Origin of the sequence: Mesorhizobium sp. LNJC394B00 (genome assembly GCF_000502555.1) — a bacterium.
GTDB lineage: Bacteria > Pseudomonadota > Alphaproteobacteria > Rhizobiales > Rhizobiaceae > Mesorhizobium.
Genome location: NZ_AYWH01000004.1, coordinates 1 through 54,253 on the forward strand (window position 1 = coordinate 1; position 54,253 = coordinate 54,253).

General features: G+C 62.3%; 62 protein-coding genes and 3 pseudogenes (1 of these 65 cut by a window edge). 53 read left to right on the forward strand and 12 right to left on the reverse strand.

Features of this window, described 5'->3' with window-relative positions; all coding sequences use genetic code 11:
• From X751_RS1000000165705 to rplQ, 28 genes and pseudogenes are all read left to right on the forward strand, one after another.
• A pseudogene (locus X751_RS1000000165705) lies at nt 1-111 on the forward strand (elongation factor Tu); the annotation flags it as partial.
• 68 nt (nt 112-179) lie between these two features.
• Nucleotides 180-488: a 30S ribosomal protein S10 gene (rpsJ, locus tag X751_RS148075; RefSeq protein WP_010909272.1), complete on the forward strand. Its 309-nt coding sequence runs from the start codon at nt 180-182 to the stop codon at nt 486-488.
• A 61-nt stretch (nt 489-549) separates the two neighbouring features.
• Nucleotides 550-1,278, forward strand: a complete 729-nt coding sequence (gene rplC, locus X751_RS148070; RefSeq protein ID WP_023691244.1) for a 50S ribosomal protein L3 — start codon at nt 550-552, stop codon at nt 1,276-1,278.
• On the forward strand, nt 1,278-1,898 hold the full coding sequence (rplD, locus tag X751_RS148065; RefSeq protein ID WP_023672750.1) for a 50S ribosomal protein L4: 621 nt from the start codon (nt 1,278-1,280) through the stop codon (nt 1,896-1,898). Before rplC ends, rplD begins: the two co-directional genes overlap by 1 nt.
• Complete coding sequence (locus X751_RS148060) at nt 1,895-2,188, forward strand: 50S ribosomal protein L23 (RefSeq protein ID WP_023672751.1); 294 nt, start codon at nt 1,895-1,897, stop codon at nt 2,186-2,188. Before rplD ends, X751_RS148060 begins: the two co-directional genes overlap by 4 nt.
• Before the next feature lie 22 nt (nt 2,189-2,210).
• Nucleotides 2,211-3,053: a 50S ribosomal protein L2 gene (rplB, locus tag X751_RS148055; protein WP_023745018.1), complete on the forward strand. Its 843-nt coding sequence runs from the start codon at nt 2,211-2,213 to the stop codon at nt 3,051-3,053.
• A 16-nt stretch (nt 3,054-3,069) separates the two neighbouring features.
• Entirely contained in the window at nt 3,070-3,348 is a 279-nt protein-coding gene (rpsS, locus tag X751_RS148050; RefSeq protein ID WP_006205463.1) for a 30S ribosomal protein S19, read from the forward strand.
• A 2-nt stretch (nt 3,349-3,350) separates the two neighbouring features.
• Nucleotides 3,351-3,740 (forward strand): 50S ribosomal protein L22, encoded by a 390-nt coding sequence (gene rplV, locus X751_RS148045; RefSeq protein ID WP_006205462.1) that lies wholly within the window; start codon nt 3,351-3,353, stop codon nt 3,738-3,740.
• Nucleotides 3,740-4,465: a 30S ribosomal protein S3 gene (rpsC, locus tag X751_RS148040; protein WP_023672753.1), complete on the forward strand. Its 726-nt coding sequence runs from the start codon at nt 3,740-3,742 to the stop codon at nt 4,463-4,465. The genes rplV and rpsC overlap by 1 nt, the downstream gene beginning before the upstream one ends.
• A 26-nt stretch (nt 4,466-4,491) precedes the next feature.
• Complete coding sequence (gene rplP, locus X751_RS148035; protein ID WP_006205460.1) at nt 4,492-4,905, forward strand: 50S ribosomal protein L16; 414 nt, start codon at nt 4,492-4,494, stop codon at nt 4,903-4,905.
• Nucleotides 4,906-4,918: 13 nt separating this feature from the next.
• Nucleotides 4,919-5,119: a 50S ribosomal protein L29 gene (gene rpmC / locus X751_RS148030; protein ID WP_006205459.1), complete on the forward strand. Its 201-nt coding sequence runs from the start codon at nt 4,919-4,921 to the stop codon at nt 5,117-5,119.
• An 11-nt stretch (nt 5,120-5,130) separates the two neighbouring features.
• Nucleotides 5,131-5,370, forward strand: a complete 240-nt coding sequence (gene rpsQ, locus X751_RS148025) for a 30S ribosomal protein S17 (RefSeq protein ID WP_010909280.1) — start codon at nt 5,131-5,133, stop codon at nt 5,368-5,370.
• 72 nt (nt 5,371-5,442) lie between these two features.
• Nucleotides 5,443-5,811, forward strand: coding sequence for a 50S ribosomal protein L14 (gene rplN / locus X751_RS148020; protein WP_006205457.1), 369 nt, complete (start codon nt 5,443-5,445; stop codon nt 5,809-5,811).
• A gap of 12 nt (nt 5,812-5,823) precedes the next feature.
• Nucleotides 5,824-6,138, forward strand: coding sequence for a 50S ribosomal protein L24 (gene rplX / locus X751_RS148015; protein ID WP_013531428.1), 315 nt, complete (start codon nt 5,824-5,826; stop codon nt 6,136-6,138).
• Nucleotides 6,131-6,730, forward strand: coding sequence for a 50S ribosomal protein L5 (gene rplE / locus X751_RS148010; RefSeq protein ID WP_023672755.1), 600 nt, complete (start codon nt 6,131-6,133; stop codon nt 6,728-6,730). Before rplX ends, rplE begins: the two co-directional genes overlap by 8 nt.
• Before the next feature lie 27 nt (nt 6,731-6,757).
• A complete protein-coding gene (rpsN, locus tag X751_RS148005; RefSeq protein ID WP_010909282.1) occupies nt 6,758-7,063 on the forward strand; it encodes a 30S ribosomal protein S14 in 306 nt (101 codons plus the stop codon).
• Between the two features lie 12 nt (nt 7,064-7,075).
• Nucleotides 7,076-7,474 carry a 30S ribosomal protein S8 gene (gene rpsH, locus X751_RS148000; protein WP_006205453.1) on the forward strand — a complete coding sequence of 133 codons (399 nt, stop codon included), beginning with the start codon at nt 7,076-7,078 and terminating at the stop codon, nt 7,472-7,474.
• Nucleotides 7,475-7,515: 41 nt separating this feature from the next.
• A complete protein-coding gene (gene rplF, locus X751_RS147995; protein ID WP_023682603.1) occupies nt 7,516-8,049 on the forward strand; it encodes a 50S ribosomal protein L6 in 534 nt (177 codons plus the stop codon).
• A gap of 140 nt (nt 8,050-8,189) precedes the next feature.
• Complete coding sequence (gene rplR, locus X751_RS147990; RefSeq protein WP_023726810.1) at nt 8,190-8,549, forward strand: 50S ribosomal protein L18; 360 nt, start codon at nt 8,190-8,192, stop codon at nt 8,547-8,549.
• Between the two features lie 87 nt (nt 8,550-8,636).
• Nucleotides 8,637-9,200 carry a 30S ribosomal protein S5 gene (rpsE, locus tag X751_RS147985; protein ID WP_006333394.1) on the forward strand — a complete coding sequence of 188 codons (564 nt, stop codon included), beginning with the start codon at nt 8,637-8,639 and terminating at the stop codon, nt 9,198-9,200.
• Nucleotides 9,201-9,224: 24 nt separating this feature from the next.
• The gene (rpmD, locus tag X751_RS147980) at nt 9,225-9,422 is read left to right on the forward strand and encodes a 50S ribosomal protein L30 (RefSeq protein WP_006205449.1); all 198 of its coding nucleotides are present in this window, start codon (nt 9,225-9,227) and stop codon (nt 9,420-9,422) included.
• Between the two features lie 22 nt (nt 9,423-9,444).
• Complete coding sequence (rplO, locus tag X751_RS147975; RefSeq protein WP_023672760.1) at nt 9,445-9,915, forward strand: 50S ribosomal protein L15; 471 nt, start codon at nt 9,445-9,447, stop codon at nt 9,913-9,915.
• Between the two features lie 257 nt (nt 9,916-10,172).
• Nucleotides 10,173-11,513, forward strand: coding sequence for a preprotein translocase subunit SecY (gene secY / locus X751_RS147970; RefSeq protein WP_023672761.1), 1,341 nt, complete (start codon nt 10,173-10,175; stop codon nt 11,511-11,513).
• A complete protein-coding gene (locus X751_RS147965) occupies nt 11,510-12,118 on the forward strand; it encodes an adenylate kinase (RefSeq protein ID WP_023745019.1) in 609 nt (202 codons plus the stop codon). Before secY ends, X751_RS147965 begins: the two co-directional genes overlap by 4 nt.
• A gap of 211 nt (nt 12,119-12,329) precedes the next feature.
• Nucleotides 12,330-12,698: a 30S ribosomal protein S13 gene (rpsM, locus tag X751_RS147960; protein WP_006205445.1), complete on the forward strand. Its 369-nt coding sequence runs from the start codon at nt 12,330-12,332 to the stop codon at nt 12,696-12,698.
• A 126-nt stretch (nt 12,699-12,824) separates the two neighbouring features.
• Nucleotides 12,825-13,214 (forward strand): 30S ribosomal protein S11, encoded by a 390-nt coding sequence (gene rpsK / locus X751_RS147955; protein ID WP_006205444.1) that lies wholly within the window; start codon nt 12,825-12,827, stop codon nt 13,212-13,214.
• A gap of 102 nt (nt 13,215-13,316) precedes the next feature.
• On the forward strand, nt 13,317-14,327 hold the full coding sequence (locus X751_RS147950) for a DNA-directed RNA polymerase subunit alpha (protein ID WP_023682599.1): 1,011 nt from the start codon (nt 13,317-13,319) through the stop codon (nt 14,325-14,327).
• Nucleotides 14,328-14,431: 104 nt separating this feature from the next.
• Nucleotides 14,432-14,863 carry a 50S ribosomal protein L17 gene (gene rplQ, locus X751_RS147945; RefSeq protein ID WP_023682598.1) on the forward strand — a complete coding sequence of 144 codons (432 nt, stop codon included), beginning with the start codon at nt 14,432-14,434 and terminating at the stop codon, nt 14,861-14,863.
• Nucleotides 14,864-14,945: 82 nt separating this feature from the next.
• On the opposite strand, the gene X751_RS147940 is transcribed toward rplQ, so the two are convergent.
• Nucleotides 14,946-15,572, reverse strand: a complete 627-nt coding sequence (locus tag X751_RS147940; RefSeq protein WP_023832214.1) for a hypothetical protein — start codon at nt 15,570-15,572, stop codon at nt 14,946-14,948.
• A gap of 134 nt (nt 15,573-15,706) precedes the next feature.
• On the opposite strand from X751_RS147940, the gene X751_RS147935 reads away from it, so the two are divergent.
• From X751_RS147935 to X751_RS147900, 8 genes are all read left to right on the forward strand, one after another.
• Complete coding sequence (locus tag X751_RS147935) at nt 15,707-17,200, forward strand: DegQ family serine endoprotease (RefSeq protein ID WP_023736687.1); 1,494 nt, start codon at nt 15,707-15,709, stop codon at nt 17,198-17,200.
• Between the two features lie 47 nt (nt 17,201-17,247).
• Nucleotides 17,248-18,558 carry a replication-associated recombination protein A gene (locus X751_RS147930; protein ID WP_023701776.1) on the forward strand — a complete coding sequence of 437 codons (1,311 nt, stop codon included), beginning with the start codon at nt 17,248-17,250 and terminating at the stop codon, nt 18,556-18,558.
• Between the two features lie 183 nt (nt 18,559-18,741).
• Nucleotides 18,742-19,572 (forward strand): aspartyl/asparaginyl beta-hydroxylase domain-containing protein, encoded by an 831-nt coding sequence (locus tag X751_RS147925; RefSeq protein WP_023698807.1) that lies wholly within the window; start codon nt 18,742-18,744, stop codon nt 19,570-19,572.
• Between the two features lie 53 nt (nt 19,573-19,625).
• Nucleotides 19,626-20,000, forward strand: coding sequence for a fluoride efflux transporter CrcB (gene crcB, locus X751_RS147920; RefSeq protein WP_023745020.1), 375 nt, complete (start codon nt 19,626-19,628; stop codon nt 19,998-20,000).
• Between the two features lie 133 nt (nt 20,001-20,133).
• On the forward strand, nt 20,134-21,114 hold the full coding sequence (locus X751_RS147915) for an RluA family pseudouridine synthase (protein ID WP_023691252.1): 981 nt from the start codon (nt 20,134-20,136) through the stop codon (nt 21,112-21,114).
• Nucleotides 21,115-21,116: 2 nt separating this feature from the next.
• Nucleotides 21,117-22,034, forward strand: a complete 918-nt coding sequence (locus X751_RS147910; RefSeq protein ID WP_023714164.1) for a DMT family transporter — start codon at nt 21,117-21,119, stop codon at nt 22,032-22,034.
• An 11-nt stretch (nt 22,035-22,045) separates the two neighbouring features.
• Nucleotides 22,046-22,837 (forward strand): ATP12 family chaperone protein, encoded by a 792-nt coding sequence (locus tag X751_RS147905; RefSeq protein ID WP_023714165.1) that lies wholly within the window; start codon nt 22,046-22,048, stop codon nt 22,835-22,837.
• Between the two features lie 177 nt (nt 22,838-23,014).
• On the forward strand, nt 23,015-24,901 hold the full coding sequence (locus X751_RS147900; RefSeq protein ID WP_023682590.1) for an MFS transporter: 1,887 nt from the start codon (nt 23,015-23,017) through the stop codon (nt 24,899-24,901).
• A gap of 94 nt (nt 24,902-24,995) precedes the next feature.
• On the opposite strand, the gene X751_RS147895 is transcribed toward X751_RS147900, so the two are convergent.
• Nucleotides 24,996-25,193: a DUF2735 domain-containing protein gene (locus X751_RS147895; protein ID WP_023672773.1), complete on the reverse strand. Its 198-nt coding sequence runs from the start codon at nt 25,191-25,193 to the stop codon at nt 24,996-24,998.
• A gap of 317 nt (nt 25,194-25,510) precedes the next feature.
• On the opposite strand from X751_RS147895, the gene X751_RS147890 reads away from it, so the two are divergent.
• Nucleotides 25,511-26,551, forward strand: a complete 1,041-nt coding sequence (locus X751_RS147890; protein WP_023672774.1) for a glutamine synthetase beta-grasp domain-containing protein — start codon at nt 25,511-25,513, stop codon at nt 26,549-26,551.
• 136 nt (nt 26,552-26,687) lie between these two features.
• On the opposite strand, the gene glnA is transcribed toward X751_RS147890, so the two are convergent.
• Both glnA and X751_RS147880 read right to left on the reverse strand, forming a co-directional pair.
• The gene (gene glnA, locus X751_RS147885) at nt 26,688-28,097 is read right to left on the reverse strand and encodes a type I glutamate--ammonia ligase (RefSeq protein WP_023672775.1); all 1,410 of its coding nucleotides are present in this window, start codon (nt 28,095-28,097) and stop codon (nt 26,688-26,690) included.
• A 58-nt stretch (nt 28,098-28,155) separates the two neighbouring features.
• Nucleotides 28,156-28,494, reverse strand: coding sequence for a P-II family nitrogen regulator (locus X751_RS147880; RefSeq protein WP_006205430.1), 339 nt, complete (start codon nt 28,492-28,494; stop codon nt 28,156-28,158).
• A gap of 386 nt (nt 28,495-28,880) precedes the next feature.
• Here X751_RS147880 and X751_RS147875 point away from each other — a divergent pair, with 386 nt between their 5' ends.
• Together X751_RS147875 and X751_RS147870 are read left to right on the forward strand one after the other, a co-directional pair.
• Nucleotides 28,881-30,434 (forward strand): bifunctional ADP-dependent NAD(P)H-hydrate dehydratase/NAD(P)H-hydrate epimerase, encoded by a 1,554-nt coding sequence (locus X751_RS147875; RefSeq protein WP_023745021.1) that lies wholly within the window; start codon nt 28,881-28,883, stop codon nt 30,432-30,434.
• Complete coding sequence (locus X751_RS147870; RefSeq protein ID WP_023745022.1) at nt 30,431-32,431, forward strand: hypothetical protein; 2,001 nt, start codon at nt 30,431-30,433, stop codon at nt 32,429-32,431. Before X751_RS147875 ends, X751_RS147870 begins: the two co-directional genes overlap by 4 nt.
• A gap of 25 nt (nt 32,432-32,456) precedes the next feature.
• Here X751_RS147870 and X751_RS147865 read toward each other — a convergent pair whose 3' ends face one another.
• Nucleotides 32,457-33,434 (reverse strand): M48 family metallopeptidase, encoded by a 978-nt coding sequence (locus X751_RS147865; RefSeq protein ID WP_198022451.1) that lies wholly within the window; start codon nt 33,432-33,434, stop codon nt 32,457-32,459.
• A gap of 99 nt (nt 33,435-33,533) precedes the next feature.
• On the reverse strand, nt 33,534-35,066 hold the full coding sequence (locus X751_RS147860; protein ID WP_023745024.1) for an acyl-CoA carboxylase subunit beta: 1,533 nt from the start codon (nt 35,064-35,066) through the stop codon (nt 33,534-33,536).
• 440 nt (nt 35,067-35,506) lie between these two features.
• On the opposite strand from X751_RS147860, the gene X751_RS147855 reads away from it, so the two are divergent.
• Complete coding sequence (locus tag X751_RS147855; protein WP_023738893.1) at nt 35,507-36,910, forward strand: DEAD/DEAH box helicase; 1,404 nt, start codon at nt 35,507-35,509, stop codon at nt 36,908-36,910.
• 94 nt (nt 36,911-37,004) lie between these two features.
• Here X751_RS147855 and X751_RS147850 read toward each other — a convergent pair whose 3' ends face one another.
• Together X751_RS147850 and X751_RS147845 are read right to left on the reverse strand one after the other, a co-directional pair.
• The gene (locus tag X751_RS147850; protein ID WP_023745025.1) at nt 37,005-37,985 is read right to left on the reverse strand and encodes an alpha/beta fold hydrolase; all 981 of its coding nucleotides are present in this window, start codon (nt 37,983-37,985) and stop codon (nt 37,005-37,007) included.
• Between the two features lie 70 nt (nt 37,986-38,055).
• Complete coding sequence (locus tag X751_RS147845; protein ID WP_023726794.1) at nt 38,056-38,877, reverse strand: SDR family oxidoreductase; 822 nt, start codon at nt 38,875-38,877, stop codon at nt 38,056-38,058.
• 323 nt (nt 38,878-39,200) lie between these two features.
• Here X751_RS147845 and X751_RS147840 point away from each other — a divergent pair, with 323 nt between their 5' ends.
• The 6 genes and pseudogenes from X751_RS147840 to X751_RS147820 all read left to right on the forward strand — a co-directional run bounded on the left by X751_RS147840 (nt 39,201) and on the right by X751_RS147820 (nt 43,220).
• Nucleotides 39,201-40,235, forward strand: coding sequence for a cysteine synthase A (locus X751_RS147840; protein WP_023745026.1), 1,035 nt, complete (start codon nt 39,201-39,203; stop codon nt 40,233-40,235).
• Complete coding sequence (locus X751_RS147835) at nt 40,235-40,978, forward strand: alanyl-tRNA editing protein (RefSeq protein ID WP_023745027.1); 744 nt, start codon at nt 40,235-40,237, stop codon at nt 40,976-40,978. Before X751_RS147840 ends, X751_RS147835 begins: the two co-directional genes overlap by 1 nt.
• Nucleotides 40,979-41,073: 95 nt before the next feature.
• The gene (gene sseA, locus X751_RS147830) at nt 41,074-41,925 is read left to right on the forward strand and encodes a 3-mercaptopyruvate sulfurtransferase (protein ID WP_023745028.1); all 852 of its coding nucleotides are present in this window, start codon (nt 41,074-41,076) and stop codon (nt 41,923-41,925) included.
• A 5-nt stretch (nt 41,926-41,930) separates the two neighbouring features.
• A complete protein-coding gene (locus X751_RS147825) occupies nt 41,931-42,494 on the forward strand; it encodes a GNAT family N-acetyltransferase (RefSeq protein ID WP_023682574.1) in 564 nt (187 codons plus the stop codon).
• Between the two features lie 31 nt (nt 42,495-42,525).
• Nucleotides 42,526-42,618 (forward strand): annotated as a pseudogene (locus X751_RS1000000167985) (OmpA family protein); the annotation flags it as partial.
• Between the two features lie 134 nt (nt 42,619-42,752).
• The gene (locus tag X751_RS147820) at nt 42,753-43,220 is read left to right on the forward strand and encodes a DUF1203 domain-containing protein (RefSeq protein ID WP_023745030.1); all 468 of its coding nucleotides are present in this window, start codon (nt 42,753-42,755) and stop codon (nt 43,218-43,220) included.
• 387 nt (nt 43,221-43,607) lie between these two features.
• On the opposite strand, the gene X751_RS147815 is transcribed toward X751_RS147820, so the two are convergent.
• The gene (locus X751_RS147815; protein WP_081725379.1) at nt 43,608-44,843 is read right to left on the reverse strand and encodes an outer membrane beta-barrel protein; all 1,236 of its coding nucleotides are present in this window, start codon (nt 44,841-44,843) and stop codon (nt 43,608-43,610) included.
• Between the two features lie 274 nt (nt 44,844-45,117).
• Nucleotides 45,118-46,232, reverse strand: a pseudogene (ald, locus tag X751_RS01000000163880) (alanine dehydrogenase).
• Nucleotides 46,233-46,387: 155 nt separating this feature from the next.
• On the opposite strand from ald, the gene X751_RS147810 reads away from it, so the two are divergent.
• On the forward strand, nt 46,388-46,861 hold the full coding sequence (locus X751_RS147810; RefSeq protein ID WP_023668897.1) for an Lrp/AsnC family transcriptional regulator: 474 nt from the start codon (nt 46,388-46,390) through the stop codon (nt 46,859-46,861).
• On the opposite strand, the gene X751_RS147805 is transcribed toward X751_RS147810, so the two are convergent.
• Nucleotides 46,858-47,523, reverse strand: a complete 666-nt coding sequence (locus X751_RS147805; RefSeq protein ID WP_023730653.1) for a 5-formyltetrahydrofolate cyclo-ligase — start codon at nt 47,521-47,523, stop codon at nt 46,858-46,860. The two genes, X751_RS147810 and X751_RS147805, sit on opposite strands and share 4 nt — an antisense overlap.
• A gap of 179 nt (nt 47,524-47,702) precedes the next feature.
• Here X751_RS147805 and X751_RS147800 point away from each other — a divergent pair, with 179 nt between their 5' ends.
• Nucleotides 47,703-48,968, forward strand: a complete 1,266-nt coding sequence (locus X751_RS147800) for an NAD(P)/FAD-dependent oxidoreductase (protein WP_023745031.1) — start codon at nt 47,703-47,705, stop codon at nt 48,966-48,968.
• A 141-nt stretch (nt 48,969-49,109) separates the two neighbouring features.
• Complete coding sequence (locus X751_RS147795) at nt 49,110-51,089, forward strand: bifunctional 2',3'-cyclic-nucleotide 2'-phosphodiesterase/3'-nucleotidase (RefSeq protein ID WP_023745032.1); 1,980 nt, start codon at nt 49,110-49,112, stop codon at nt 51,087-51,089.
• A 60-nt stretch (nt 51,090-51,149) separates the two neighbouring features.
• Here the strand turns inward: X751_RS147795 and X751_RS147790 are convergent, their stop codons facing one another.
• On the reverse strand, nt 51,150-52,400 hold the full coding sequence (locus X751_RS147790; protein ID WP_023668904.1) for a cyclopropane-fatty-acyl-phospholipid synthase family protein: 1,251 nt from the start codon (nt 52,398-52,400) through the stop codon (nt 51,150-51,152).
• Between the two features lie 259 nt (nt 52,401-52,659).
• On the opposite strand from X751_RS147790, the gene X751_RS1000000168480 reads away from it, so the two are divergent.
• From X751_RS1000000168480 to kdsA, 4 genes are all read left to right on the forward strand, one after another.
• The gene (locus X751_RS1000000168480; protein WP_023668905.1) at nt 52,660-52,794 is read left to right on the forward strand and encodes a hypothetical protein; all 135 of its coding nucleotides are present in this window, start codon (nt 52,660-52,662) and stop codon (nt 52,792-52,794) included.
• A gap of 113 nt (nt 52,795-52,907) precedes the next feature.
• Entirely contained in the window at nt 52,908-53,198 is a 291-nt protein-coding gene (locus tag X751_RS147785) for a Dabb family protein (RefSeq protein ID WP_023682566.1), read from the forward strand.
• A gap of 55 nt (nt 53,199-53,253) precedes the next feature.
• A complete protein-coding gene (locus tag X751_RS147780; RefSeq protein ID WP_023714175.1) occupies nt 53,254-54,126 on the forward strand; it encodes a VOC family protein in 873 nt (290 codons plus the stop codon).
• A protein-coding gene (kdsA, locus tag X751_RS147775) for a 3-deoxy-8-phosphooctulonate synthase (RefSeq protein WP_027050832.1) crosses the window boundary here: on the forward strand, nt 54,123-54,253 show its beginning. 748 nt of this gene lie beyond the right edge of the window; the window shows 131 of its 879 coding nt (coding positions 1-131); the start codon lies at nt 54,123-54,125; the stop codon falls past the right edge of the window. Before X751_RS147780 ends, kdsA begins: the two co-directional genes overlap by 4 nt.

Here is a 54,253-nt window from a genome sequence, read left to right on the forward strand (position 1 = left end):
GTCGATGTCGAGCTGATCGTGCCGATCGCCATGGAAGAGAAGCTGCGCTTCGCCATCCGTGAAGGCGGCCGTACCGTCGGTGCCGGCATCGTCGTCACCATCAAAGAGTAATTTGGACTTAACCGATCTGTCGCGGGCGCAGGATTTGCCCGCGCCGCGCCAGAACAAGGAAGTGACGCATGAACGGACAGAATATCCGCATCCGCCTGAAGGCGTTTGATCACCGCGTGCTCGACGCCTCGACGAAAGAAATCGTGTCGACGGCCAAGCGCACCGGAGCAAACGTCCGCGGCCCCATTCCGCTGCCGACGCGGATCGAAAAGTTCACGGTCAACCGGTCGCCTCACGTCGACAAGAAGAGCCGCGAGCAGTTCGAGATGCGCACGCACAAGCGTCTGCTCGACATCGTCGATCCGACCCCGCAGACGGTCGATGCTTTGATGAAGCTCGATCTGGCCGCCGGTGTCGACGTCGAGATCAAGCTCTAAGGGAATGAGAGCGCGGTAAGGGGCGGTGCCCCTGGCCCGGAACTCTAAAGGAATTGAACCGATGCGTTCAGGTGTGATTGCAAAGAAGGTGGGAATGACCCGCATCTATAATGATGCCGGGGAACATGTTCCCGTCACCGTTCTCCAGATGGAGAACTGCCAGGTCGTGGCTCAGCGCACGCAGGAGAAGAACGGCTATACGGCCGTCCAGCTCGGCGTTGGCCTTGCCAAGGTGAAGAACACGTCGAAGGCGATGCGCGGCCATTTCGCGACCGCTTCCGTCGAGCCGAAGGCGAAGGTCGCCGAGTTCCGCGTCTCCGCCGACAACATGATCGATGTCGGCGCCGAGATCACCGTCGAGCACTTCGTCGCCGGCCAGAAGGTCGATGTGACGGGCACGACGATCGGCAAGGGTTTCCAGGGCGTCATCAAGCGCCATCACATGGGTGGTGGCCGCGCGACGCACGGTAACTCGGTTTCGCACCGTACGCACGGTTCGACCGGCCAGCGTCAGGATCCGGGCAAAGTGTTCAAGGGCAAGCATATGGCTGGCCACATGGGCGACACCCGCGTCACCACACAGAATGTCGAGATCGTTTCGACCGACGCCGATCGCGGCCTGATCCTGATCCGCGGTGCGGTTCCCGGATCGAAGGGCGCCTGGATCCTGGTCCGCGATGCGGCCAAGGTGGCACTGCCGGCCAATGCGCCGAAGCCTGCCGCGATCCGCCCGGTTGCTGCAGCGAGCGCTGCCACGAACGAGGCTCCGGCCGCAGAGGGAGCAGAATAATGGATCTCAAGATCACAACGCTTGGCGGCAAGGACGCCGGCAAGGTGAAACTCTCCGAGGAGATTTTCGGCCTTGATCCGCGCGAGGACATCCTGCAGCGCGTCGTGCGCTGGCAGCTGGCCAAGCGCCAGCAGGGCACGCACAAGGCCAAGGGCCGCGCCGAAATCGCGCGCACCGGCGCCAAGATGTACAAGCAGAAGGGTACGGGCCGCGCCCGTCACCATTCGGCACGCGCTCCGCAGTTCCGCGGCGGCGGCAAGGCCCACGGCCCGGTCGTTCGCAGCCACGAGCACGATCTGCCGAAGAAGGTGCGCGCTCTGGGCTTGCGGCATGCTCTCTCGGCCAAGGCCAAGAGCGCGTCGATCATCATCATCGACGAGCTGAAGCTGACCGAGGCCAAGACGAAGGCGCTGATCGCGAATTTCGCGACGCTGGGCCTGACCAACGCCTTGGTGATCGGCGGTGCCGAGCTTGACCAGAACTTCAAGCTGGCGGCGACCAACATCCCGAACATCGACGTGCTGCCCATCCAGGGCATCAACGTCTACGACATTCTGCGCCGCGGCACGCTGGTCCTTTCGAAGGCCGCCGTCGAGGCTCTCGAGGAGCGCTTTAAATGACCGACCTCCGTCATTACGACGTGATCGTCTCGCCGGCGATCACCGAAAAGTCGACCATGGCTTCCGAGAACAACCAGGTTGTTTTCAACGTCGCCAAGAAGGCGTCGAAGCCGGAAATCAAGGCTGCTGTCGAAGCGCTGTTTGGCGTCAAGGTTACGGCCGTGAACACGCTTGTCCGCAAGGGCAAGATCAAGCGCTTCCGCGGCACGATCGGCCGCCAGAGCGACGTCAAGAAGGCGATCGTGACGCTGGCCGACGGCCAGTCGATCGACGTCGCGACGGGTCTCTGAGCTAGGCCGCGAGGACAGAAACATGGCACTTAAAAAATTCAACCCGGTAACGCCGAGCACCCGCCAGCTGGTCATCGTCGACCGCTCGGGCCTCTACAAGGGCAAGCCCGTCAAGGGCCTGACCGAAGGCCTGACCAAGTCGGGCGGCCGCAACAATCACGGCCGCATCACGGCCCGCTTCATCGGCGGCGGTCACAAGCGTTCGTACCGCATCATCGACTTCAAGCGCCGCAAGTTCGACGTCGTCGGCACGGTCGAGCGCATTGAATACGATCCGAACCGCACCGCCTTCATCGCGCTGATCAAGTATGACGATGGCGAGCTGTCCTACATCATCGCTCCGCAGCGCCTTGCCGCCGGCGATAAGATCGTGGCCGGCGAATCGGTCGACGTGAAGCCGGGCAATGCGATGCCGCTGGCCTCGATGCCGGTCGGCACGATCGTCCACAACATCGAGCTGAAGCCGGGCAAGGGCGCCCAGGTTGCCCGCTCGGCGGGTGGCTACGGCCAGCTGGTCGGTCGCGACCAGGGCATGGCGATCCTGCGCCTCAATTCGGGCGAGCAGCGTGTCGTTCACGGCTCCTGCATGGCCACCGTCGGCGCCGTGTCGAACCCCGACCACGGCAACATCAACGACGGCAAGGCCGGCCGCACGGTCTGGCGCGGCAAGCGCCCGCACAATCGCGGCGTGACCATGAACCCGGTCGACCATCCGCATGGCGGTGGTGAAGGCCGCACCTCCGGTGGCCGTCATCCGGTCAGCCCGTGGGGCAAGCCGACCAAGGGCAAGAAGACGCGGTCCAACAAGGCGACCGACNCGACCGACAAGTTCATCCTGCGCTCGCGCCATCAGCGCAAGAGCTAAGAAGAGGTAACGCCAAGTGACTCGTTCTATTTGGAAAGGCCCCTTCATCGACGGCTACCTTCTCAAGAAGGTGGACAAGGTTCGTGAAGGTGGTCGCAATGAGGTGATCAAGATGTGGAGCCGTCGCTCCACCATCCTGCCGCAGTTCGTCGGCTTCACCTTCGGTGTCTACAACGGCCAGAAGCATGTTCCCGTCTCGGTGAACGAGGACATGGTCGGTCACAAGTTCGGTGAATTCGCTCCGACCCGGACCTATTACGGTCACGGCGCGGATAAGAAGGCGAAGAGGAAATAATCATGGGCAAGGCCAAAGCTCCGCGCAGGCTTGCTGACAACGAAGCGCGCGCCGTTCTGCGCACGATCCGTATCAGCCCGCAGAAGCTGAACCTGGTTGCCGCGCTGATCCGCGGCAAGAAGGTCGCGACAGCGCTTTCCGACCTCGAATTCTCGGCCAAGCGGATTTCCGGCACGGTCAAGAAGACGCTGGAATCGGCGATCGCCAACGCGGAAAACAACCACGACCTCGACGTCGATGCGCTGATCGTGGCGGAAGCCTATGTCGGCAAGTCGATCGTCATGAAGCGGTTCCATGCTCGTGGCCGCGGTCGCGCCAGCCGTATCGAGAAGCCGTTCTCGCACCTCACGATCGTCGTTCGTGAAGTCGAAGAAAAAGGGGAGGCCGCATAATGGGTCAGAAAGTCAATCCGATCGGTCTGCGCCTCGGCATCAACCGCACCTGGGATTCGCGCTGGTTCGCGAACACCGGCGAGTACGGCAAGCTGCTGCATGAGGACATCAAGATCCGCAAGTATCTTGAGAAGGAACTCAAGCAGGCTGCGATCTCCAAGGTCGTGATCGAGCGTCCGCACAAGAAGTGCCGCGTCACCATCCATGCGGCGCGTCCGGGTCTGATCATCGGCAAGAAGGGCGCCGACATCGAGAAGCTTCGCAAGAAGCTGATGGAGATGACGAAGTCCGAGACGCACTTGAACATCGTTGAAGTGCGCAAGCCGGAAATCGACGCGACCCTGGTCGCCCAGTCGATCGCCCAGCAGCTCGAGCGTCGTATCGCGTTCCGCCGCGCCATGAAGCGCGCCGTTCAGTCGGCCATGCGCCTGGGCGCCGAAGGCATCCGCATCAACTGCGCCGGCCGTCTCGGCGGCGCCGAGATTGCACGCATGGAATGGTACCGCGAAGGCCGCGTGCCGCTGCATACGCTGCGCGCCGATGTCGACTATGGCACGGCCGAAGCGCATACGGCTTACGGCATCTGCGGCGTCAAGGTCTGGGTGTTCAAGGGCGAAATCCTCGAGCACGATCCGATGGCTTCGGAGCGTCGCGCGACCGAGGGTGATGCTGCGCATGGCGGTGGTGGTGATCGCGAACGCGGTCGTCGTCGCGAAAACGCCTGATTATTTAGGAATTTGGAGTTAGAACGATGCTGCAGCCAAAGCGCACAAAGTTCCGCAAGCAGTTCAAGGGCCGTATCCATGGTACCGCAAAGGGCGGCACCAACCTGGATTTCGGTGGTTTCGGGCTGAAGGCGCTGGAGCCGAACCGCGTCACCGCGCGTGAGATCGAGGCGGCCCGCCGCGCGATCACTCGTGAGATGAAGCGTGCCGGCCGCGTGTGGATCCGTATTTTCCCTGATGTGCCGGTGACGTCGAAGCCGACCGAAGTGCGCATGGGCAAGGGCAAGGGCGCTGTCGATTACTGGGCGGCGCGCGTCAAGCCGGGCCGCATCATGTTCGAGATCGACGGCGTCAACGAAGAAACCGCCCGTGAGGCGCTGCGTCTCGGCGCGGCCAAGCTCTCGGTCAGGACGCGCTTCGTACAGCGCATCGCAGAATAAGGACGGGCTGATCATGAAAGCCGAAGACATCCGGACGAAGACCCAGGACCAGCTGACCGACGATCTGGCCAGCCTGAAGAAGGAGCAGTTCAACCTGCGCTTCCAGAAGGCCACCGGCCAGCTCGAGAAGACCGCGCGCGTGCGGCAGGTTCGCAAGGACATTGCGCGTATCAAGACCATCGCTGCGGAAAAGTCCGCGGCCAAGAAGGCTTAAGGACGAAAATCATGCCAAAGCGCATTCTGCAGGGCACTGTCGTCAGCGACAAGAACGAGAAGACGGTAGTCGTCAAGGTCGAACGGCGCTTCACGCATCCCGTGATGAAGAAGACCGTGCGCATGACCAAGAAGTACAAGGCGCACGACGAGAACAACGCCCACAAGGTCGGCGATCAGGTGTTCATCCAGGAATCGAAGCCGATTTCCAAGGACAAGCGCTGGATCGTCGTGTCTTCGGACCAGGCGTAACAAACCGAATTTTGGACAGACCGGGGAGGGGCTTTGAGCCCGTCCCGTTAGAAGAGAAGAAGGCGGCCAGTCATGATTCAGATGCAAACAAACCTCGACGTCGCGGATAATTCCGGCGCCCGTCGTGTCATGTGCATCAAGGTGCTGGGCGGCTCGAAGCGGAAATACGCTTCCGTAGGCGACATCATCGTGGTGTCGATCAAGGAAGCCATTCCGCGCGGCCGCGTTAAGAAGGGCGATGTGATGAAGGCGGTCGTGGTTCGCACGGCCAAGGACATCCGCCGCCCGGACGGCAGCGTGATCCGTTTCGACAAGAACGCGGCCGTTCTCGTCGACAACAAGAAAGAGCCGATCGGCACGCGTATCTTCGGACCGGTTCCGCGCGAACTCCGCGCCAAGAACCACATGAAGATCATCTCGCTCGCGCCTGAAGTGCTGTAAGGAGCCGGACCAATGCAAAAGATTAGAAAAGGCGACAAGGTCGTCGTGCTGGCCGGCAAGGACAAGGGCCGTTCGGGCGAAGTCCTCTCGGTTCAGCCGAAGGAAGACACCGCGCTGGTGCGCGGCGTCAACATGATCCGTCGTCACCAGAAGCAGTCCCAGTCCCAAGAGGGCGGGATCATCACCAAGGAAGCGCCGATCCAGCTGTCGAACATCGCGCTCGCCGACCCCAAGGATGGCAAGCCGACCCGCGTCGGCTTCATCTTCCAGAAGGACGGCAAGAAGGTGCGCGTCGCCAAGCGCTCGGGAGAAGTCATCAATGGCTAAGGCTCAAACCACGAAGCCCAAGGCTGAAAGCAAACAGTCCAAGGCCCAGAACACGCCGCGCCTCAAGCAGGTCTACAACGAGACCATCCGCAAGGCGCTGCAGGAGCAGTTCGGCTACGAGAACGAGATGCAGGTTCCGCGCATCGACAAGATCGTGCTGAACATGGGCGTCGGCGAAGCGACCGCGGATTCGAAGAAGCCTTCGATCGCGGCCGAAGACCTGGCGATGATCGCCGGCCAGAAGGCCGTCGTCACCCGCGCCCGTAATTCGATCGCCGGCTTCAAGGTCCGCGAGAAGATGCCGATCGGCGCCAAGGTCACGCTGCGCAAGGAACGCATGTACGAGTTCCTCGACCGTCTCGTGAACATCGCACTGCCGCGCGTCCGCGACTTTCGCGGACTGAATCCGAAGAGCTTCGATGGCCGTGGCAACTACGCCATGGGCATCAAGGAACACATCGTGTTCCCGGAGATCAACTACGACAAGGTTGATCAGATCTGGGGCATGGACGTCATCGTTTGTACGACTGCGAAGACGGACGACGAAGCCAGGGCATTGCTCAAGGCCTTCAACTTCCCCTTCCGCCAGTAACGGCAGCGAGAAAAGGAAAAATCTGAAATGGCAAAGACCAGCTCAGTCGAGAAGAACAACAGGCGCCGCAAGCTTGCCGACCAGTACGGTCCCAAGCGCGCAGCGCTCAAGGCGATCATCATGGACCAGTCCAAGCCGATGGAAGAGCGTTTCCGCGCTCAGCTGAAGCTTGCTGCCCTGCCGCGCAACTCGGCCAAGATCCGCATCCGCAACCGCTGCGAAGTTACCGGCCGTCCGCGCGCCTATTATCGCAAGCTCAAAGTATCGCGCATCGCGCTTCGTGATCTCGGCAATAACGGCCAGATCCCGGGCCTGGTCAAGTCGAGCTGGTAAGGAGGACATAACATGTCATTGAGCGATCCTCTCGGCGATATGCTGACCCGCATCCGCAACGCGTATGGCCGTAAGAAGTCGAGCGTTTCGACGCCGGCGTCGCGCCTGCGTACCCGCGTCCTCGACGTGCTGAAGGCTGAAGGCTATATCCGCGACTACAGCCAGACCGACTTCGACAACGGCAAGTCCGAAATCGAAATCGAGCTGAAGTATTTCGACGGTGCTCCGGTCGTGCGCGAAATCGCCCGCGTCTCGAAGCCTGGCCGCCGCGTTTACGTTTCGGCCAAGTCGATCCCGCACGTCGCCAACGGCCTCGGCATCGCCATCCTTTCGACGCCGAAGGGCGTGATGGCCGATCACGAAGCACGCGAACAGAATGTCGGCGGCGAAATCCTCTGCCAGATTTTCTAATTCGGCAGACCTGAAACAAGAGAAGTGACGAGGACAACCAAATGTCTCGTATTGGAAAGAAACCCGTTTCGCTGCCGCAGGGCGTGACCGCGACCGTCAACGGCCAGACCGTGACGGCGAAGGGCCCCAAGGGCGAGCTGAAGTTCGTGGTGAACGACGAAGTGCTGGTCAAGATGGAAGGCAGCGAAATCGCTGTCCAGCCGCGCGACCAGACCAAGACCGCCCGCTCCAAGTGGGGCATGTCGCGCACGCAGATCGTCAACATCCTGCAGGGCGTCAAGGACGGTTTCGAGAAGAAGCTCGAGATCACCGGCGTCGGCTATCGCGCGGCACTTCAGGGCAAGAACCTGCAGCTGGCGCTTGGCTTCAGCCACGACGTCGTTTACGAGACGCCGGCCGGCATCACGATCACTGTGCCGAAGCCGACGGAAATCACCGTGACCGGCATCGACAAGCAGCAGGTCGGCCAGGTTGCCGCCGAGATTCGCGAGTATCGCGGTCCCGAGCCCTACAAGGGCAAGGGTGTCCGCTATGCCGGCGAGAAGATCGTCCGCAAGGAAGGCAAGAAGAAGTAGTAGGCCTGGCCCCGAAAAGTTGCAGACTTTTCGGAAAAGGCCAAGCCAAAGAAGTGCAACGCCGCGGGGAGCGGTCGCGGGAGGCGCTTTCGCCTACCGCACATGGCGGCCCCCGTTTTTTGAAGGCAAGGAAGACTATCATGGCTACCAAGGAATCCATCCAGCGCCGCGCGCACCGCGTTCGCCGTCAGATCAAGAAGGTCGCCGGCGAGCGCCCGCGTCTTTCGGTCCACCGCACGTCGAAGAACATTTACGTGCAGGTCATCGACGACGCCAAGGGCCACACCATCGCGGCTGCATCGACGCTCGAGAAGGACATCAAGGGTTCGCTCAAGACCGGTGCCGACACCGAGGCTGCGGCTGCGATCGGCAAGCTGATCGCCGAGCGCGCCACCAAGGCCGGCGTCAAGGAAGTCGTCTTCGACCGCGGCGCCTACATCTATCACGGCCGCGTCAAGGCGCTGGCCGAGGCTGCCCGTGAAGGCGGTTTGAGCTTCTAATTCTAAAAAGACTTCGCCCCCGGCAACCCACAGAGGTGCCGGATCTTATCAGCAACCGTGCTTCCGGAAAAAAACAAGGAACAGGATATGGCACAGGAACGTAGGGATGGCGGCCGCGGCCGCGATCGTGAAGAACGCGATGACGGGATGGTGGACAAGCTCGTCCACATCAACCGCGTCGCCAAGGTCGTCAAGGGCGGCCGTCGCTTCGGTTTTGCAGCACTCGTCGTCGTCGGCGACCAGAAGGGCCGCGTCGGCTTCGGTCACGGCAAGGCGCGCGAAGTGCCGGAAGCGATCCGCAAGGCAACTGAGTCGGCCAAGCGCGACATGATTTTCGTGCCGCTGCGCTCGGGCCGCACGCTGCACCACGACGTCGAAGGACGCTGGGGCGCCGGACGCGTGCTGCTGCGCGCTGCCAAGCAGGGTACCGGCATCATCGCCGGCGGCCCGATGCGCGCTGTCTTCGAGACGCTCGGCATGCATGACGTGGTCGCCAAGTCGATGGGTTCGTCGAACCCCTACAACATGGTTCGTGCCACATTCGACGCGCTGAAGAGCCAGATGCATCCCAAGGATGTGGCTGCTGCACGCGGCATCAAGTATTCGACCCTTCAGGCCCGCCGCGGCACCGCCGTTGCGGCTGAAGAATAGTCGATCTGACCAGGGATTTTGACCATGGCCAAGAAAGCAACCAAGACCATCACCGTTGAGCAGATCGGTTCGCCGATCCGCCGCCCGAAGGAACAGCGCGCGACGCTGGTCGGCCTCGGCCTCAACAAGATGCACAAGCAGCGCACTCTGGAGGACACTCCCTCGGTGCGCGGCATGATCGCTGCCGTCCAGCATCTCGTCCGCGTCGTGGACGAGGGCTGAGCAAAAGCGCAGGAGAACCCAGATGAAACTCAACGATCTGCGTGACAAGGACGGCGCGACGCACTCCAAGAAGCGTCTCGGCCGTGGCATCGGCTCCGGCTCGGGCAAGACCGGCGGTCGCGGCGTCAAGGGCCAGAAGGCGCGCTCCGGCGTTGCCATCAACGGCTTCGAGGGCGGCCAGATGCCGCTCTATCGGCGCCTGCCGAAGCGTGGCTTCAATAACATCTTCGCCAAGAGCTTTGTCGTCGTGTCGCTGGCTCGTATCCAGACGGCGCTCGATGCCAAGAAGCTTGACGCCAAGGCGACCGTGACGGCCGAGGCGCTCGTTGCCGCCGGCGTCATCCGCCGCGTCAAGGACGGCGTGCGCATCCTCTCGGACGGCGAGCTCAAGGCAAAGCTTGCCTTCGACGTCGCCGGCGCCTCCAAGGCCGCGATCGAGAAGATCGAAAAGGCCGGCGGTTCGGTCAAGCTGCCGGAAGCGGCAGCGGAGTAACGGCAATTTGAAGCGCGGTCGGCAGGAACGGTATCCGTTTTTGTTCATGATTGCGCTTTGATCCAATCAATTAGGCGGCCGCGTCAACGCGGCCGCTTGCATGTTTAGAGCCCGGAGCTTATCTCGTGAGCTTCGGTGCCACGCGCCGCCTGAGCTGCGGGCATCGAGCGTGACATACAAATCAAAGAAGTAGCGCATGACGTTGTCCGAAAACCGCTTCACACTTTTCGGCATCATGCTCTAGCGGAGAATCAGGCATGGCTTCGGCTGCTGAACAACTAGCCTCGAATCTGAACTTTGCGGCTTTCGCCAAGGCGGAGGACCTGAAGAAGCGAATCTGGTTCACCGTCGGCGCGCTGCTCGTCTATCGCCTCGGCACCTATATCCCGCTGCCCGGCATCAATCCGGATGCATTCGCGCAGGCCTTCTCTTCGCAGGCCAAGGGCGTGCTCGGCATGTTCAATATGTTCGCCGGCGGCGCCGTGCAGCGCATGGCGATCTTCGCGCTCGGCATCATGCCTTACATCTCAGCCTCCATCATCATGCAGCTGATGACCTCGGTCATTCCGTCGCTGGAAGCGCTGAAAAAGGAAGGCGAGCAGGGCCGCAAGGTCATCAACCAGTACACGCGCTACGGCACGGTACTCCTGGCGCTGGTGCAGGCCTACGGCATTTCAGTGGGCCTGGAAGGCGGCAACGGCATCGTCAACGATCCCGGCATGTTCTTCCGCATCTCGACCGTCGTCACGCTGGTTGGCGGCACCATGTTCCTGATGTGGCTGGGCGAGCAGATCACCGCCCGCGGCATCGGCAACGGCATTTCGCTGATCATTTTCTCCGGCATCGTCGCCGGCCTGCCGCGCGCCATCTCCGGCACGCTGGAGCTCGGCCGCACCGGCGCCCTATCGACCGGGCTGATACTCGCGATCATCGTGCTGGCCATCATCGTCATCGCGCTGATCGTGTTCTTCGAGCGCGCGCAGCGCCGCCTGCTGATCCAGTATCCGAAGCGCCAGGTCGGCAACCGCATGTTCCAGGGCGACACCTCGCATCTGCCGCTGAAGCTCAACACGTCGGGCGTCATTCCGCCGATCTTCGCGTCGTCGCTGCTTTTGCTGCCGGCAACGGTCGCCGGCTTCTCGCAGACGACAAACCTGCCGGCCTGGGCAAGCACCGTGCTCGCTTCGCTCGGCCACGGCCAGCCGCTCTACATGCTGTTCTATGCGGCAATGATCGTGTTCTTCGCCTTCTTCTACACGGCCATCGTGTTCAATCCGAAGGACACCGCCGACCAGCTCAAGAAGCATTCCGGGTTCATTCCGGGCTACCGTCCGGGTGAGCGCACCGCCGATTACATCGACTATGTCCTGACGCGCATCACCGTCGTCGGCGCCATCTATCTGGTGCTGGTGTGCCTGCTGCCCGAGTTCCTGATTTCGGCGACTGGCGTACCATTCTACCTCGGTGGCACATCGCTTCTGATCGTGGTCAGTGTAACCCTCGATACGGTGGCGCAGATCCAGGGTCACCTGATCGCGCACCAGTATGAGGGCCTGATCAAGAAGTCGAAGCTGCGCGGGGGGAAGAAGGCCAGATGAGATTGATATTGCTTGGGCCGCCAGGAGCGGGCAAGGGGACGCAAGCACAAAGACTGGTAGAAAAATACGGCATACCGCAGCTGTCGACGGGCGACATGCTGCGGGCCGCCGTACAGGCCGGCACTGAAGTCGGCAAGCGCGCCAAGGCGGTGATGGATGCCGGCGAGCTGGTTTCCGACGCCATTGTCAACGCGATCGTGGCCGAGCGCATCGACCAGCCCGATTGCACCAACGGTTTCATCCTCGACGGATATCCGCGCACGCTGGTGCAGGCTGATGCGGTTGAATCGATGCTCGCCGAGCGCGGCATTGCCCTCGATGCCGTGATCGAGTTCGTCGTCGACGACAAAGCGTTGGTCGGCCGCATCGTCAAGCGCGCCGACGACGCCAAGGCCGCCGGACAGCCGGTGCGCAAGGACGACAATCCGGTGGTGTTCGAAGAGCGCCTGCGGGAATATTACAAGAAGACGGCGCCGCTGATCGGCTATTATTACGCCAAACGCTCGCTTAGGAGTGTCGACGGCATGGCTCCTGTCGACACCGTGACGGCGGAGATTGAAGCGCTGCTCGCGGCGGTGACGCGGGAGACCGTTACGGTAAAGTAAAGATTGCGCTTGACTGGAACGGTTCGCTGGGTTATGGCGGCCCGTCTTCCTATCAGGCATGAGGCTTGCTTGTCCGCAAGGGCAAGGCAGCCGCATTGAAACTAGGGAACTCCCGCAAGGGCCGGCCTCCACCGGACGCGGGGTAATTTGAACAGCGCCGCGCATGCCTTGTTTTGAAGGCCGGCCGGTCCCACATGGAGAAGAGAAGAATATGGCTCGTATAGCCGGCGTCAACATTCCGACCAACAAGCGCGTCGTCATTGCGCTTCAGTACATTCACGGCATTGGCAAGAAGTTCGCCCAGGAGATCGTCGACAAGGTCGGCATCCCGGCCGAGCGCCGCGTCAACCAGTTGACCGACGCGGAAGTGCTGCAGATCCGCGAGACCATCGACCGCGACTACCAGGTCGAAGGCGACCTGCGCCGCGAAGTGTCGATGAACATCAAGCGTCTCATGGACCTCGGCTGCTACCGCGGTCTGCGTCACCGCCGTTCGCTGCCGGTTCGCGGCCAGCGCACGCACACCAATGCACGCACCCGCAAGGGCCCGGCCAAGTCGATCGCCGGCAAGAAGAAGTAAGTGAGCGAATAGCGAGTAGCCATTAGCGAGTAGGGGTCCCTATTCGCTAGTCCCTATTCACTACTCGCTTTCAAAGGTGGAGCCGCTGGCATTACGGCGGTGTAGAGATCAACTGAAAGGACTATCATGGCCAAGGAAGCCGCTCGTGTTCGCCGTCGCGAACGCAAGAACATCTCGTCGGGCGTTGCCCACGTCAATTCGACCTTCAACAACACGATGATCACCATCACCGACGCGCAGGGCAATTCCATTGCCTGGTCGTCGGCCGGTGCCCAGGGCTTCAAGGGTTCGCGCAAGTCGACCCCGTTCGCCGCCCAGATGGCTGCCGAAGACGTCGCCAAGAAGGCCCAGGAACACGGCATGCGCATGCTCGAAGTCGAGGTCTGCGGACCCGGCTCCGGTCGTGAATCGGCGCTTCGCGCCCTGCAGGCGGCCGGCTTCACCATCACTTCGATCCGTGATGTGACGCCGATCCCGCACAATGGCTGCCGCCCGCGTAAGAAGCGCCGCGTCTAAGACATTACCGAACGCCGCGCGAGCGCCTCAAGGCGCTCCTCCACGGCACTCCAGGTCGCCCGCCACGATTGGATGGTGGCGGGTCAACGGAAGGAAAGCATCATGATCCAGAAAAATTGGCAGGAACTGATCAAGCCGAACAAGATCGAGTTCTCGTCGAAGAAGAAGACGCTGACCACGCTGGTCGCCGAGCCGCTCGAGCGTGGCTTCGGCCTGACGCTCGGCAACGCGCTGCGCCGCGTGCTTTTGTCTTCGCTGCGCGGTGCGGCTGTCACCGCCGTGCAGATCGACGGCGTTCTGCATGAATTCTCGTCGATTGCCGGCGTGCGTGAGGACGTGACCGACATCGTCCTCAACATCAAGGAAATCGCCATCCGCATGGAAGGCGATGGTCCCAAGCGCATGGTCGTTCGCAAGCAGGGCCCGGGTGCGGTTCTGGCTGGCGACATCCAGACGGTTGGCGACGTCGAGATCCTCAACCCCGACCACGTCATCTGCACGCTGGACGAGGGCGCTGAAATCCGTATGGAATTCACAGTCGACACCGGCAAGGGTTACGTGCCGGCAGACCGCAACCGCGCCGAAGACGCGCCGATCGGCCTGATCCCGGTCGACAGCCTGTATTCGCCGGTCAAGAAGGTCTCCTACAAGGTCGAGAACACCCGCGAGGGCCAGGTTCTCGACTATGACAAGCTGACCATGACCATCGAGACCGACGGTTCGATCTCGGGCGAGGACGCGGTGGCATTCGCTGCCCGCATCCTGCAGGACCAGCTTGGCCTGTTCGTCAATTTCGACGAGCCGCAGAAGGAAGTCGCCACCGAGGCCGTCACCGAGCTCGCCTTCAACCCGGCGCTGCTCAAGAAGGTGGACGAGCTCGAGCTTTCGGTGCGTTCGGCCAACTGCCTGAAGAACGACAACATCGTCTACATCGGCGATCTCATCCAGAAGACCGAAGCCGAGATGCTGCGCACCCCGAACTTCGGCCGCAAGTCGCTGAACGAGATCAAAGAAGTGCTCGCGGCGATGGGCCTGCACCTCGGCATGGAAGTGCCGGACTGGCCGCCGGAAAACATCGAAGACCTCGCCAAGCGTTACGAAGACCAATATTGAGCATGAAGTCCAAGGATCGGCGGCGTGGGCCGCTCGATCCGACGGTCATGCGGAAAACCATCAGAGGCCGTGGCCTCTTGAACAACTGAAGAAGGAAAAGAGCCATGCGCCACGGTTTTAAAGGCCGCCGCTTCGCCAGAAGCATTAGCCATCGCAAGTCGATGTTCGCCAACCTCGCCGTGTCGCTGCTCGAGCACGAACAGATCGTCACCACCCTGCCGAAGGCGAAGGATTTGCGTCCGATCGTCGAGAAGCTGGTGACGCTCGGCAAGCGCGGCGACCTGCATGCGCGCCGCCAGGTCATTGCCCAGATCGGCAATGAAGGCGTCGTCAAGCGTCTGTTCGACACCATCGCGCCGCGCTACGCCACCCGCAATGGCGGCTATCTGCGCATCATGAAGGCCGGCTTCCGCCACGGCGACAATGCCGCCATGGCAGTCATCGAGTTCGTCGATCGCGACACCTCGGCCAAGGGCGCCGGCGACCGCGCCCGCATCGAGGCCGAAGGCACCGACGAGGAAGCCGCTGCCGCATAAGGCTCGGTTTTTCAGGAATGACTTCAAGGGGCCTTCGGGCCCCTTTTTGTTACCGGCGTCCTACGTTTAGCGTGTCTTACGTTTAGCGAGTAAGCATCAGGTAGTCGCGACCGCTAAGCAGATTCCAATTGAAGGCGCCGGGGATCTCTTCGAACGCCGGTTGGGGATAGGAATAGATACTGTCGAGGGTGGCGCGGGAATCTATATCGCTGACCACTCGCGACACGGTGGAATTGGTCAGGTATTTTTGGGCGTCCCCATCTTCGATGAAGTCTGTATCGACTCGGAAATGAATCTGAACGGGACCCGCGCAGATGTTCAGCAATATTTCGTCGCTCAAGGCGGCGTAGAACACCGCTGCCTCTTCTGGAGCCCAAAGGCCGGCAGTCAAGAATTCCGAAGGTGTCGTCTCTCCACTGAACCCATCCAATGAGAGCACAAGGCGATCGGTGAGAACCTCAAAATCACCTTCGAGATAGCCCGCTTCTTCGATCTGAAACCAGTTCATCCAATGAGGTGCTTCTTCATCAAAGGAAATTTCGAGCTTTCCGAAAGTCCAATAGACCGGAATCGTCTCTGCATGTTCCGTGATCCAGCCGTCAGGCGGACCTAGCATACTGGCGATGTCGATCATTTTCAGAGAAGGGAAAACAGGCCCAAAAGTGCCGGTCTTCAAAAAGTCACGGAATGACAGGAGTTGTTTTTTCATGAAGGTCGACGCAGGTTTTCAGTTTCAAGCCGACCTATAGCTGCTTTGCGGGCCAGAATAATCAGATTTCAGGGGCTTAGCCTTTCATTTTGCACAATCGTCGGGACAATGGCGCCCGACCTGGAGGATTCGGAATGCACTTCAAACGGCTGTTTCTTGTTGCCCTTTGCGCGCTGGCCGCCTTTGCCGCGGCACCGGCCGTGAAAGACGCCCTGGCCGAGGACGCCGCCAAGCCAGCCGATCCGGGGCTCTCCGATGTGCTGACCGACCTCTTGCATGGCGTCGAGGGCGAGAACGGCACCTCCGGTCCCGACAAGCGCGTGCCGTTCGGCCGCGAAGAGGTGCAGCTGTCGTTTGCGCCCCTGGTCAAGCAGACGGCGCCGGCCGTGGTCAATGTCTATGCGTCGCAGACGGCCAAGGTCACGTCGCCCTTTGACGGCGATCCGTTCTTCGAGGAATTTTTCGGCCGCGCGCAGCCGCGCGCGCAATCCTCGCTCGGCTCGGGCGTGCTGGTCGACCCGAGCGGCGTCGTCGTCACCAATTTCCACGTGATCAAGGATGCCGACGAGGTCAAGGTCGCGACCGCCGACGGGCGCGAATTCACCTCGAAGGTCATGCTCAAGGACGAGACGCTCGACCTCGCCGTGCTCAAGATCACCTCCGACAAGCCGTTTCCGGTGATCGCCATCGGCGATTCCGACGCGCTCGAGGTCGGCGACCTGGTGCTGGCCATCGGCAATCCGTTCGGCGTCGGCCAGACCACCACCAGCGGCATCGTTTCGGCGCTTGCCCGCAGCCATATCGGCGTTTCGGATTCGGGCTACTTCATCCAGACCGACGCCGCCATCAATCCCGGCAATTCCGGCGGCGCGCTGATCAACATGGGCGGCCAGCTGGTCGGCATCAACACCGCCATCTACAGCCGCAGCGGCGGCTCGATCGGCATCGGCTTTGCCATCCCCGCCAACATGGTGCGCGCCTTCGCCGACGCGGCCAAGGCCGGGCTCGATTTCTTCGAGCGGCCCTATATAGGCGCCGAATTCGAAGCGGTCACACCGCAGATCGCCGAATCGCTCGGCATGGAGAAGCCGACCGGCGCGCTGGTGTCGTCGGTTGAGGAAGCCGGACCGGCGGCCAAGGCAGGGCTGAAGCCCGGCGATGTCGTGCTGCAGCTCAATGGCACGACGGTCGAAGGCATCGAGGCGCTGGATTACCGCATGGCGACCCTGTCGATCGGCACCAAGGCGACCTTCGCCATCCTGAGCAAGGGCCAGCAGGCGACGATGGAGATTGCACTGGAGCGCGCGCCGGAAGGCGCCAAGGCGTCGGAAGTGACCCTGCATGGCCGCAGCCCGTTCTCCGGCGCCAAGGTCGCGGAACTGTCGCCCAGGCTCGCCCAGCGGCTCGGCCTGCGCACCGACCTCAAGGGGGTCACCGTGGTCGACATCAACCGCGATTCGCCGGCCGCCGATTTCGGCTTCCAGCCGGGCGACATCGTGCGCGAGGTGAACGGCACGACGGTCGATACGGCGGCGACACTGGCGCAGCTTGCCCAGCAGGATACACGCTGGTGGCGCTTTACCGTCGAGCGCGGCGGGCAGATACTGCGCCAGGTGTTGCGTTACTGAGGCGATCTTCCCATTTCTGAGGATCGTGCTCCAACCAGAAGACCTAGATGGCCGATCTGTTCAGCGTCGATGAACCGGAAAGAGCGCCGCCCGGCCGGCCTTTGGCCGATCGGCTGCGCCCGAAAAACCTTGGCGAGGTCGTCGGCCAGGAGCATCTGACCGGCCCCGACGGCGCACTGACGCGGCTCATCAACTCCGGTTCGCTCGGCTCGATGATTTTCTGGGGGCCACCCGGCACCGGCAAGACCACCGTGGCGCGGCTGCTGGCCGGCGAGACCAGCCTTGCCTTCGAGCAGATCTCAGCGGTGTTTTCCGGCGTTGCCGATTTGAAGAAAGTGTTCGAGGCGGCAAAGCTGCGTCGCACCAATGGCCGCCAGACGCTGCTGTTCGTCGACGAGATCCATCGCTTCAACCGCGCCCAGCAGGATTCGTTTCTCCCGGTCATGGAGGACGGCACCGTCGTGCTGGTTGGCGCCACGACCGAAAATCCGTCCTTCGAGCTGAACGCCGCGCTTTTGTCGCGCGCGCGGGTACTGGTGTTTCACTCGCTGGGCGAGGAGAGCATCGCCAAGCTGATGACGCGCGCGGAGGAGACGGAGGGCAGGGCGCTGCCGCTCGACGAAGAGGCGCGGGCGATGCTCATCCGCATGAGCGATGGTGACGGCCGGGCCTCGCTGACGCTGGCCGAGGAAGTCTGGCGCGCCGCCAAACCCGGCGAGGTTTTCGATCCCGAAGGGCTGCAGCGCATCGTCCAGCGCCGCGCGCCGATCTATGACAAGGGCCAGGACGGTCACTACAATCTGATCTCCGCGCTGCACAAATCGGTGCGTGGGTCCGACCCGGACGCGGCGCTTTATTATCTTGCCCGCATGTTCGACGCCGGCGAGGATCCACTCTATCTCGGCCGCCGGCTGGTGCGCATGGCGATGGAGGATATCGGGCTGGCCGACCCGCAGGCGCTGGTTATCGCCAACGCCGCCAAGGACGCCTACGACTATCTCGGCTCGCCCGAAGGCGAACTGGCCTTCGCCGAGGCCACCGTCTATCTCGCCACCGCGCCCAAATCCAACGCCGTCTATACCGCCTTCAAGGCAGCCACGCGGGCGGCGAAGGAGTTCGGTTCGCTGCTGCCGCCCAAGCACATCCTCAACGCGCCGACCAAGCTGATGAAAGAGGAGGATTACGGCGCCGGCTACCGCTACGATCACGACCAGCCCGATGCCTTTTCCGGCCAGGACTATTTCCCCGAAAAGATGGGCCGGCAGACCTTTTACGATCCGCCCGAACGCGGCTTCGAGCGCGATATCAAGAAACGGCTGGACTATTGGGCAAAGCTGCGCAGCGAGCGGGAAAAATAGGTGCGCGGGACAAACGTGACGAACTCGGCCTGCCCGCGATGAACTGAAATTCTGTCCCCGCCAGTCACAGCAGTGTGATTGTACCGCATGACAAAAAGCCCTATCACGTCGCATGACTCGGCCGGGAGGCTGCCAGGACGGGCGATAATTCGGAACGGGGACAGCGCGCCGCGCGAACAGAAAATGACAAAATCCCTTCGCAAAACGCTTCGCCAGGCTGTGATTGCTGTCCCGCTGCTCGCGCTCGGCTTCTATTTCATTCCGATCCTGACCACGATCTGGATCGTCTGCGGCCTGATCGATGTGCTGCGCAACGCCAACAAGGATCTGTCGCTGTTGCGCGGCTATTTCCTCGGCAATGGCATCTTCACCTGGCTGCTGTCGCCCTTCAATCTGCTGGTGGACCTCGTTTGCTACAGGAACCCGGGCGTGTGGAAGCTGGAGCAGTTTCCCGCCGATTATCAGCGCGAGGTCAACGAGGTTCTTGACGTCTTCAAGGCGCGCAAGGACGAGATCATCGCCGATATCGACGCCAATTTCGGCACCGGTCGTCGCGGCATGTATGTCTATCAGTGGTACGGCAAGCACCGGATCGACAATGTCGCGGAATTCAACAAGGATTTCAAATACATCAAGACCATTGCCGTATCTGTCTTCAGAGGCAAGGAATCGACTTCCTGGCATTTCGGACCGCTGCGGCTCAGCCTGCGCATCCTCTACAATCTCTTGCCGGTGAAGGCAGAGGTTTTCGTCGAATGCAACGGCGCGAGGAATTACTGGCACGACAACCCGCTCTATATTTTCGACGACACGCTGCTGCACCGCTCGGTCAACGAGTATGACGGACGCCGCTACTGCGTGTTCATGGACATCATCCGCCCGTCGCCGTTCCCCGGTTTCATCGCCGGACTTCTGGCCATCGTTTCGGTCACCGTCGAGCGCATCAATTCCATGTTCTACAAGAACTGGAAGATGATCGGCTCGAGCAAGGCAAAGAAGGTCGAGACGACCTGAGGCGTTGGCCTGAAGGGATTGACCGCACTGCCTTGGCCGGGCAGTAAACGGGCATGTTCAATCTGCTTCTTGTTGTGGTCGGCGGCGGCATCGGCGCCGGCATCCGCCACCTGACCAACATCGGCGCCTTGCGCCTCGTCGGCCCCAACTACCCCTGGGGGACGATGGTGATCAACATCGTCGGCTCCTTTGCCATGGGGCTGTTCGTCGCCGCGCTGATGCGGCGCGGCGGTTCCAATGAGCTCCGGCTGTTCGTCGCCACCGGCGTCCTTGGCGGCTTCACCACCTTCTCCGCCTTTTCGCTCGATTTCGCGACCCTATGGGAGCGCGGAGCGACGCTGCCGGCGTTGGGATATGCGCTGGCCAGCGTCGTTGGCGCCATTATTGCCCTGTTTCTGGGACTTTGGCTCGCAAGAACCGTTTCATAGTGTTATTGCCCCGACCTGGAGCACGCCGCATCCTTTGGACGCGCTGCAGAAACTTTGATCTTGCGCATGATCCTTTCCGAAGGCCGGAGTAGATTTTCGGGGTCACGCGTTAGAAACGGATAAAGCGAAAATCATGGCAGGCGTAGAACAGATCACGGTGGAGGCCGGCGAGGCGGGCATGCGGCTCGATCGCTGGTTCAAGACCCATTTCCCCGGCCTCGGCTTTGGCCATCTGCAGAAGTTGCTGCGCTCGGGCCAGATCCGCGTCGATGGCAGCCGGGTCAAGGCCGACAGCCGTGTCGAGCCCGGCCAGGTGGTGCGTGTGCCGCCGCTCGAGGTCGACAAGAAGGGCGAGAGTGCGCTTACGGGTTACTCGATCCGCAACCAGGGCGACGCCGATGTGCTGGCCAAGATGCTGATCCACGAAGATCCAAAAGTCTTCGTCTTCAACAAGCCGGCGGGCCTGGCGGTGCAAGGCGGCTCGGGCGTCACCCGCAATGTCGACGACATGCTGGAGGCCTGGCGCAGCCAGAAGGGCGAGAAGCCGCGCCTGGTGCACCGGCTCGACCGCGACACATCGGGCGTGCTGGTGGTTGCCCGCACCAGGCTTGCGGCGATGAAGCTTTCCGAGTCATTCCGGGCGCGTGAGACCAAGAAGACCTATTGGGCGCTGGTCAAAGGTGTCCCGCCCAAGCGTGAGGACAAGATCTCGACCTGGCTGATCAAGGAACCGACCGAGGACGGCGACCGCGTGCGCGTGGCAGCCCATGGCGAAAAGGGCGCCGACCACGCCGTGTCCTACTACCGCATCATCGAGCAGGCGGCTCAGACGATGACCTGGCTGGAAATGGAGCCGTACACTGGCCGCACCCACCAGCTGCGCGTTCATGCCGCCTATATCGGCTGCCCGATCCTTGGCGACCCCAAATATTTCGAGGCCGACACCAACTGGGACTTTCCGGGCGGCATTCAGAACCGCCTGCATCTGCATGCGCGCCGCATCGTCATTCCGCACCCGGACAAGGGCGTCATCGACGTCACCGCGCCGATGCCGCCGCATATGCGCCAGAGCTGGAACCTGATCGGCTTCGACGACGCCAGCGCGGAGGACTGACATTGGCCGTTGCCTCGGCATTGGATCGCCGCGATGCGGTCGATCTGGCGGCTGCTTCCATCATGGTCGGGCTGACCTTTTCCTGGGGGCTGAACTATGTCGCCGCCAAGATCTCCTATGCCGGCTTCGATCCGGTTTTCGTCTCGATCGCACGTTCGATCATCGGCGGGCTCTGTGTGCTCGGCTGGTGCTGGCTGCGCGGCATCAGGCTGTTTAAGGCCGACGGGTCGCTTGTCGCCGGCATCATCGTCGGCGTGCTGTTCGGCGTCGAGTTCCTGTGCCTCTATATCGGGCTGGAATACACGACCGTTGCCCGCAACACGCTGCTGGTCAACACCATGCCGTTCTGGGTCCTGATCGGCGGCCATTTCCTGCTCGGTGAGCGTATCAACGCGCGCAAGCTTGGCGGGCTCGTTCTCGCCTTCTGCGGCCTGGTGGCGGTGTTTTCCGACGGGATTGCCGGCGGCACCGAGATGACCTTGATGGGCGATCTGCTCAGCCTCGGCTCCGGTATCCTGTGGGCGGCGACCAGCATCGTCATCAAGCGTTCGAAACTGGTCGAGACCAGTGCCGAGAAATTGCTGCTTTATCAGTTGGCCGGTGCGGCCATTGTCGGTGTCCTGGTGATGCCTTTCGCCGGCCCGCCGATCCGCGCGGTCAGTGCCTTGCCGGCATTGGCGCTGCTGTTCCAGTCGCTCTATATAGTTGCCTTCACCTATGTGCTGTGGTTCTGGCTGCTCAGGCGCTATCCGGCATCGGCCCTGTCGAGCTTCGCTTTCCTGTCGCCGGTGTTCGGCGTCCTCTGCGGCGCTATCATTCTGGGCGAGGCGCCTACGACCAGGATCTTTGTGGCGCTTGGGCTGATCGCTGTCGGCCTGATCATCGTCAACCGGCCGGCGCGCAAGCAGGTACCTGGATAGAAAGTTCGACCATGCGTGACATCCTCAACGACCTCGAAGCGGGAAAGCATCTGTCCGATCCGGATCCGGTCCGCCGCGCCCAGATCCAGATGAAGACGCACCTGCCGAAGCGCTTCTACAAGGACGTGTCGGTCGTAGCTGTGGAGGACGGTTTTGCCGTCCACCTCGATGGCAAGCCGGTGCGCACGCCGGGCAAGGCGCTGCTGGCGCTGCCGACCGAAAACGCCGCCGCCCTGGTCGCCAATGAGTTCGCTGCACAGGGCGAGACCATCGACCCGGTCACGATGCCGGTGCTGCGTCTGGTCAACACCGCCATCGACGGCGTCGCCAGCGGCCCGCAGGCGGTGCTGGAGGACGTCTTGCGCTTCGCCTCGTCCGATCTGACCTGCTACCGCGCCGACGCGCCACAGGGGCTGGTCGAGCGGCAGAACCAGCATTGGGATCCGGTGATCGACTGGGCGAGGGTGACATTAGGGGCTCGATTCAACCTCGCCGAGGGCATTATCCATGTCGAACAGCCGCGCGAGAGCATCGCAGTGCTCGGCGCTCATCTTGCCCAGCGTGCCGAGCCGCTGCGGCTGGCCGCAATCCATGTCATGACTTCGCTGACCGGGTCGGCGCTGCTGGCGCTGGCGGTCGATTACGGCGCGCTCGATGGCGACGCGGCTTGGGCCGCCGGCCATGTCGACGAGGACTGGCAGATCGAGCATTGGGGCCAGGATGCCGAGGCTGTCGCACGCCGCTCGGCCCGCAAACGCGACATGATGGCGGCCGTCGGCCTGCTCGATGCGCTGAAGACCTGATCCTCGGCCTTTGCCGCACTGCACCTAATACCAAAGTCATAAACCCAAGGTCTGTCTGCCTCCGGCGGTCGCTTTCTGTCATTTTTTACGCTGATGGCTGGTTTGAGTCGCGTTCAGAGGGAACGCCGACGATGACGCCCAGCGTCGAAGGCAGACGATTCACGGGAGGACAGTTCAATGGCATTGGCATCGACCGCCGGCGGAGCCAGCCGCGGCATGACACGAGAGGAGAAGAAGGTCATCTTCGCCTCCTCGCTGGGCGCGGTTTTCGAATGGTATGATTTCTATCTCTACGGAGCGTTGGCCGGCGCGATCGGCTTGACCTTCTTCAACTCGTTTCCCGAAAGCACCCGCTACATCTTCACGCTGCTGGTCTTCGCCGCCGGCTTCATCGTGCGCCCGTTCGGCGCGCTGGTGTTCGGCCGCATCGGCGATCTCGTCGGCCGCAAATACACATTCCTTGTCACCATCATGATCATGGGTCTGTCGACTTTCCTTGTCGGCCTGCTTCCGGGTTCAGAGACACTGGGCATTCTGGCGCCGATCCTGTTGATCGCGCTGCGCATGCTGCAGGGCCTGGCGCTTGGCGGTGAGTACGGCGGCGCCGCGACCTATGTCGCGGAACATGCGCCGGATGACCGTCGCGGCTTCTACACGTCATGGATCCAGACGACGGCGACGCTCGGCCTTTTCCTGTCGCTGATTGTCATCCTGCTAGTGCAGAATTCGGTAAGCAAGGACGCCTTCAACGCCTGGGGATGGCGCATTCCGTTCCTGGTCTCGGCTATCCTGCTCGGCATTTCGGTCTGGATCCGGCTGTCGCTTTCGGAATCGCCGACCTTCCTGCGCATGAAGGAGGAGGGCAAGAGTTCCAAGGCGCCGCTGTCGGAAGCCTTCGGCCAATGGAAAAACGCCAAGATCGCCATCCTGGCGCTGTTCGGCCTCACCGCCGGTCAGGCCGTGGTCTGGTACAATGGTCAGTTCTACGCACTGTTCTTCCTGGCCAATGTGCTCAAGGTCGACGCGCAGTCGGTGAACATCATGATCGCCATTGCGCTGGCACTCGGCACGGGCTTCTTCGTCTTCTTCGGCTGGCTGTCCGACAAGATCGGCCGCAAGCCGATCATCATGGCCGGCCTTGCGCTGGCGGTCGTCACCACCTTCCCGCTGTTCAAGGCGTTGACCTGGGCCGCCAATCCGGCGCTCGCCACCGCACAGCAGAACACGCGCGCCACGGTGACGGCGGCTCCGGGAGACTGCAACTTCCAGTTCAATCCGACCGGCACGCGCGTACCGGTCAGTTCGTGCGATATCGCGACCGATTTCCTTGCCAAGAACTCGGTGCCTTACGACATCGTCTCGACGGCGGCGGCGGGGACCCCGGCGAGTGTCATGATCGGCAGCGAAACCGTGGCGTCTTATGATGCCAAGGCCGCAGGCGACAAGAAGGCTGCCAGCGACGCTGCCTTCAAGAAGGGTATCAACCTCGCGCTTCAGGGTGGCGGTTATCCGCTGAAGCGTGCTGCCGCCAAGGTTGCCGACCAGAAGCTCGACGCCTTTGTCGCGGCCAATCCTGAACTGAAGCTCGACGCGGCAGCCATCCGCGCCGGCGAAAAGACCGCAGTCCCGACCGAACAGGCGATCAAGGACAAGGTGCTGACCAAGGACGAAGCCGCGGGCGCCACCGAGGTGACCGTCTACAGCGTTCCGGCAGCGGGCGCGTTCGCGATGTTTGCCGACCCCGCACAGGTCAACTGGGCCAAGGTCATCGGCATCCTGTTCATCCTGGTCCTCTACGTGACCATGGTCTACGGGCCGATCGCGGCGATCCTGGTCGAGATGTTCCCGACACGCATCCGCTACAGCGGCATGTCACTGCCCTATCACATCGGCAATGGTTGGTTCGGCGGCCTGCTGCCCGCGATCGTGTTCGCGTTCAGCGCCTACAAGGGCGATATCTACTATGGCCTTTGGTATCCGGTGGTGATCGCGGCGGTGACGCTGATCATCGGCATGATCTTCGTCAGGGATACGCTCGGCACCGACCTGCATACCAAGCAGTAGCCGACGGCCCTGTATCAAACAAAAAACCCGGCGCGAGCGATCGCGCCGGGTTTTTGATTTGTGGGCCTGTTCGATCTATCAGCGCGGAAGACGCCTAGCTCTTGCGAGGCTGTTCGGCGTCCGCAATGGCGGCCTCATGATACCAAGCCTCGCCATGGTCAAGCGGCTGATCGCGCAGCGAAGCAAGCTCTGCCGCAAACTTGGCCTTTACGCCTAAATTTGAGGCACCCGCACGCGCTGCCACCGGGAACATCAGGATTTTGGCCGACGGACGGGCTGAGGTGATTTCCATGGTCGGTCTCCTTTCTTCTGGAGAGGCTCTTCGATTCATCTTTCCATCAAGGTAAGTCCTGCAATCCATTTAGGCAAGATGCCTAAAGAAAGATCGGCATTTGCCTGTTATTTAAGCAAATTCTGCCTTTGATCGATCCGGGCGCATTGCTTAGGCGGCTTGCCTTCGTCACCGGCATGAAAGGGCATTTTTGCCGCACCCTGACCAACTGAAGTGGCACACGATTTGCATTTTATTGGCTTGGCAGCTGGGCTGCTGGATGGCTCGGCGCGCCGGCGTCATCCAGGTTCGGTGATCAAGCAACGAGAGGCTCTAGAATGACGAAATACAAGCTCGAGTATATCTGGCTCGATGGTTACACGCCGGTCCCCAATCTTCGCGGCAAGACCCAGGTCAAGGAGTTCGCCGAGTTCCCGACGCTCGAGCAGCTGCCGCTGTGGGGCTTTGACGGTTCCTCGACGCAGCAGGCCGAAGGCCATAGCTCCGATTGCGTGCTGAAGCCGGTTGCCGTGTTCCCCGATCCGGCCCGCACCAATGGCGTGCTGGTGATGTGCGAAGTGATGATGCCAGATGGCGTGACGCCGCATGTGTCCAACAAGCGCGCCACCATCCTCGACGACGAGGGCGCCTGGTTCGGCTTCGAGCAGGAGTATTTCTTCTACAAGGACGGCCGTCCGCTCGGCTTCCCCGAGAGCGGCTATCCGGCGCCGCAGGGCCCGTACTACACCGGCGTCGGCTATTCGAATGTCGGCCCGATCGCGCGCCAGATCGTCGAGGAGCATCTCGACCTCTGCCTCGCAGCAGGCATCAACCATGAAGGCATCAACGCCGAAGTGGCGAAGGGCCAGTGGGAATTCCAGATTTTCGGCAAGGGCTCCAAGAAGGCCGCCGACCAGATGTGGATGGCCCGCTATCTCTTGCAGCGCCTGACCGAAAAATACGAGATCGACATCGAGTATCACTGCAAGCCGCTCGGCGACACCGACTGGAACGGCTCGGGCATGCACGCCAACTTCTCGACCGCCTATATGCGCGAAGTCGGCGGCAAGGCCTATTTCGAAGCGCTGATGGCTCAATTCGACAAGAACCTGATGGACCACATCGCCGTCTACGGCCCGGACAACGACAAGCGCCTGACCGGCAAGCATGAGACCGCTCCGTGGAACCGCTTCAGCTACGGCATCGCCGACCGAGGCGCCTCGATCCGCGTGCCGCATTCCTTCGTCAACAATGACTACAAGGGCTACCTGGAAGACCGCCGCCCGAATTCGCAAGGCGACCCCTATCAGATCGCTTCGCAGATCCTGAAGACCATCGCGGAGGTTTCGACCAGCGCGCAGGTTTCGGCGGCCGCCTAAGCATCTATAGCGGCGCAGGCTTCGTAAGCCTGCGCCGTAGCCTGCTGCTACCACGTCTACGGTCTGCTATTGGTCAAACAAAAACCCCGGCGTCTGAACTGACGCCGGGGTTTTCCTTGGCGCTGAGGCTTATCGCTCAGACCGAATAGTACATGTCGTATTCGACCGGATGCGGGGTCATTTCGAAGCGCATCACTTCGGCCATTTTCAACTCGATGTAGCTGTCGATCTGGTCGTCGTCGAAGACGCCGCCGGCTTTCAGGAAGCCGCGATCCTTGTCCAGGCTCTGCAGGGCTTCGCGCAGCGAGCCGCAGACGGTCGGGATTTTCTTCAGTTCCTTCGGCGGCAGATCGTAGAGATCCTTGTCCATCGGCTGTCCCGGGTGGATCTTGTTCTTGATGCCGTCGAGGCCGGCCATGAGCATGGCGGCGAAAGCGAGGTAGGGGTTCGCGCCCGGATCGGGGAAGCGGACCTCGACGCGCTTGGCCTTCGGCGACGAGCCGAACGGAATGCGGCAGGAGGCGGAACGGTTGCGCGCGGAGTAGGCGAGCAGCACCGGGGCTTCATAGCCAGGCACAAGGCGCTTGTAGGAGTTGGTCAGCGGGTTGGTGAAGGCGTTGATGGCCTTGGCGTGCTTGATGATGCCGCCGATGTAGAACAGGCACGACTCCGACAGGCCGGCATATTCATTGCCGGCGAAGGTCGGCTTGCCGTTCTTCCAGATCGACTGGTGGACGTGCATGCCCGAGCCGTTGTCGCCGAAAATCGGCTTCGGCATGAAGGTGGCCGTCTTGCCATAGGCGTTGGCGACCTGGTGCACGACATATTTGTAGATCAGCATCTTGTCGGCGTTGCGGACCAGCGTGTCGAACTTGATGCCGAGCTCGTGCTGGGCAGCGGCAACCTCGTGATGGTGCTTTTCGACGCGCACGCCCATTTCGGCGAGCACGGTCAGCATTTCGGAGCGCATGTCCTGCGCGCTGTCGATCGGCGGCACAGGGAAGTAGCCGCCCTTGACGCGCGGGCGGTGGCCGAGATTGCCGGTCTCGTAGTCGGTGTCGTCGTTGGACGGCAGTTCGGTCGAGTCCAGCTTGAACCCGGTGTTGTAGGGATCGGCCTTGTACTTGACGTCGTCGAAGACGAAGAACTCGGCTTCGGGGCCGACATAGATGGTGTCGCCGATGCCTTCGGCCTTCATGTAGGCCTCGGCCTTCTTGGCGGTGCCGCGCGGGTCGCGGTTGTAGGATTCGCCGGAGACCGGATCGAGAATGTCGCACAGGATGACCATGGTCGACTGGGCGAAGAACGGATCCATATGGACGGTGTCCGCATCGGGCATCAGCACCATGTCGGACTCGTTGATCGCCTTCCAGCCGGCGATCGAGGAGCCGTCGAACATGACGCCGTCGGCGAACATGTCTTCCTCGACCTCGATGACATCCATCGTGACGTGCTGCAGCTTGCCCTTCGGATCGGTGAAGCGCAGGTCGACGAATTTCACGTCGTTGTCCTTGATCTGCTTCATGATGTCTTTGGCTGTCGTCATGTCGTTTCTTCCCTGTGTGATGACGTTTCGAGGAGACGTTAATCTGAAATCAGAAAGCTCAGACGGCGTCCATCCCCGTTTCGCCGGTACGGATGCGAACGACCTCCTCGATGTTGGAGACGAAGATCTTGCCGTCTCCGATGCGGCCGGTCTGCGCCGCCTTGCGGATGGCTTCGATGGCGCCTTCGACGGCGTCGTCGCCCAGCACGACTTCGATCTTCACCTTGGGCAGGAAGTCGACGACATATTCGGCGCCGCGATAGAGTTCGGTATGGCCTTTCTGGCGGCCAAAGCCCTTAGCCTCGGTCACGGTAATGCCTTGCAGACCGGCCTCCTGAAGCGCTTCCTTCACTTCGTCTAGCTTGAACGGCTTGATGATCGCTTCGATCTTTTTCATGTAAAAAGTGGCCTCCACTGCCAAAAAAAACGGGTTGTGCGCCCCGCTTGCGCCTCCATCAAGCACGAACCGTGCCAATTTCAGCCCACGCGAAGCGGTTTCGCGCAATTCCAATGCCGCGCCGCGCCGGGATGCACATTCGCGTCATCCTCTGCTTCGGCTGCGGCAAAGCTGCCCGAAGCCTACACATTGCCGCTTCGGGCGTCTGCACGATAATTAGGCAGATTGCGCATTTTGCAGGCCCGCGCGGATCCGTGGCACCAGTCTGCGAAAGGATTGGCCGCACGCCAACGCAGCACCTGGCCGTTTGCTTCGAATCCGAAACTGGACAATGCTCGATAGGGACAAAGGGGTCGGCCTTGAACGAAATGCGGGATCGGCAATCCATGAGCAATGAAGTCCTGTCGCCGGCCGAGATGGGCGAGGCCGACCGGCTGGCGATCGCGGCCGGTCCGCTCGACGGCTATGGCCTGATGCAGCGCGCCGGCGAAGCGGTCGCTGCTGTGGTCCTGGCACGCTATCCCGCAGCAAGCCGCGTGCACGTGCTGTGCGGCCCCGGCAATAATGGTGGCGACGGCTATGTTGTAGCGCGGTTGCTGGCCGAGGCTGGTGTGAATGTGGCGCTCTGGGCCGAAGGCAAGCAGAAGCCCGGGAGTGATGCGGCGCGAGCTTCCGAGGCCTGCAATCTGCCGGTCGAGCACATCGGACACTGCTACCCGGAACCGGGTGAAGTCGTCGTGGACGCGCTCTATGGTGCGGGATTGTCGAAGAAGATATCCCTGCATGCCTCTGCCGTCTCAGGATTGGCCGCGGCGGAGCGCGTGCCTGTGGTGTCAATCGATCTGCCTTCTGGTGTGTCGGGCGAGACCGGCTTGAGCAACGCTTATTTCAAGGCCGACGTGACGGTGACGTTCGTGCGGAAAAAGCCCGGCCATCTGCTGATGCCGGGGCGCAGCCTCTGCGGCGAGATCATCGTCGCCGATATCGGCATTCCGGATGCGATCGTCGATGAGTTCAAGATCAAGACGTTCGAGAACACGCCTGACTTCTGGCTATACAGTTTTCCGAAAACGGCGGTCGATACACATAAGTATAAGCGCGGCCACGTCAGCGTCTTTTCCGGCGGGCCGAGCGCGACAGGTGCGGCGCGGCTGTCGGCGATGGCTGCAGCCAGAGCCGGGGCAGGGGCGGTGACCGTGCTCTCGCCTGAAAATGCCATGCAGGTAAACGCCGCGCATCTGACATCGATCATGCTGCGCGAGGCCGGTTCGATGGAGGAAGTGCAGGAATTTTTGTCGGCGAGGCACCCCGAAGTACTTGTGTTCGGACCAGGGCTCGGGCCGAAACCCAAAGTGGGGGATTTCGCGTTGCAATTGATCGCGACGGTCGCTGACCTAAACCGCACGTCGACGAGTTCATTCGGAATTCAGCGCCCTGCCATTGTCTTGGATGCTGACGCCATCACGTCATTGGCGCATCAGCCTCAGGCCCTGTTCGACGCCGCGCTGCTCCCGTTGGCGCCGGTATTGGTGCTGACGCCGCATGAAGGCGAATTCGCCAGACTTTTTCCCGACATCGCGAAGGACAAGAAGCAGTCGAAACTCGCCAAGGCGCGCGCAGCCGCTGAACGAGCCAACGCCATCATGGTCTACAAGGGCGCCGACACCGTCATCGCGGCGCCGGACGGCCGCGCGGTGATCAACGCCAATGGTGCACCATGGCTCGCCACCGCCGGTTCCGGCGACGTGCTGGCGGGCATTGTCGCCGCGCTGCTGGCGCAGGGCATGCAGGCATTCGAGGCCGCCTGCGCAGCGGTCTGGATCCATGCCGAGGCCGGCAGCCGCTTCGGACCGGGTCTGATCGCCGAGGATCTGCCGCTGGCGCTGGTGCCGGTGCTGCGTGAACTTGTCGAGGCACGGCAGAAGGTGCCGATCGGATGAAGCGTTTCGCGCTCGCCATTGCAGCCATCATCGCGCTGTTCGCCTCGCATGGCGTGCGCGCTGAGCAGCCGGTGACCATCGTCGACGATCCGGCGGTGCTCGCCGCCCTCGATGCCAAGGGGTTTGGCTTCGCCGGCATTTTCGCCGTCGACGGCGCGGACGATCTGAAGACGCTCTACAGTGAGGTGCCGGCCTATCGTGCTGTTGTCGACATGGTGGCGGCCGATATTGCCACGCTGCGGGCCGAGATAAAGGCCGGCGGGCGCACGCTCTACGAGGTGACCGACGGCAATGTCGGCCGCATCATGGATATGCGCTGGCTGAAGACCGAGGCCGCGCGCTTCCGCCTGGTCGGCGTCGTCAACCGGCTGGACCGGCGTGACTTCACCGCGCTGCAAGGCGACAAGAGCTGTGGCGAGGTGCGCTTCATCTATCGCCTGGCCTACAGTTTCCGCAAGAACGGCAAGGTTTTGGCATCGCGGCTGCCATTCAATTTCAACGCCGTCTACAGCGTGGCGCCGGATGCCGATGGCGGCTGCGTCGGCGTTGCCGGGCGCTGGACACCGCAGATCGACGAAAACGTCGATGCCGGCTGGCTGGCCGGCGGTTCGCTGGCACCGGAGGAACTGACGTTCAAGCAGCTTGAACTCAATGCGCAGGTGGTGCGTTTTCCCTCGGGACAGGAGACCGAATTCGGCGGGCAGGCGGCCTATCTCATGCGGATCTTCGGCATCGATGGCGCTGCCATCAGCGAGAAGCCGCTGGAGAATACGCCTGACGTTGCGCGGCTCTCGGATGATGCCGCACTGAAGAAAGGGCTCGCCGACTACGTCAGCGCCAATGTCGCGGCCATCGATCTCGGCGTCTACGAAATCCCCGACGAATTCCTGGCCAAGAAAATCATCTCGTGGTCGACCTTCGGCAGCGCGAGACGGGCCAACCATCCGTTCACGCCGCTGTTCCAGCCAGCGGATTTCGCCGGCTTGGACTATGCGGCGCTAAAGCTGGTGCGGACACCGGAGGCGCTGGTCGAGCGGCTGGACAATGGCGCCTGCCAGGGCTGCCACCAGGCGGGCTCGACGGCCGGCTTTCACTTCATTGGCCTCGACGACAAAACGACGTCGCCTCTCAACCGGATCGAGGTCGGCATCTCGCCGCATCTCCATGCCGAGATTCCGCGACGTGAGGCCTGGCTGCGCGCGACGAAAGAAGGCAAGGAGCCGAACCGCTACCGGCCGCTGTCCTTCGCGCCGCCAGCGACATGGACCGATGCCGGCGATGTCGACTACGCCCCGGCCGAGATGGCGATGACGTGCCTGATGCCGGATGATGCAAAACGCTTCGGCGCGACCTGGCAATGCGGTGGCGGCACCGTCTGCACGCCGCTGGCGACGGCCTCAGGCGTGCGCACCACGCTGGCGCAATGTCTGTTGCCCAAGGACAGTCCAAAGATGTTTTCGGGCCATCCCTGCCTGACCGGGTCGATCGCCAGCAACCCGTCTCAGCCGTTCAACGACCGCTACAAGATCACCGGCCAGTTCGCGGCTTTTGCGCCGACCTTTTCGCGGACCGCCTACACCTGCCGGCCACCGAAAATCGGCGTACCGGCAGGCATCGCTTATCGCGCCTGCGACGACAAGGACCGCAGCTTCGCCGCATTCAAGACGGGCAAGCCGATGCCATCGGAAATTTGCGGCATGGTCGGCGGCAAGAAATTCGACACCTGCGTCGCCACCAACAATTTCGACCAGTGCCTCGGCGGCGCGGTCAACCGCGGCAACCGTCCAGCCTGCTCGGCTGATCATTTCTGCCGCGAGGACTATATGTGCCAGTCGCTGCCGCCGGACACGCCGGGTGCTGCCAAGGTGAAAGGCATCGGCTACTGCTCGCCGACCTATTTCATCTTCCAGATGCGCATCGATAATCACGCGACGCCCTGGGCGAGCGCGACCAGCGCCCCCAGGGATGCGGGGTTCGGGGCGGCGGAAGAGGAGTGAGCCTGCGAGTTGGGCGACCACCAGTTCAGCGCTGGAGATAGTTTTCCATCCGCGCAGTCCATTTGGTGTCGAATTCCGAAATGTGGCGCTGTGCTACGCTCGAGTTCAGCAGCGTCGAGAGCGCGGTCACGGCGATCGGGTCCAGGTCGGGCGGCTCCGTGTAGCCAAGCGCCGCCAGCCGTTGAGCCCATGATGGATGGGTGGACTTTGCGTCATCCGGGCTTGCCCACGCCTTGCGGGCGCAAACATTAAGGCAAATGGGTTCTCGCAGCTGGCCGGCAGCTTCCAGCATGCGCTCGAGCGGCGGTCGCGGCGGACGCAAAGCACCTCGCAATTCATGCTGCAAAGGGTCATAGACCGTCTCCGTGAAATGCACGTCTGCCGTGGCAAGAAGCAACAGCGCGCGTGCGGCGTGCTCGGCGTCGCCGGAGGATGCCGCGTGTCGATCTGCCTTGATCTCCGCTTCGCGCGAAAGCCGGATTTCTTCCCGCTCGAACGATTGCGACAGCCAGCCGATAGCGGCGTGGAGCAGGCTGCCTGTGATCGTGGTTCCGGGCGGGGCATACTCGAAGACAAATCCGAAACCGTTTTCGAACTCAGCGAGATTGAGGCTGCCATTGGTATCCTTGTTGCGCACATGCGCGTCCTCATGGGCAAGGATCGCGGCAAGCGCTCTTTCATCGGTCACAGCGAGGAGAGGGATGCCAATGGTTAGAAACAGCCGATTGCCGAGAAGGCCGAGAAGCGTGCGCTCTTCGCGCACGCTGGCGTTCAGGTTGCCCTCTAGTATGACAACCGTGCGCGCAGCACGGCGCGGTCCGGCGACGCTCCGCCACAGCGCCCACAGGCCGGGCGCTTCTGCTTCACTGACGCCTTTGATCTTGCTGCGTCGGAAGCCCGCAAACAATGTGCCGAACAGAAATGCCAAGGCCGTGGTGGCGATCGGCATGACGACGAAGCCGCTGGCGATAAACCAGATTGGATGGTTGTCGAGCAGGGACATCCAGACGCAGAAGATGATGAGAGCGGGAACAACGAAAAACAGGACCGTGAACCTGCCAAACCGCCGACCGGCGCTGATGATCAGTCGCGACATTGGATGTTACAACGGGATGTTGTCGTGCTTCTTCCAAGGGTTCTGCATGTCCTTGTTGCGCAGCATGCGCAGTGCCCGGGCAATGCGGCGGCGGGTCGAATGCGGCATGATCACCTCGTCGACATAGCCGCGTTCGGCGGCGACGAAGGGCGACAGGAAACGGTCCTCGTAAGCCTTTGTGTGAGCTGCGATCTTTTCGGCGTCGCCGATATCCTTGCGGTAGATGATCTCGACCGCGCCTCTCGCCCCCATCACCGCGATCTGCGCCGTCGGCCAGGCATAGTTCATATCGCCGCGCAGGTGCTTTGAGGCCATCACGTCATAGGCGCCGCCATAGGCTTTGCGGGTGATGACCGTGATTTTCGGCACGGTCGCCTCGGCGTAGGCAAACAGGAGTTTCGCGCCATGCTTGATCAGGCCGCCATATTCCTGCGCGGTGCCGGGCAGGAAGCCGGGTACGTCGACGAAGGTGACGATGGGAATGGAAAAACAGTCGCAGAAGCGCACGAAGCGCGCCGCCTTGCGGCTTGCGTCGGAATCGAGCACGCCGGCCAGCACCATCGGCTGGTTGGCGACGAAGCCGACGGTGCGGCCTTCGACGCGGCCGAAACCGGTGACGATGTTCTTGGCAAAGTTCTGCTGGATCTCGAAGAAATCGCCTTCATCGGCAACTTTGAGGATCAGCTCCTTGATGTCGTAAGGCTTGTTGGCGTTGTCTGGGATCAGCCGGTCGAGCGACAGATCATGGTCGGTGACCGACTGGTAGCACTCGATCTCAGGAAGCTCCGACGTATTTGACGCGGGCAAAAGGTCTACCAGCCGGCGCATCTGCAACAGCGCCTCGACGTCATTGTCGTAGGCGCCGTCGGCAATCGACGATTTGGTCGTGTGGACGGACGCGCCGCCAAGGCTCTCGGCCGTCACCGCCTCGTTGGTGACCGTTTTGACCACATCCGGCCCGGTGACGAACATGTAAGAGGTGTCGCGCACCATGAAGATGAAGTCGGTCATCGCAGGCGAATAGACGTCGCCGCCGGCGCACGGGCCCATGATCACGGAAATCTGAGGAATGACGCCGGATGCGAGCACGTTGCGCTGAAAGATCTCGGCATAGCCGCCTAGCGCCGCCACGCCTTCCTGGATGCGGGCGCCGCCGGCGTCGTAGATGCCGATGATCGGCGCGCGGTTGCGTAGCGCCATCTCCTGCACCTTGATGACCTTTTCGGCGTGCGCCTCCGACAGCGAGCCGCCGAAGACGGTAAAGTCCTTGGCGAAGAGATAGACCGGACGGCCATTGACGGTGCCCCAGCCGGTGACGACACCATCGCCGGCGATCTTGGTTTTCTCCATGCCGAAGTCGGTCGAGCGATGCTCGACATACATGTCGAACTCCTCGAACGAGCCTTCGTCGAGAAAGACCTCGATACGTTCGCGCGCCGTCAGCTTGCCCTTCTTGTGCTGGGCGTCGATGCGGGCCTGGCCGCCACCCATGCGGGCGATCTCGCGGCGGCGCTCGAGTTCCTTCAGCACATCCTTCATCGCTCGGTCTCCAGAAATGGAAGCTGCATTTGTGGTAATGATGCCTGCAGGCGTGTGCAAGCGCCGCTTTCGGCCTCGATTATTGCGCTGCAACATGTGGCCCCTTGCATTCCGGAGCGAACTCAGCCATATGCAGCCCATAGGCGCTTGGGCCGGAGATTCCGGCCTTCTCGACAAATGAGACTGGTTGCGTCTGTTTTCCCTCTTTCCGGTATATCGGCCCCTCTTTCCGATACATCACGAAGTGGCGAAAGAGCCCCGTGGCATGACGCCTGCGGGCACGACAGCGCAGCCGAGTGGACGTTTCCGTCCGCCCGCCTTGTCGTTTCATATCAATTTTTTCGGCGGCAGGTTGCGCCCTGCCGCCATCGATGTTTGCGGCCAAGACCGCGTGAAAGAAGACTATTTTGACCAACGAAAACACCTCAGCCGGTAACGCGATCTCGACCGGCAACACTGCGGACCTCACCGGTTTCGCAGCTCTTGGGATCACGGGCGCGCTGCTCAAGGCGACGCATGGCGCCGGCTTCACCGAGCCGAAGCCGATCCAGACGCAGGCGATCCCGCCGCAGATGGAAGGCCGTGATATCTTCGGCATCGCCCAGACCGGCTCCGGCAAGACCGCTGCCTTCGCGCTGCCGATCCTGTCGAAGATCATCGCGCTCGGCACCAAGCGCCGAGCCAAGACCACTCGTGCGCTGATCCTGGCGCCGACGCGCGAACTCGCCGTCCAGATCGAGGACACCATCAAGATCCTCGCCAAGGGCGCGCATGTCTCGACGGCTCTCGTGCTTGGCGGCGTCTCGCGCTTCAGCCAGGTGAAGAAGGTTGCGCCCGGCGTCGACATCCTGATCGCCACGCCCGGCCGCCTGACCGACCTGGTGCGCGAGGGCGACCTCATTCTCTCCGACACCAAATGGCTGGTGCTGGACGAGGGTGACCGCATGCTCGACATGGGCTTCATCAACGACGTAAAGCGGATCGCCAAGGCGACCGCGCCCGACCGTCAGACGGTGCTGTTCTCGGCCACCATGCCCAACGAAATCGCCGAGCTGGCGAAGGGCCTGTTGAAGAACCCGATCCGCGTCGAAGTCGCGCCGCAGAGCACCGCGGCCGCCGAGATCGTGCAGGGCGTCGTCTTTGCCCGCACCAAGCAGAAGCGCCAGGTGCTGTCGACGATGCTCGCCGACGAGGCAATGAAGTCCGTCATCATCTTCTCGCGCACCAAGCATGGCGCCGACCGGGTGACCAAGGACCTCGAGCGCGACGGCTTCAAGGCCGCCGTCATCCACGGCAACAAGTCGCAGAACGCCCGCCAGAAGGCGCTCAACGATTTCCGCGAGGGCTCGGTGCGCATTCTCGTCGCGACCGACATCGCGGCGCGCGGCATCGACGTTCCCGGCATCAGCCATGTGGTGAATTTCGATCTGCCGGATGAGGCCGAAAGCTATGTCCACCGCATCGGACGTACCGGCCGTAACGGGATGGACGGCATTGCCATCACGCTTTGCGACCCTTCCGAAAACAGCAAGCTGCGTCAGGTCGAGCGCATCATCCGCAGCAAGCTGCCGATCGTTGCCGACCATCTCGGCAGCCCGGATCCGGTGCGCAATCCGGCCGAAAAGAACGAGCGCTTCGAGCCCGCCAACGATCGCAACGACCGCAATGGCCGTCGCGACGGCAGGCGGCCCGGTGGCCAGAACAACGGCTTCGCCAAGAAGCGTTTTGGTGACAAGCCGGCCTTTGCGGGTGCAAGCGAGCGCAAGCCGGAAGGCGCCAAGGCCTTCAAGGGCAACAACAAGCGCCGCTTCGGCGGCAAGCGGCCCGCGGCGCGGGCTGCCTGATCAGACGAACCGGTCAGGCTCGTCGAGCCTGGCTTGATTGCTGACGATTGAATATGAGGACGGCCGGGGCAATGCTTCGGCCGACCTTTTTCGTTTAGGGCTGCCCGGTAATTGCCTGAACCCACACGACGATCCGCTGCGCCAGGAATGCCGTGGTCGAGGGCGACAGCGCGTCGCCGGCAATGACGTGGTTGTCGGGATCGCCATTGTCGTCGACGGGCACCAGTTCATGCGGTGCGCCCCAGCGGCCGGCGATTTCGCGGGTGCGATCCTGGCGCACCACCTTGTCGGAATCCGAGAAGATGAACAGCGCCGGTATGGTTGCCTTCTCCACAGGCGCTGCGTAGGCAAGGTTGGTCAGCGCCGCCATCGGTAGCACGGCTGCCATTGGATATGTGTGCGTCCAGAGTTTCTCGTGCAGCGCGTTGCGGGTCGGAAAGCTGCGCTCCTTGCCGCCGACGAAATCGGCGATCTGCCTGCCCCAGGGCATGGTCAGCAGCTCGGCGCCTGAAGCCCTGATGCCAAAATTCGGCGAGATGAATGCGATTGCAGCGACGCCGTCCGATGCGCCAGGCTCAGTCGCCGCCCATGCCGCCAGCGATCCACCGGTCGAGGTGCCGATGACGATCACCTTGTCGCCGATGGCTCGGCCGATGGCGAGCGCCTCCTCATAGTCGTTGATCCAGGCATTGACGCTGCCTTGCGCCATAGCAGCGCCGTCCTGCCCATGACCGGTGAGGCGGGTGTAGAAAAGGTTGGCGTCGAGTTGGTCGGCGACCTCGTCGGCCAGCGGGCGAACCTCGCCCTTCGATGCCGAAAAGCCATGGATATAGACGATCGCCAATGGCGTCCTGGCGTGAACCATCGGATCGGCCCAGATGATTTCTTTCTCGAGCCCGTCGCGAACGTTGGGCACGGCAGCCTCTTCGCGCGCAATATACGCTTGCGGATCGTCGCCGATCACTTTGGGGTCGAAGCTGATTGTTGTGTCGACGGGAACGCGCGGACCAAGCAGGAGGGCCAAGACAAGGATGATGACGACGCCCAGCACCGCAAGCACGATCCGTCGCCCCATCTCAGACTCCACAACAATTCTAAAGCCTATGGCGGCCGGTGCAGTCAGGCAACAGCCGGACTGTGGACAGCTATTGGTTCGGCGGCTTGCGGTCGAAATTCAGCGGCCGCCCTGTCCAGCGGGTCGCCGTGCTGATGAACCACCGGCAGACTGGCCTTGGCAGCAGTGCCAGCAGCTTCAGCCCCCAGCTCAGCCGGTGAGGGAAGGTAACCTCGAAGCCGCCATGCTCGATGCCGCGCAGCATGCGGCGCGAGGCGCGGTTGACCGGCATCAGTCCCGGCATCGGCAGCATGTTCTTTTCGGTCAGCGGCGTGTCGATGAAGCCCGGATTCATCACCTGGATCCGGACATTCATCTTGTCGAAATCGTATTTCAGCGACTCGGCCAGGATGTTGATCGCCGCCTTCGAGCCGCCATAGGCCGCCGTGGTCGGCCAGCCGAAATAGGCTGTGACCGATCCGACAAGCACGATATGGCCGCGCGCACGGATGCGCATGCGCTCCATGAGCGGGACGAGGCCATTGATGATACCGAAATAGTTGACCTCGAAGGTCTGGCGAAAGTCGCGGACCCTGAGGTCTTCGCCGGGCGTGGCGATGTAGTTGCCGGCGTTGAAGACGGCGAGCACGATCGGCCCGAGCTCCTTTTCAATCGCCGCCACCGTGCTTGCCATGCGCGGCTCATCGGTGACGTCGCAAGGGTAGGCCACGACACGTCCCGGCATCTGCGCCGTCTCGACGATGAGCGCGTCGAGTGGGTCGCCGTCGAGTGCGGTGACCGCGACGACAAAGCCCTTTGCCGCGAGGTCCTTTGCCAGCGCACGGCCGATGCCGCTGCTGCCGCCGGTTATCCAGGCGACGCCGTGCTTCGGGTTGGCCCGGTAAAGTGTCATTCTGCGCCCTGCCGATCTGTCATTAGTGCTCTAGCGGTGAAAAAATCGAATGAAAAGAGCGCTTTTCCGTACTGGTTGAAATGATCGTCATCGCGCGATGTCCGGCCGCGGGAGATTGCAGTGCCCGAAATGCGCCCAGCGTCGGATGATGGCAGATCGAACAGACCTGCCATCATCCGACTCTGAATCAAGGGAATAGAGTTGATGTCGGCCGAAAACCGCTCACACTTTTCGGCATCATGCTCTGGACCAGGCGAATTCTTACCTTGAAACGCAAGCTTCGGGTTTCTAGGGTCTCGCCGCAGCTACATAAGGAATCCCGGATGCCCCGTTCTGTGATCGAAGCGATCGGCAACACGCCCCTGATCCGCCTCAACAAGGCCTCGGAGCAGACCGGCTGCGAGATCCTGGGCAAGGCCGAGTTCATGAACCCCGGCCAGTCGGTCAAGGATCGCGCCGGCCTGTTCATAATCCGCGACGCCGAACAGCGCGGGCTGTTGAAGCCGGGCGGGGTCATCGTCGAAGGCACGGCCGGCAATACCGGCATCGGCCTGACGCTGGTTGCCAAGGCGCTGGGCTATCGCACAGTGATCGTCATTCCCGACACCCAGAGCCAGGAAAAGAAGGACACGATCAAGCTGCTTGGCGCCGAGCTGATCGAAGTGCCGGCGATGCCTTACAAGAACCCCAACAACTACGTGAAACTGTCCGGGCGGCTAGCCGAGCAGATGGCGAGGTCGGAGCCGAACGGCGCGATCTGGGCCAACCAGTTCGACAACGTTGCCAATCGCGACGGCCATATCCGCACCACGGCGGAAGAAATCTGGACGCAGACCGGCGGCAAGGTCGACGGTTTCGTCTCGGCGGTGGGTTCGGGCGGAACGCTGGCCGGCGTCGCCTTCGGGCTGAAGGCCAGGAGCAGCAACGTCAAGATCGCGCTCGCTGATCCGCTGGGTGCGGCGCTCTATTCCTTCTACACGAGTGGCGAATTGAAGTCCGACGGCAGCTCGATCACCGAAGGGATAGGGCAGGGGCGCATCACGGCAAATCTCGATGGGTTCACGCCGGACTTCTCGTTCCAGGTGCCGGACGAGGAAGCGCTGCCGATCGTCTTCGACCTGATCCAGGAAGAAGGCCTGTGCGTCGGCGGTTCGACCGGCATCAACATTGCCGGCGCGATACGGCTGGCGCGCGAGCTTGGCCCCGGCCACACCATCGTGACTATCCTTGCCGACTATGGCACGCGCTACCAGTCGAAGCTGTTCAACCCGGAATTCCTGCGCGAGAAGAACCTGCCGGTGCCGGGCTGGATGGATGAGCGCAGCACAATTCCGGTGCCGTATGAGAAGGTCGCCTGATGGCGCACAGAACAGAAGCGCTGTTTCGCGACGACGCCTATCTCAGAGCGGCCGACGCCACTGTTGTCGCCATCAACGAGCGCGGCGGCATCATTCTCGACCGGACCATCTTCTATGCCACATCGGGCGGCCAGCCTGGCGATACCGGAACATTAGAGCGCGCCGACGGCAGCCGCATCGCCATTGCCGCCACCATCACCGGCGAGACCAAGGACGAGATCATCCATGTGCCGGCGCCGGAGCAGCCGGCACCCGAGGTCGGCGAGCGGGTGAAACTCGCCATCGACTGGGAGCGGCGGCATCTCCTGATGCGCATGCACGCAGCTTGCCATTTGCTCACCGTCGTCTGTCCGTTTCCGATTACCGGTGCTGCGGTTTCCGAAGATGACAGCCGCGTCGACTTCGACGCTCCCGATGCCGGCTTCACCAGGGAAGACGTCACCGCCGGGCTGATGGAACTGGTGCGAGCCGATCATCCGATCTTCATCAGGCTGATCACCGACGAGGAACTGGCAGCCAATCCTGGCCTGGTGAAATCCAAGACTGTCCGGCCGCCCGCCGGCACCGGCAAGATCCGCCTGGTCTGCATCGGCGACAACGCTTCGATCGACAGCCAGCCCTGCGGCGGCACCCATGTCAAAAGCACCGGCGAAGTCGGTGAAATCCATATCGGCAAGATCGAGAAGAAGGGCCGCGAAAACCGGCGTTTTCGCATTCGCTTCGGACCAATGCCGGTAGCTTGAACGAACCATGATCCCGAAAAGTGGAAGCTGGTTTTCGGGGAAGATCATGGTCAACAGGAAGCAATGCTTCGCCAAGGCGGAGCAGGAGAAGAACAATGGCCGATGACAGCCCTTTCACCGTCGATGCGGACTGGTTGCAGAGCCGTCTTGGCGAGCCCGGCCTGACGATCGTCGATGCATCCTGGTATCTGCCGGCGCAGAAGCGCGATGCGCGCGCCGAGTATGAGGCTGCGCATATTCCGGGTGCGCGATTCTTCGATCATGATGCGGCCTCCGATCCTGATGCCAAGCTGCCGCACACGCTGCCCTCGCCACAGCATTTCGCGCAATATGTAGGCGCCATGGGAATTTCGGCCGACGACACCATTGTCGTCTATGACAGTCCGGGTTTCTTCTCGGCGCCGCGCGCCTGGTGGATGTTCCGCGTCATGGGCGTGTTCCAGGTCTATGTGCTCGACGGCGGCTTCGACCGCTGGAAGGCGGCGGGCCGGCCGGTGACGGCGGAGCCGACCAAGATCGCGCCGAATGTGTTTCATGCCGATTTCGATGCCGCTCGCGTCGCCAGCCTTGCCGACATGCGCCGCATCGTCGAGACTGGCGAGAGCCAGATTGCGGACGCCCGAGGCGCGGGCCGCTTCACCGGCGCCGAGCCAGAGCCCCGCGCGGGTGTTCGCTCCGGCCACATGCCCGGCGCGCACAATTTGCCTTATTCGGCGCTGTCACAGGATGGCGCGCTGTTGTCGAAGGACCAGTTGCGCAAGGCCGTTGAGGATGCCGGTATCGATCTGTCGAAACCGGTCGTCACCTCTTGCGGTTCCGGCATCACGGCGGCTGTCGTCACTCTGGCGCTGGAGACGCTCGGCCACACCGACAACCGCCTTTATGACGGCTCATGGACGGAATGGGGCGGGCTGGCAGACACGCCCGTGGTGACGGGCAAGGAATGATGGCAATGGAAAATGGCGCGCTGGACGACATCGAGGTTACGGTCACGTTTCTGGAAATGCATGTGCCGCCGGCCTATTCGCCGCCCTTGCCCTACAACAGGCAGATCGCGCTGCTCAGGACCAAGGACATTCCGCTGCATTTCTACCGCTATCTGATGGATCGGGTCGGGCGCAAATGGCACTGGGTCAATGTGCTGAGGCTGGACGATGACGAGCTTGCCGCCGGGATCCACCGCGAGGACCGCGACATCCGGGTGCTTTATCTTGACGGCGCGCCAGCCGGGTTCTTCGACCTCAAGCCGCATCTGCCGGAAGAGGTCGAGCTCGCTTATTTCGGTATGATGGAACATGCGACCGGGCAAGGCATCGGCCGTTGGTTCCTCGGTGCGGCGATTGCCGCAGCATGGTCGTATGGGCCGAAACGGGTAACGGTGCAGACCTGCACGCTCGACCATCCGGCTGCCTTGCCGCTCTACCAGAAGCTCGGTTTTGCGCCGGTGGCGCAAAAGAAGGAGACCGTGCATCCGCTGTCGTTCGCCGAGCGCTCGGCCAGCGTCATGCGGCCGTGACTTTCTCCGACTGAAGGCCGAACCGACCGTTCATGGCGAGGAATTCCTGCTCGTGCCGACCCAGGACGAGAACTGGCGCAGGCGCCGGGTGACGCTGCGCCGCTTCGACGATTTCATCCGCTGAGCCGGCGCGGGACCTGCCCAATGCCGAAGCAGTCCGGCCTGAGACTGGCCGGGCTGCTGACAGTTGACAGGAATCGGGTGGGAAGCACCTCGGCGGGGGCATAATTTCCGGTCAACCACACCGGAGATTTAGCCATGACCGTCCAGTTCAAAGCCTTGCCGACAGAAGATGTGAGAGCGCTGCAGCGCGGCGGGCCGGACGCCTACGGGCAAACGCCGGAGCGGAAGGTTTCAGATGGCGACGGGGTGCCGTGCCGGCATTGCCTGAGAAACGTCGCCGAAGGCGATGGCTATCTGATCATGGCCTATCGGCCATTTCCGGCGTTGCAGCCTTACGCCGAGACAGGACCGATCTTCCTGCATGCGCAGGAATGCGAACGCGCAGCCGAGACGGAAGCGCTTCCAGAGATGCTTGAGAGCAGCGGCTATATCGTGCGCGGCTATGGTGCGGATGACCGCATCGTCTATGGCAGCGGCGGCGTCATTCCGACTGGCGGCATTGCGGCGCGGGCAGAGACGCTGTTTGAGCGCGCTGACATCGCCTATGTCCACGTCCGCTCGGCGCGCAACAATTGTTATCAGTGCCGCATCGAGCGTTTCTGACAAAAAGATGCCCGCCGGTGGTCTGGCGGGCAGTTGGGAACCGTGTGACGGCACGAGCCGTCAAGTTGGCATCCCTGTCTGCACATGTTTTTCGAATGGCTGATGTGAAGCACTTCACACAAGCGCCGCGATTGTCGCCGGCCTGGTGGCGCGCCGACTGCCGGTGAACTGTCGCACTCCCGTCGCATTCGTCCATTAAAAGACGAGTGTCGATGGGTTTGCCGACCGCGGATGAACCGGCGGCGATCTCGACAACGAGGAAGCGGGGCTTTGGCTCCGCTTTTTTGTTGTCCGCCAGCCTGTTCAATGCCGGCGCCAGGAATTTTGCGCAAAGAAAAAGCCCGCCGGAATTGACCGACGGGCCTTTGCCGTGTGTGTGTGCGGCGTTTAGTTGAATTTATACTTCGCGCCGACGCGAACGGTCTGGAAGGAAGGCTCGTCGGTGAGGAAGCCGTCCGACCCGAAATCCTCTTTCTCATACTGCGAATAGCGGTATTCGAGACCAAGCGTCATGTTGCTGGAAACGGCCGTTTCCAGGCCGCCACCGACCGAGAAGCCGCTCGAGCCCCAGTCGACGATGTCGCCAACGGGCGAGGAGGCATGCAGGTCGAAATGCTGCCAGCTGTAACCGCCGAGGACATAGGCCAGCGTCGATTCGTTGACCTTGGCGCCGATGCGGGCCAGGGCATCGAAGCCATAGTCGGTATCGCCCTTGATCGACCCACCCGGAATGTCCAGCTTCGAGCGTATGCCGGAATAGCGGGCGTCGACCAGAACGCCGGCGACCCAGCCGCCGAAATCATGGTCGTAACCGATGCTCGCCTCGCCGAACACGCCTTCGCCGCCGATGCCATCCAATTCGAGGGCGCTGGCGAGCGTCAGGTCATGCACCACGGTGCCGGCACCAAGCGCGCCGCCGACATAGAAGCCGGTCCAGTTGTAGGTCGGAGCAGCAAACGAGGCCCCGCCGCCATTCTGGGCGCCGAAGCGGTAGTTGGCCGCGATGTGGAAGGTGTGGCTGGATGGCTCGACATCCAGAGAGGTTCCCGGGCCGCCAATAATGCCGAGGTCAGCCACCGAGTCGTCGCCATAGTTGGCGTAGCGGTACTCGGTCTTAATCGTCCAGTTGCCGCGCAGCACGGTTTCCATGCCAACGCCGACGACATAGCCGCCACGGTTCTCCGTGAAATCGAGACCGTCGGCAAAGCCCGAACCCTCGAGCTTGAAATGGTTCCAGGTGTAGCCGCCGAGCACATAGCCGAGCGTATCGGGGTTCAAGAGATAGCCGGCGCGCAAGCCGACGTCGAAGCCATAAGCGTTCGTCAGGTCGATATCAGCGCCCGGAAGGCTGATCGACGGACCGATATTCCCGATGTTGGCGTCGATGAAGCCACCGAGCAGGAAGCGCTCGGAGACCATATAGTCGTAGCCGGCGGTGATTTCGCCAAACACGCCGTTGCCGCCGATCCCGTTGAAGTCGATCACCGGGTCGACGCTGATGCGATGCACGGTGGCGCCGAAGCCGCCGCCGATGCCGACATAGGCGCCGCTCCAGTTGAAACCGGCAGGTTCTTCCACCGGCTGCACAACATCGGCGGCATGCGCTACCGATATCAAAGCCATTGCCGAAACGGCCCCGAGAAGAACGGATTTAGCAGAGATGAACATTTTAGCCCCTTAGCATAAGAACAAACCCGTCCGTGTTCTAACAGGACGCTCGCCAATATTGGAATGACAAAAATGCCACATCGGCAGGCAAAAGCACCGCCAAGCCGGGCCGTTTCGCCGTGATGTTGCCTTAGAGCCCGCAATTTGTGAGCACGCGGCCAATAAAAAACCCGCCGGCGCAACCGGCGGGTGAGGGAGGCAGAACTGCTTGAGTCGATTAAGGCGTCTGTCAGGCAGCCAGAACCACTTTCGGTTCGACCAGCTCATAGCCGAGTGCTTCGGCGACGGCGCGATTGGTGATCTTGCCCCTGTGGACATTGAGGCCGTTGCGCAAATGGTGGTCGTCGACCAGCGCTTTCAGGCCCTTGTCGGCCAGCTGCAGGCCATAATGCAGCGTCGCGTTGTTGAGCGCGTGCGCCGAGGTCACCGGCACGGCGCCCGGCATGTTGGCGACGCAGTAATGGATCACGCCGTCGACCTCATAGGTCGGCTCGGCATGGGTGGTGGCGTGCGAAGTCTCGAAGCAGCCGCCCTGGTCGATAGCGACGTCGACCAGCACCGAGCCCTTCTTCATGCCCGACAGCATTTCGCGAGTGACCAGCTTGGGTGCAGCAGCACCCGGGATGAGCACGGCGCCGACGACGATGTCGGCCGAGAAGCATTCTTCCTCAAGCGCCTCGACTGTGGAGTAGCGGGTGTGGACGCGGCCGGTAAAGAGGTCGTCCAGCTGGCGCAGGCGCGGGATCGAGCGGTCGATGATGGTGACGTCGGCGCCGAGGCCGACCGCCATGCGGGCGGCATGCAGGCCGACGACGCCGCCGCCGAGCACCGTGACCTTGCCGGGCAGTACGCCGGGCACGCCGCCGAGCAGCACGCCGCGGCCACCATTGGCCTTCTGCAGCGCGGTCGCGCCGGCCTGGATCGACAGGCGGCCGGCAACTTCCGACATCGGCGCCAAGAGCGGCAGGNGCCGCGGTCGTCGGTTACGGTCTCATAGGCGATTGCGGTGACGCCGGACGCGAGCAGGCCCTTGGTCTGCTCCGGATCCGGGGCCAGGTGCAGATAGGTGTAGAGAATCTGGCCGTCGCGCAGCTGCGCCCATTCGTTGGGCTGCGGCTCCTTGACCTTGACGATCATGTCGGACTTGGCGAACACGTCGGCGGCGGTCCTGGCGATGGTGGCGCCGGCGGCGCGGTAGGCATTGTCATCGGCGCCGATGCCGGCGCCGGCGCCGCTTTCGACCAGCACTTCATGGCCATGCGCGACATATTCGCGGACGGAGCCCGGCGTCAGGCCGACGCGGTATTCGTGGTTCTTGATTTCCTTGGGGCAGCCGACGCGCATAGTCTTCTCCTGATCCGGCCCTTCGGGCTCGTTCCCTGTATCAACCGAGTGAACCACGAATCGTTGCGCAGGTGTTTGCGAATGCGCTTGCGCGGGGTCATGCGTTTCGATAATCGTTGCGAGAAATCAAGGAAATTTCGCAGGAATCACGAGAAATGCCGCTCGACAGGATCGATATCGCCATTCTCGAGGCTCTGCAGAAGGATGGGCGCATACCCAATGCGGCGCTCGCCGAAAGGGTCGGCCTGTCGCAGTCGGCCTGTTCGCGCCGGCTCGACAATCTGGAGAAATCCGGCACCATCCGCGGCTATCACGCCCGGCTTTCGAATGCCGCGCTCGGCCACCAGATGACGGCGATCGTGCACATATCGCTGTCGGGCCAATTCGAAAAGACGCTGTCGGATTTCGAGGCGGCGATCAAGCGCTGCCCGAATGTGCTGTCGTGCCACCTGATGTCGGGCGAATACGACTATATCCTGCGCATCGCCGCCAAGGATCTGGTCGACTATGAGCGCATCCACAAGGAATGGCTGTCGGCGATGCCGCATGTGACCAAGATCAATTCATCCTTTGCCCTGCGCGAGATCGTCGATCGCACGGCGATGGGGATGAAGCCGGAACTGGCCTAGCCCTGAGCAGCCTCGGTCACCAGCCTATCCATCGGAATATCGTGCGGCTGCGGGTAAATGGTGGCGATGCGCTGCAGTTCGTAGCCGACGCCGATGACCAATGGCTTGAACGGCATGGCAGCCAGCGTGCGGTCGAAGAAGCCACCGCCATAGCCAAGGCGGTAGTTTCGCGGGTCGATGCCGACGATCGGCGAGATGACGATGTCGGGCAGCACCGGCTCGCCTTCGGCCGGGATCGGGATGTTCCAGATGCCTTTTTCCAGCCGGTCGCCGGGTACATAAGCGCGGAAGATCAGCGGCTGGCCTTTCTCGATCACGATGGGCAGCGCCGTGCGGCCGCCGCGTTCGTTGATCGACGCCATCCACGGCCGCAGGTCCGGCTCGCCGCGAAACGGCCAATAGAGGCTGACCATGCGGCCGGCAATGTCGCCGATGGCCGCGTCGAGCCCTTCGGCGATAGCCCGCGACATCGCCACCCGCGCATCGGCGGAAACCGCCAACCGTGCCGCGATCAGACGCTCGCGCTCGGCCTTGCGCCAACGGCGCACATCGGTCCAGTCGGTCAATGGCGCGCGAAATTCCGGATCGAGTTCGTGCATGAAGCAAGGCGGCGAAGAATATTGCGCCCGCCCTTTGCGATCTTTGTCATCGCCGTTGGCCATGCTTCACTCCCGTGGTTCCAGCCCCTGCAAGGCTATACCCGTCCATGCTTGCCGACATAGGCATTCGCGACATCCGGCGACGAGTCCTGGGCAGCCTTAAGCGGCAATCTAGCTCGCCGCGACATTGTTGCGGTGCACAAAAATCACTAGATAAAGGGAGACAAATAGGGGTGAATGCGATGAGTGAAACCAGCCATCATGTCGTTGTCGTCGGCGCAGGGTTCGGCGGTCTCGAACTCACCCGGGCGCTGGCCGGCGCACCCGTGCGCATCACCATGATCGACAAGCGCAACCATCACCTTTTCCAGCCGCTGCTCTACCAGGTGGCGACCACCTCGCTGGCGACCTCGGAAGTCGCCTTGCCGATCCGTCATCTGCTGCGCAAGCGCGAGGACGTGACGACCCTGCTCGGCAACGTCACCGGCGTCGACCGTCCAGGCAAACGCGTGCTGCTTGAGGACGGCAGTTCTGTTCCCTACGACACGCTGGTGCTCGCCACCGGCGCGCGTCATGCTTATTTCGGCCACGACGAATGGGAGCCTTTCGCGCCCGGGCTGAAGACGCTTGAAGACGCAACCACCATTCGCCGGCGCATCCTGCTCGCCTTCGAGCAGGCCGAGCGCGAGACCGATCCGGCCAAGCGCCAGGCACTGCTGACACTGGTCATCGTCGGCGGCGGCCCGACCGGCGTGGAGCTTGCCGGCACCATTGTCGAACTCGCGCATGAAACGCTGCGCGGCGAATTCCGCAACATCGACACGCGTGAGGCGCGTGTGGTGCTGGTGGAGGCCGGAGACAGGATCCTAGCCAATTTCGCGCCAAAGCTGTCCGACTATGCGCGCAAGGCGCTGGAGCGGCGGGGCGTCACGGTCGAGCTTGGCCGCGCCGTCACGCGCCTCGATGCCGAAGGCGTCGTCTTTGGCGAGACGCATCTGCCGGCGCGAACCATCCTGTGGGCCGCCGGCGTAGCGGCTTCGCCCGCGGGAGAGTGGCTGGGCGCGCCGGTGGACCGGGCGGGCAGGGTAATGGTCGAGCCCGATCTGACCGTGCCGAACAGTCCGGAGATCTTCGTCATCGGCGACACCGCGCATGTGTTGCGGCCGGATGGCAAGCCGGTCCCCGGCGTGGCGCCGTCGGCCAAGCAAGAAGGCAAGCATGTTGCGGCGACGATCAAGGCGCGGCTGGCTGGCGATAGCGCGCCGCGCCCTTTCCGCTACAAACATGCCGGCGACCTGGCGACGATCGGCAAGTGGGCAGCCGCGATCGATTTCGGCTCGATCAAGCTCACGGGATGGCTTGCCTGGTGGCTGTGGGGCGTGGCGCATATCTACTTCCTGATCGGTTTTCGCAACCGGCTCTCGGTGTCGCTTAGCTGGCTATGGATCTATTTCACCGGCCAGCGCAGCGCGCGGCTGATCACCCAGGGCGACGATGACAAGGGCTGAGGTTCTCAACCGCGGCCAAGGATATTCATCCAGCCGTCACCTTTTGCTGATCGACTGACTTCCCGATGGACATGGCCGGTTTTCGGCGCGAAGCTTCCGCCCGGGGCTGGGATCTTGTCACGTCGCTGGGAAGGAAAACCAATGCCGCATCTCAATTACCCCGTCTCCCGCCGTAGTTTTCTTGCCGGTGCGGCCGCCAGCGGGGCGCTGATCATGCTGCATCCGTTTTCCGCCCGCGCGCAGGCCAATCAGGCGCATCTGAGGATCATGGAGACCACCGACATCCATGTGAATGTGCTGCCTTACGACTACTACGCAGACAAAGCCAACGACACGATGGGCCTGTCGCGGACGGCCTCACTGATCGCGGCGGTGCGCAAGGAAGCCACCAATGCGATGCTGATCGACAATGGCGATCTTTTGCAGGGCAATCCGATGGGCGATTACATCGCCTATGAGAAGGGCCTCAAGGAAGGCGATCTGCATCCGATCATGAAGGGCATGAACCTGCTGGGCTATGAATGCTCGACGCTCGGCAATCACGAGTTCAACTACGGCTTGTCGTTCCTCGACAAGGTGCTGGCCGGGGCCAATTTCCCCTTCGTCTGCGCCAATCTGATCCGCGGCACCGAGCTTGCCGCCAAACCGCGCGACGACAAGCTCTACCTCAAGCCCTATGTCATCCTCGACAAGAAGATCAAGGACGGGTCGGGCGCCGAGCAGCCGATCAAGATCGGCATCATCGGCTTCGTGCCGCCGCAGATCATGGTCTGGGACCTGAAGAACCTGGAAGGCAATGTCAGGACGCGCGACATCGTCGAGGCGGCCAGGGCATGGGTGCCGCAGATCAAGGAGGAGGGCGCCGACATCGTCATCGCGCTCTCGCATTCCGGCATCGATATCAAGCAGGGCGACGGCATGGAGAACGCCTCCTTCTTCGTCGCCGGCGTCGAAGGCATCGATGCGGTGTTCACCGGCCATCAGCATCTCGTCTTCCCCGGCAAGAAGGATTTTCAGGCGCTGGAAGGCGTCGACACCGAGAAAGGCACGCTGCAGGGCAAGCCCGCCGTGATGGGCGGTTTCTGGGGCTCGCATATGGGACTGATCGATCTGCTTCTGGAACGGGACGGATCGAAATGGCGCGTAGCCTCGGCCACATCGGAGGCAAGGCCGATCTACCAGCGCGTCGACAAGGCAAACAAGCCGACGGTGGCGGACGACCAGCGCGTCGTCGATGCGCTGAAGGCGGACCATGAGGCGACACTTGCCTATGTCCGCCGACCGGTCGGCAAGACCTCGGCGCCGCTCTATTCCTATTTCGCGCTGGTCGCCGACGATCCGTCGGTGCAGATCGTCAACCAGGCGCAGAGCTGGTACCTCAAGGACATATTGAAGAGCACGCAGTGGAAGGATGTGCCGCTGCTGTCGGCGGCAGCACCCTTCAAGGCCGGCGGGCGCAACGGCGCCGACTACTATACCGACGTGCCGGTGGGCGACATCGCCATCAAGAACGTCGCCGACCTCTATCTCTATCCGAACACGGTGCGCGCCGTCGAAATCACCGGCGCGCAAGTGAAGGAATGGCTGGAAATGTCGGCCGGCATTTTCAGGAAGATCGAGCCGGGCAAGGCCGACCAGGCGCTCATCGACACCGAATTCCCGTCCTACAATTTCGATGTGATCGATGGCGTCAGCTACGGAATAGACCTGTCGCAGCTGCCGAAATACGATGCCAAGGGTGGCGTCGCCAATGCCGGCTCGAACCGCATCGTCGGCCTCAGCTTCGACGGCAAGCCTATTGATCCGGCAGCGAAATTCGTCGTCGCCACCAACAATTACCGCGCCGGCGGTGGCGGCAATTTCCCCGACATCAATGCCTCGAAGATCATCTACGAGGCGCCGGACACCAACCGCGACGTGATCGTGCGCTACGTCGTCAGCGAAGGCACGATCAATCCCTCGGCCGACGACAATTGGTCGTTCACGCCGCTGCCCGGCACCAGCGTCGTGTTCGAGACCGGCCCCAAAGCGAAGGATTTTATATCGGGAGTGAAATCGCTCAAGATCGAGCCGGCCGGCGAGGGCGAATCCGGGTTTGCGAAGTATCGCATCCTGCTTTGAGGCAACGTGCAGCTAACAGGGAAAACGAGCGGGCATACGCCCGCTCAATCACGCTTCGGATCAGGCTTTGTAGACCACTTGGCGCACGTCGATGTAGCTGGCTCTAAAGCCGGCTTCGCAATAGTGGAGATAAAATTCCCAAAGCTTCTTGAAGCGGTCGTCGAAGCCGAGCGGGACGATCTTTTCCCACGACGCCCAGAAGCGGTTGCGCCATTCGGCAAGCGTGCGGGCATAGTCGTCCGGAAAGACGCGCTCGCGCAGATGGGCAAGGCCATGGTCGCTGCCCAGCGTCTTCAGGATCGACGGCGTCGGCAGCATGCCGCCTGGGAAGACATAGCGCTGGATGAAATCCGGCCTCGCCCGATAGGTGTCGTAGGCGGCCTCGTTGATGGTGATGATCTGCAGGCCGGCGGTGCCGCCGGGCCTCAAGCACGCCTTCATCTTGCCGAAAAATACCGGCCAATATTTTTCGCCGACCGCCTCGAACATCTCGATCGAGGCGATGCGGTCGTAAGTGCCCGTTTCGTCTCGGTAATCCTGCAGCTTGATGTCGACCTTGTCAGACAGTCCCGCCTTCTGGATGCGCGCCTTGGCGAAATCGTGCTGTTCGCGGCTGATGGTCAGGCCGGTGACGCGGCAGCCGATCTCGCGCGCGGCAAATTCGGCAAAACCGCCCCAGCCGCAGCCGATCTCGAGCACATGGTCCTTCTTGCCGATGCCGGTATCCTTGGCCAGCGCGCGGTATTTGGCGGCCTGAGCGCTTTCCAGGTCGTTGGCGCCGGTCGCATAGAGCGCCGACGAATAGGTCATGCTGGGATCGAGCCATTGCTTGTAGAAGGCGTTGCCGAGATCGTAATGCGCCGAGATGTTGCGCTTCGAGCCGGTGCGGGTGTTTTCGTTGAACCAGTGGCGGATGCGCTGGACCGTGTTGATGAGCCAGTTGGCGCCGCCGGCAATGCGTTCCCCAACGGCCGAGTTGACGACGAACAGTTCGAGGAAGCTGGTTACATCAGGGCTTTCCCAGTCGCCGTCCATGTAGGATTCGGCAACGCCGATGGTGCCGCCGGAAAAGGCACGGCCGGGCAGGCGCCAGTTCTTCAACACCAGCTCGGCATCCGGCCCGGGTCCGTTGCCGCCGACAAGCACCGCCCGGCCATCCGGCATCCTCACCTTCAGCGAACCGCGCGGCAATTTCATCGCCGCCGACAGCACCATGCGCGCCTTGGCCGGCAGGCCCTTGACGATCTCGGCGAAATTGAGTTCGTCCAGCCTGATGGCGTCGCCGATGCCTTTGTATTCCCTGACAGCCATCTCACACCCCCCTGGACTTCCGCGGGGGCGGCGCAAGATCTGCCGGCCTCCACATCCTCCACTTTCATTCGCCAGGCGCGAACGCCGTAGCCTGCTTAAATTTTCGCCACAATCTTCCACCGCATCGACCGGAACTTCAAGAGGCAAGCCGTGCCCGGCACTGGCCCAGGTGGCGTGCCTGGGGCCAGAATCGGTGAGGGCGAGCGACCGCCGGTGAAATCGCTATGGTTAGGAACAGCCACATACGTTAGTTTCAGCCATGCGTTACGTCATCGTCATCACCGCCATCGCCTTTTTCCTGATCTGGGATGGCCTCTATAATCAGGGCCGCTATCTCGACACGACGGTCAGGGAAATGTCGCGCGTCGTGCGCTACGTCACCGGCAAAGCCTAGCTTTTGCGCCTCTGCAAAGTCGCCTGCCGGCATTGCCGGGCGCGACATCGTGGCGGTTGACGCGACGGTCCCGCTCACACAAAACATGCCGCAAATCGAACGTGGAGGCAGGTGTGATCCGGCATATCGTTTTCTTCAGCGCGCGGCGCAAGGACGATGTCGAGGCCGTGCGCACGGGCTTGCTCGCGCTGGGCAAGATCCCGCATTCAAGCCTCTTCGAGGTGACGCTCAACACCAAGGTCGATCCGCTGTCGGATGCGATCGACGTGGTCGTCTATGCCGAGTTCGAGGATGATGCCGCGCTTGCCGCCTACAAGGCGCACCCGCTCTATGCCGAGACGACCAGTCGGGTCAAACCATTGCGCGAATTGCGCTATTCGGCCGATGTCGTGGCGATGGCCTGATCGGGCTGGCAAGAGGCCTTGAACCGATTTCCGGAATGATGCACACCGCGCCGGCATGACCAGCACGATCCATCCGCTTGACCATCTTGTGTTGCCGACGGCGAGCCTCGCCGTGGCGCGGGCGCGGCTGACATCGCTTGGCTTCATCGTCGCACCAACCGGCATCCACCCTTTCGGCACCGAAAATTGCTGCGTCTTCTTCGCTGACGGCACCTACCTCGAACCGCTGGCGGTCGGGAATGAACAGGCTGCAGACGAGGCATTTGCCGGTGGCAATGTCTTTGTCGCGCGCGACCGGCTCTATCGCGCCAGGCTGGGCGATGAGGGCTTTTCCGCCGTGGTGCTGGCCACCGACGATGCCGATGCGGACCATGCGCGCTTTATCAAAGCCGGCCTGTCGGCGGGAGACGTACTGAGCTTTTCCCGCGCCTTCACCGACACGGCCGGAAAGAGCGACATGGCCTCGTTCAAACTGGCTTTCGCCGCCGGCGCCGAGACGATGGACGCCTTTCTGTTCGCTTGCGAGCGGATCAACGCCCCTCAAATCGACCGTACGGCACTGCAGGCCCATGCCAACGGCGTGACCGGCATTGCCGAAATCGTCGCGGTCAGCGGCGTGCCATCCGAAAAGCGCCACCTGATCGAGACAGCGACGGGTTCGAGGCAGAGGAGCAGCACGGCGTTCGACCTGGCGAACGCGCGTTTGAGCGTTCTCAAGCCCGCGGCTTTCGCTGAGCGCTTCGGCATGTCGGCTGGCGCGCCGACGGACCTTCGCTTCGCCGCGATCGTCTTTTCGGCCCGCAGTGTCGGCGCTGTCGCGAGGCTGCTTGCAGACAACGCCGTCGGGCACGATATAGCGGGCAACGAAATCGTCGTGCAGCCGGCATCCGGACAGGGCGCGGCTTTCATCTTCCGGGAGACCCCATGAGCAAGCCGCAAGGGCTCAATTCGCTGGCGCCGAATTCGTCGGTAACCGTCGGCAACGTCGTCTTCGACAACAGCGGGCCCTTGGCGTTGATCGCCGGCCCGTGCCAGTTCGAATCGCGCCAGCACGC

Bases quoted from the DNA above. Each gene is read 5' to 3' on its own strand.
- rpsJ (WP_010909272.1), top strand. From the start codon at position 180: ATGAACGGACAGAATATCCGCATCCGCCTGAAGGCGTTTGATCACCGC.
- rplC (WP_023691244.1), top strand. From the start codon at position 550: ATGCGTTCAGGTGTGATTGCAAAGAAGGTGGGAATGACCCGCATCTAT.
- rplD (WP_023672750.1), top strand. From the start codon at position 1,278: ATGGATCTCAAGATCACAACGCTTGGCGGCAAGGACGCCGGCAAGGTG.
- X751_RS148060 (WP_023672751.1), top strand. From the start codon at position 1,895: ATGACCGACCTCCGTCATTACGACGTGATCGTCTCGCCGGCGATCACC.
- rplV (WP_006205462.1), top strand. From the start codon at position 3,351: ATGGGCAAGGCCAAAGCTCCGCGCAGGCTTGCTGACAACGAAGCGCGC.
- rpsC (WP_023672753.1), top strand. From the start codon at position 3,740: ATGGGTCAGAAAGTCAATCCGATCGGTCTGCGCCTCGGCATCAACCGC.
- rplP (WP_006205460.1), top strand. From the start codon at position 4,492: ATGCTGCAGCCAAAGCGCACAAAGTTCCGCAAGCAGTTCAAGGGCCGT.
- rpmC (WP_006205459.1), top strand. From the start codon at position 4,919: ATGAAAGCCGAAGACATCCGGACGAAGACCCAGGACCAGCTGACCGAC.
- rpsQ (WP_010909280.1), top strand. From the start codon at position 5,131: ATGCCAAAGCGCATTCTGCAGGGCACTGTCGTCAGCGACAAGAACGAG.
- rplN (WP_006205457.1), top strand. From the start codon at position 5,443: ATGATTCAGATGCAAACAAACCTCGACGTCGCGGATAATTCCGGCGCC.
- rplX (WP_013531428.1), top strand. From the start codon at position 5,824: ATGCAAAAGATTAGAAAAGGCGACAAGGTCGTCGTGCTGGCCGGCAAG.
- rplE (WP_023672755.1), top strand. From the start codon at position 6,131: ATGGCTAAGGCTCAAACCACGAAGCCCAAGGCTGAAAGCAAACAGTCC.
- rpsN (WP_010909282.1), top strand. From the start codon at position 6,758: ATGGCAAAGACCAGCTCAGTCGAGAAGAACAACAGGCGCCGCAAGCTT.
- rpsH (WP_006205453.1), top strand. From the start codon at position 7,076: ATGTCATTGAGCGATCCTCTCGGCGATATGCTGACCCGCATCCGCAAC.
- rplF (WP_023682603.1), top strand. From the start codon at position 7,516: ATGTCTCGTATTGGAAAGAAACCCGTTTCGCTGCCGCAGGGCGTGACC.
- rplR (WP_023726810.1), top strand. From the start codon at position 8,190: ATGGCTACCAAGGAATCCATCCAGCGCCGCGCGCACCGCGTTCGCCGT.
- rpsE (WP_006333394.1), top strand. From the start codon at position 8,637: ATGGCACAGGAACGTAGGGATGGCGGCCGCGGCCGCGATCGTGAAGAA.
- rpmD (WP_006205449.1), top strand. From the start codon at position 9,225: ATGGCCAAGAAAGCAACCAAGACCATCACCGTTGAGCAGATCGGTTCG.
- rplO (WP_023672760.1), top strand. From the start codon at position 9,445: ATGAAACTCAACGATCTGCGTGACAAGGACGGCGCGACGCACTCCAAG.
- secY (WP_023672761.1), top strand. From the start codon at position 10,173: ATGGCTTCGGCTGCTGAACAACTAGCCTCGAATCTGAACTTTGCGGCT.
- X751_RS147965 (WP_023745019.1), top strand. From the start codon at position 11,510: ATGAGATTGATATTGCTTGGGCCGCCAGGAGCGGGCAAGGGGACGCAA.
- rpsM (WP_006205445.1), top strand. From the start codon at position 12,330: ATGGCTCGTATAGCCGGCGTCAACATTCCGACCAACAAGCGCGTCGTC.
- rpsK (WP_006205444.1), top strand. From the start codon at position 12,825: ATGGCCAAGGAAGCCGCTCGTGTTCGCCGTCGCGAACGCAAGAACATC.
- X751_RS147950 (WP_023682599.1), top strand. From the start codon at position 13,317: ATGATCCAGAAAAATTGGCAGGAACTGATCAAGCCGAACAAGATCGAG.
- rplQ (WP_023682598.1), top strand. From the start codon at position 14,432: ATGCGCCACGGTTTTAAAGGCCGCCGCTTCGCCAGAAGCATTAGCCAT.
- X751_RS147940 (WP_023832214.1), bottom strand. From the start codon at position 15,572: ATGAAAAAACAACTCCTGTCATTCCGTGACTTTTTGAAGACCGGCACT.
- X751_RS147935 (WP_023736687.1), top strand. From the start codon at position 15,707: ATGCACTTCAAACGGCTGTTTCTTGTTGCCCTTTGCGCGCTGGCCGCC.
- X751_RS147930 (WP_023701776.1), top strand. From the start codon at position 17,248: ATGGCCGATCTGTTCAGCGTCGATGAACCGGAAAGAGCGCCGCCCGGC.
- X751_RS147925 (WP_023698807.1), top strand. From the start codon at position 18,742: ATGACAAAATCCCTTCGCAAAACGCTTCGCCAGGCTGTGATTGCTGTC.
- crcB (WP_023745020.1), top strand. From the start codon at position 19,626: ATGTTCAATCTGCTTCTTGTTGTGGTCGGCGGCGGCATCGGCGCCGGC.
- X751_RS147915 (WP_023691252.1), top strand. From the start codon at position 20,134: ATGGCAGGCGTAGAACAGATCACGGTGGAGGCCGGCGAGGCGGGCATG.
- X751_RS147905 (WP_023714165.1), top strand. From the start codon at position 22,046: ATGCGTGACATCCTCAACGACCTCGAAGCGGGAAAGCATCTGTCCGAT.
- X751_RS147900 (WP_023682590.1), top strand. From the start codon at position 23,015: ATGGCATTGGCATCGACCGCCGGCGGAGCCAGCCGCGGCATGACACGA.
- X751_RS147895 (WP_023672773.1), bottom strand. From the start codon at position 25,193: ATGGAAATCACCTCAGCCCGTCCGTCGGCCAAAATCCTGATGTTCCCG.
- X751_RS147890 (WP_023672774.1), top strand. From the start codon at position 25,511: ATGACGAAATACAAGCTCGAGTATATCTGGCTCGATGGTTACACGCCG.
- glnA (WP_023672775.1), bottom strand. From the start codon at position 28,097: ATGACGACAGCCAAAGACATCATGAAGCAGATCAAGGACAACGACGTG.
- X751_RS147880 (WP_006205430.1), bottom strand. From the start codon at position 28,494: ATGAAAAAGATCGAAGCGATCATCAAGCCGTTCAAGCTAGACGAAGTG.
- X751_RS147875 (WP_023745021.1), top strand. From the start codon at position 28,881: ATGAGCAATGAAGTCCTGTCGCCGGCCGAGATGGGCGAGGCCGACCGG.
- X751_RS147870 (WP_023745022.1), top strand. From the start codon at position 30,431: ATGAAGCGTTTCGCGCTCGCCATTGCAGCCATCATCGCGCTGTTCGCC.
- X751_RS147865 (WP_198022451.1), bottom strand. From the start codon at position 33,434: ATGTCCCTGCTCGACAACCATCCAATCTGGTTTATCGCCAGCGGCTTC.
- X751_RS147860 (WP_023745024.1), bottom strand. From the start codon at position 35,066: ATGAAGGATGTGCTGAAGGAACTCGAGCGCCGCCGCGAGATCGCCCGC.
- X751_RS147850 (WP_023745025.1), bottom strand. From the start codon at position 37,985: ATGGGGCGACGGATCGTGCTTGCGGTGCTGGGCGTCGTCATCATCCTT.
- X751_RS147845 (WP_023726794.1), bottom strand. From the start codon at position 38,877: ATGACACTTTACCGGGCCAACCCGAAGCACGGCGTCGCCTGGATAACC.
- X751_RS147840 (WP_023745026.1), top strand. From the start codon at position 39,201: ATGCCCCGTTCTGTGATCGAAGCGATCGGCAACACGCCCCTGATCCGC.
- X751_RS147835 (WP_023745027.1), top strand. From the start codon at position 40,235: ATGGCGCACAGAACAGAAGCGCTGTTTCGCGACGACGCCTATCTCAGA.
- sseA (WP_023745028.1), top strand. From the start codon at position 41,074: ATGGCCGATGACAGCCCTTTCACCGTCGATGCGGACTGGTTGCAGAGC.
- X751_RS147825 (WP_023682574.1), top strand. From the start codon at position 41,931: ATGGAAAATGGCGCGCTGGACGACATCGAGGTTACGGTCACGTTTCTG.
- X751_RS147820 (WP_023745030.1), top strand. From the start codon at position 42,753: ATGACCGTCCAGTTCAAAGCCTTGCCGACAGAAGATGTGAGAGCGCTG.
- X751_RS147815 (WP_081725379.1), bottom strand. From the start codon at position 44,843: ATGGCTTTGATATCGGTAGCGCATGCCGCCGATGTTGTGCAGCCGGTG.
- X751_RS147810 (WP_023668897.1), top strand. From the start codon at position 46,388: ATGCCGCTCGACAGGATCGATATCGCCATTCTCGAGGCTCTGCAGAAG.
- X751_RS147805 (WP_023730653.1), bottom strand. From the start codon at position 47,523: ATGGCCAACGGCGATGACAAAGATCGCAAAGGGCGGGCGCAATATTCT.
- X751_RS147800 (WP_023745031.1), top strand. From the start codon at position 47,703: ATGAGTGAAACCAGCCATCATGTCGTTGTCGTCGGCGCAGGGTTCGGC.
- X751_RS147795 (WP_023745032.1), top strand. From the start codon at position 49,110: ATGCCGCATCTCAATTACCCCGTCTCCCGCCGTAGTTTTCTTGCCGGT.
- X751_RS147790 (WP_023668904.1), bottom strand. From the start codon at position 52,400: ATGGCTGTCAGGGAATACAAAGGCATCGGCGACGCCATCAGGCTGGAC.
- X751_RS1000000168480 (WP_023668905.1), top strand. From the start codon at position 52,660: ATGCGTTACGTCATCGTCATCACCGCCATCGCCTTTTTCCTGATCTGG.
- X751_RS147780 (WP_023714175.1), top strand. From the start codon at position 53,254: ATGACCAGCACGATCCATCCGCTTGACCATCTTGTGTTGCCGACGGCG.